The organism is Myxococcales bacterium, assembly GCA_016720545.1.
Lineage (GTDB): Bacteria > Myxococcota_A > Polyangia > Polyangiales > Polyangiaceae > JAAFHV01.
Map to the genome: position 1 here is coordinate 230687 of JADKKK010000009.1, position 57671 is coordinate 288357.

At 71.1% G+C, this 57671-nt stretch carries 46 protein-coding genes and 4 pseudogenes (2 of these 50 running past the window's edge); 30 read left to right on the forward strand and 20 right to left on the reverse strand.

All coding sequences use genetic code 11. From position 1 onward, the window contains the following. Together IPQ09_18455 and IPQ09_18460 are read left to right on the forward strand one after the other, a co-directional pair. On the forward strand, positions 1-1115 hold the 3' portion of the coding sequence (locus IPQ09_18455; GenBank protein MBL0196168.1) for an amidase. The gene continues 373 nt to the left of window position 1, outside the view; only the last 1115 of its 1488 coding nucleotides appear in the window; its start codon lies off the left edge, out of view; the stop codon is at positions 1113-1115. 117 nt (positions 1116-1232) lie between these two features. Continuing rightward, positions 1233-3326, forward strand: coding sequence for a hypothetical protein (locus IPQ09_18460; protein ID MBL0196169.1), 2094 nt, complete (start codon positions 1233-1235; stop codon positions 3324-3326). Between the two features lie 235 nt (positions 3327-3561). Here the strand turns inward: IPQ09_18460 and IPQ09_18465 are convergent, their stop codons facing one another. Continuing rightward, positions 3562-4509: an NAD-dependent epimerase/dehydratase family protein gene (locus IPQ09_18465; protein ID MBL0196170.1), complete on the reverse strand. Its 948-nt coding sequence runs from the start codon at positions 4507-4509 to the stop codon at positions 3562-3564. Positions 4510-4656: 147 nt separating this feature from the next. Between IPQ09_18465 and IPQ09_18470 the strand changes: the two genes are divergently transcribed. The 12 genes from IPQ09_18470 (at position 4657) to IPQ09_18525 (ending at position 21399) form a co-directional block, all read left to right on the forward strand. Further along, positions 4657-6483 (forward strand): hypothetical protein, encoded by a 1827-nt coding sequence (locus IPQ09_18470; GenBank protein ID MBL0196171.1) that lies wholly within the window; start codon positions 4657-4659, stop codon positions 6481-6483. Between the two features lie 18 nt (positions 6484-6501). After that, complete coding sequence (locus tag IPQ09_18475) at positions 6502-7338, forward strand: hypothetical protein (GenBank protein ID MBL0196172.1); 837 nt, start codon at positions 6502-6504, stop codon at positions 7336-7338. 108 nt (positions 7339-7446) lie between these two features. After that, positions 7447-8595 carry a hypothetical protein gene (locus tag IPQ09_18480; protein MBL0196173.1) on the forward strand — a complete coding sequence of 383 codons (1149 nt, stop codon included), beginning with the start codon at positions 7447-7449 and terminating at the stop codon, positions 8593-8595. A 78-nt stretch (positions 8596-8673) separates the two neighbouring features. Next, positions 8674-8967 (forward strand): hypothetical protein, encoded by a 294-nt coding sequence (locus IPQ09_18485; protein ID MBL0196174.1) that lies wholly within the window; start codon positions 8674-8676, stop codon positions 8965-8967. Between the two features lie 1167 nt (positions 8968-10134). Further along, positions 10135-11367 (forward strand): DNA repair exonuclease, encoded by a 1233-nt coding sequence (locus IPQ09_18490; protein ID MBL0196175.1) that lies wholly within the window; start codon positions 10135-10137, stop codon positions 11365-11367. Then, positions 11364-14903 carry an AAA family ATPase gene (locus IPQ09_18495; protein MBL0196176.1) on the forward strand — a complete coding sequence of 1180 codons (3540 nt, stop codon included), beginning with the start codon at positions 11364-11366 and terminating at the stop codon, positions 14901-14903. Before IPQ09_18490 ends, IPQ09_18495 begins: the two co-directional genes overlap by 4 nt. Positions 14904-14966: 63 nt before the next feature. Continuing rightward, complete coding sequence (locus IPQ09_18500) at positions 14967-16109, forward strand: hypothetical protein (GenBank protein MBL0196177.1); 1143 nt, start codon at positions 14967-14969, stop codon at positions 16107-16109. Positions 16110-16250: 141 nt separating this feature from the next. Then, complete coding sequence (locus tag IPQ09_18505) at positions 16251-17315, forward strand: amidohydrolase family protein (protein ID MBL0196178.1); 1065 nt, start codon at positions 16251-16253, stop codon at positions 17313-17315. Then, positions 17312-18250 carry an aspartate carbamoyltransferase gene (gene pyrB, locus IPQ09_18510; GenBank protein MBL0196179.1) on the forward strand — a complete coding sequence of 313 codons (939 nt, stop codon included), beginning with the start codon at positions 17312-17314 and terminating at the stop codon, positions 18248-18250. The genes IPQ09_18505 and pyrB overlap by 4 nt, the downstream gene beginning before the upstream one ends. 1 nt (position 18251) lies before the next feature. Then, complete coding sequence (gene pyrF, locus IPQ09_18515; protein MBL0196180.1) at positions 18252-19667, forward strand: orotidine-5'-phosphate decarboxylase; 1416 nt, start codon at positions 18252-18254, stop codon at positions 19665-19667. After that, positions 19664-20698: a quinone-dependent dihydroorotate dehydrogenase gene (locus IPQ09_18520; GenBank protein MBL0196181.1), complete on the forward strand. Its 1035-nt coding sequence runs from the start codon at positions 19664-19666 to the stop codon at positions 20696-20698. The genes pyrF and IPQ09_18520 overlap by 4 nt, the downstream gene beginning before the upstream one ends. 146 nt (positions 20699-20844) lie before the next feature. Next, positions 20845-21399, forward strand: coding sequence for a chalcone isomerase family protein (locus tag IPQ09_18525; protein ID MBL0196182.1), 555 nt, complete (start codon positions 20845-20847; stop codon positions 21397-21399). A gap of 425 nt (positions 21400-21824) precedes the next feature. Here the strand turns inward: IPQ09_18525 and IPQ09_18530 are convergent, their stop codons facing one another. The 3 genes from IPQ09_18530 to IPQ09_18540 all read right to left on the reverse strand — a co-directional run bounded on the left by IPQ09_18530 (position 21825) and on the right by IPQ09_18540 (position 25675). Then, a complete protein-coding gene (locus IPQ09_18530) occupies positions 21825-23105 on the reverse strand; it encodes a hypothetical protein (protein MBL0196183.1) in 1281 nt (426 codons plus the stop codon). Further along, on the reverse strand, positions 23105-24148 hold the full coding sequence (locus tag IPQ09_18535; GenBank protein ID MBL0196184.1) for a tetratricopeptide repeat protein: 1044 nt from the start codon (positions 24146-24148) through the stop codon (positions 23105-23107). Before IPQ09_18535 ends, IPQ09_18530 begins: the two co-directional genes overlap by 1 nt. Positions 24149-24229: 81 nt before the next feature. Next, a complete protein-coding gene (locus IPQ09_18540) occupies positions 24230-25675 on the reverse strand; it encodes a protein kinase (GenBank protein ID MBL0196185.1) in 1446 nt (481 codons plus the stop codon). 180 nt (positions 25676-25855) lie between these two features. Between IPQ09_18540 and IPQ09_18545 the strand changes: the two genes are divergently transcribed. Together IPQ09_18545 and IPQ09_18550 are read left to right on the forward strand one after the other, a co-directional pair. After that, positions 25856-26554 (forward strand): extensin family protein, encoded by a 699-nt coding sequence (locus IPQ09_18545; GenBank protein ID MBL0196186.1) that lies wholly within the window; start codon positions 25856-25858, stop codon positions 26552-26554. A 40-nt stretch (positions 26555-26594) separates the two neighbouring features. Beyond that, the gene (locus IPQ09_18550; GenBank protein ID MBL0196187.1) at positions 26595-27356 is read left to right on the forward strand and encodes a phospholipase; all 762 of its coding nucleotides are present in this window, start codon (positions 26595-26597) and stop codon (positions 27354-27356) included. Here IPQ09_18550 and IPQ09_18555 read toward each other — a convergent pair. Next, the gene (locus IPQ09_18555) at positions 27349-28275 is read right to left on the reverse strand and encodes a diguanylate cyclase (GenBank protein ID MBL0196188.1); all 927 of its coding nucleotides are present in this window, start codon (positions 28273-28275) and stop codon (positions 27349-27351) included. The genes IPQ09_18550 and IPQ09_18555 overlap by 8 nt on opposite strands. 197 nt (positions 28276-28472) lie before the next feature. On the opposite strand from IPQ09_18555, the gene IPQ09_18560 reads away from it, so the two are divergent. Next, a complete protein-coding gene (locus IPQ09_18560) occupies positions 28473-29138 on the forward strand; it encodes an inorganic pyrophosphatase (GenBank protein ID MBL0196189.1) in 666 nt (221 codons plus the stop codon). Here IPQ09_18560 and IPQ09_18565 read toward each other — a convergent pair. After that, the gene (locus IPQ09_18565) at positions 29113-29772 is read right to left on the reverse strand and encodes a hypothetical protein (protein MBL0196190.1); all 660 of its coding nucleotides are present in this window, start codon (positions 29770-29772) and stop codon (positions 29113-29115) included. The two genes, IPQ09_18560 and IPQ09_18565, sit on opposite strands and share 26 nt — an antisense overlap. A gap of 167 nt (positions 29773-29939) precedes the next feature. Here IPQ09_18565 and IPQ09_18570 point away from each other — a divergent pair, with 167 nt between their 5' ends. From IPQ09_18570 to IPQ09_18595, 6 genes are all read left to right on the forward strand, one after another. Continuing rightward, entirely contained in the window at positions 29940-30740 is an 801-nt protein-coding gene (locus tag IPQ09_18570) for a hypothetical protein (protein ID MBL0196191.1), read from the forward strand. A gap of 211 nt (positions 30741-30951) precedes the next feature. Beyond that, a complete protein-coding gene (locus IPQ09_18575) occupies positions 30952-32118 on the forward strand; it encodes a branched-chain amino acid ABC transporter permease (protein ID MBL0196192.1) in 1167 nt (388 codons plus the stop codon). Then, a complete protein-coding gene (locus tag IPQ09_18580) occupies positions 32115-32927 on the forward strand; it encodes an ABC transporter ATP-binding protein (protein MBL0196193.1) in 813 nt (270 codons plus the stop codon). Before IPQ09_18575 ends, IPQ09_18580 begins: the two co-directional genes overlap by 4 nt. A 43-nt stretch (positions 32928-32970) precedes the next feature. After that, on the forward strand, positions 32971-33675 hold the full coding sequence (locus tag IPQ09_18585; protein MBL0196194.1) for an ABC transporter ATP-binding protein: 705 nt from the start codon (positions 32971-32973) through the stop codon (positions 33673-33675). Between the two features lie 51 nt (positions 33676-33726). Next, positions 33727-34650: a TIGR01777 family protein gene (locus IPQ09_18590; GenBank protein ID MBL0196195.1), complete on the forward strand. Its 924-nt coding sequence runs from the start codon at positions 33727-33729 to the stop codon at positions 34648-34650. A 43-nt stretch (positions 34651-34693) separates the two neighbouring features. Further along, complete coding sequence (locus IPQ09_18595; GenBank protein ID MBL0196196.1) at positions 34694-35722, forward strand: potassium channel protein; 1029 nt, start codon at positions 34694-34696, stop codon at positions 35720-35722. 358 nt (positions 35723-36080) lie between these two features. On the opposite strand, the gene IPQ09_18600 is transcribed toward IPQ09_18595, so the two are convergent. After that, positions 36081-37925, reverse strand: a complete 1845-nt coding sequence (locus tag IPQ09_18600) for an SDR family oxidoreductase (GenBank protein MBL0196197.1) — start codon at positions 37923-37925, stop codon at positions 36081-36083. After that, positions 37871-39670, reverse strand: a complete 1800-nt coding sequence (locus IPQ09_18605; GenBank protein ID MBL0196198.1) for a thiamine pyrophosphate-binding protein — start codon at positions 39668-39670, stop codon at positions 37871-37873. The genes IPQ09_18600 and IPQ09_18605 overlap by 55 nt, the downstream gene beginning before the upstream one ends. A 112-nt stretch (positions 39671-39782) precedes the next feature. Between IPQ09_18605 and IPQ09_18610 the strand changes: the two genes are divergently transcribed. Beyond that, the gene (locus IPQ09_18610) at positions 39783-40541 is read left to right on the forward strand and encodes a TetR/AcrR family transcriptional regulator (protein MBL0196199.1); all 759 of its coding nucleotides are present in this window, start codon (positions 39783-39785) and stop codon (positions 40539-40541) included. Here the strand turns inward: IPQ09_18610 and IPQ09_18615 are convergent. After that, entirely contained in the window at positions 40521-42347 is a 1827-nt protein-coding gene (locus IPQ09_18615) for a HEAT repeat domain-containing protein (protein MBL0196200.1), read from the reverse strand. The two genes, IPQ09_18610 and IPQ09_18615, sit on opposite strands and share 21 nt — an antisense overlap. Before the next feature lie 83 nt (positions 42348-42430). Continuing rightward, a complete protein-coding gene (gene pssA / locus IPQ09_18620; GenBank protein MBL0196201.1) occupies positions 42431-43195 on the reverse strand; it encodes a CDP-diacylglycerol--serine O-phosphatidyltransferase in 765 nt (254 codons plus the stop codon). Positions 43196-43471: 276 nt separating this feature from the next. On the opposite strand from pssA, the gene IPQ09_18625 reads away from it, so the two are divergent. The 3 genes from IPQ09_18625 to IPQ09_18635 all read left to right on the forward strand — a co-directional run bounded on the left by IPQ09_18625 (position 43472) and on the right by IPQ09_18635 (position 47041). Further along, positions 43472-44353, forward strand: coding sequence for a lytic murein transglycosylase (locus tag IPQ09_18625; GenBank protein ID MBL0196202.1), 882 nt, complete (start codon positions 43472-43474; stop codon positions 44351-44353). 26 nt (positions 44354-44379) lie between these two features. Beyond that, positions 44380-45477, forward strand: a complete 1098-nt coding sequence (locus tag IPQ09_18630) for a hypothetical protein (GenBank protein MBL0196203.1) — start codon at positions 44380-44382, stop codon at positions 45475-45477. A gap of 70 nt (positions 45478-45547) precedes the next feature. Further along, positions 45548-47041, forward strand: coding sequence for an NAD(P)/FAD-dependent oxidoreductase (locus IPQ09_18635; protein ID MBL0196204.1), 1494 nt, complete (start codon positions 45548-45550; stop codon positions 47039-47041). Positions 47042-48166: 1125 nt separating this feature from the next. Here the strand turns inward: IPQ09_18635 and IPQ09_18640 are convergent. Together IPQ09_18640 and IPQ09_18645 are read right to left on the reverse strand one after the other, a co-directional pair. Continuing rightward, positions 48167-48679 (reverse strand): hypothetical protein, encoded by a 513-nt coding sequence (locus IPQ09_18640; protein ID MBL0196205.1) that lies wholly within the window; start codon positions 48677-48679, stop codon positions 48167-48169. Next, a complete protein-coding gene (locus tag IPQ09_18645; GenBank protein MBL0196206.1) occupies positions 48672-50792 on the reverse strand; it encodes a DEAD/DEAH box helicase family protein in 2121 nt (706 codons plus the stop codon). Before IPQ09_18645 ends, IPQ09_18640 begins: the two co-directional genes overlap by 8 nt. Positions 50793-50854: 62 nt before the next feature. Between IPQ09_18645 and IPQ09_18650 the strand changes: the two genes are divergently transcribed. Further along, positions 50855-51004 carry a hypothetical protein gene (locus IPQ09_18650; GenBank protein ID MBL0196207.1) on the forward strand — a complete coding sequence of 50 codons (150 nt, stop codon included), beginning with the start codon at positions 50855-50857 and terminating at the stop codon, positions 51002-51004. Here the strand turns inward: IPQ09_18650 and IPQ09_18655 are convergent. Then, positions 51004-51297, reverse strand: a pseudogene (locus tag IPQ09_18655) (zinc-ribbon domain-containing protein). The gene IPQ09_18650 and the pseudogene IPQ09_18655 sit on opposite strands and share 1 nt — an antisense overlap. On the opposite strand from IPQ09_18655, the gene IPQ09_18660 reads away from it, so the two are divergent. Then, entirely contained in the window at positions 51263-51451 is a 189-nt protein-coding gene (locus tag IPQ09_18660; GenBank protein MBL0196208.1) for a hypothetical protein, read from the forward strand. The pseudogene IPQ09_18655 and the gene IPQ09_18660 sit on opposite strands and share 35 nt — an antisense overlap. Here the strand turns inward: IPQ09_18660 and IPQ09_18665 are convergent. The 6 genes and pseudogenes from IPQ09_18665 to IPQ09_18690 form a co-directional block, all read right to left on the reverse strand. Then, a pseudogene (locus tag IPQ09_18665) lies at positions 51403-51582 on the reverse strand (zinc-ribbon domain-containing protein). The gene IPQ09_18660 and the pseudogene IPQ09_18665 sit on opposite strands and share 49 nt — an antisense overlap. 14 nt (positions 51583-51596) lie before the next feature. Next, positions 51597-52488: pseudogene (locus IPQ09_18670) on the reverse strand (hypothetical protein). Continuing rightward, positions 52489-52992 carry a hypothetical protein gene (locus tag IPQ09_18675; protein ID MBL0196209.1) on the reverse strand — a complete coding sequence of 168 codons (504 nt, stop codon included), beginning with the start codon at positions 52990-52992 and terminating at the stop codon, positions 52489-52491. It lies immediately after the preceding pseudogene. Further along, a pseudogene (locus IPQ09_18680) lies at positions 52989-53784 on the reverse strand (TIGR04255 family protein). The gene IPQ09_18675 and the pseudogene IPQ09_18680 overlap by 4 nt, the downstream one beginning before the upstream one ends. Before the next feature lie 142 nt (positions 53785-53926). Further along, complete coding sequence (locus tag IPQ09_18685) at positions 53927-54226, reverse strand: hypothetical protein (GenBank protein MBL0196210.1); 300 nt, start codon at positions 54224-54226, stop codon at positions 53927-53929. Positions 54227-55072: 846 nt separating this feature from the next. Next, positions 55073-55660 (reverse strand): hypothetical protein, encoded by a 588-nt coding sequence (locus tag IPQ09_18690; GenBank protein ID MBL0196211.1) that lies wholly within the window; start codon positions 55658-55660, stop codon positions 55073-55075. On the opposite strand from IPQ09_18690, the gene IPQ09_18695 reads away from it, so the two are divergent. Further along, positions 55632-57044 carry a hypothetical protein gene (locus IPQ09_18695; protein MBL0196212.1) on the forward strand — a complete coding sequence of 471 codons (1413 nt, stop codon included), beginning with the start codon at positions 55632-55634 and terminating at the stop codon, positions 57042-57044. The genes IPQ09_18690 and IPQ09_18695 overlap by 29 nt on opposite strands. A 232-nt stretch (positions 57045-57276) precedes the next feature. Here the strand turns inward: IPQ09_18695 and IPQ09_18700 are convergent, their stop codons facing one another. After that, positions 57277-57671 carry the 3' end of a hypothetical protein gene (locus tag IPQ09_18700; GenBank protein ID MBL0196213.1) on the reverse strand. 757 nt of this gene lie beyond the right edge of the window, so the window shows 395 of its 1152 coding nt (coding positions 758-1152); its start codon lies off the right edge, out of view; it ends in the stop codon at positions 57277-57279.

The following is a 57671-nucleotide window of genomic DNA, read 5'->3' on the forward strand; positions in this document are numbered from 1 at the left end:
TGCTCGCGATCACCGAGCCCGAGCTCCACGGCGCCACCCGCAACCCTTGGAACCTCGACCACGTGCCCGGCGGCTCGTCCGGTGGCTCGGCGGCCGCGGTCGCGTACGGGGCCGTGCCCGTGGCCCACGCGGGCGACGGCGGAGGTTCCATCCGCATCCCCGCCTCGGCCTGCGGGCTCTTCGGCCTGAAGCCCACCCGCGGCCGCATGCCGCTCGGTCCGGGCAAGGGGGAGGGCTGGCACGGCTTCGTCGTGCCTCACGTGCTCTCTCGCACCGTGCGTGACAGCGCCGCGTTCCTCGACGCGACCCACGGCCCCGACGTCGGCGCCCCCTACGTCGCGCCGGCCCCGCGCGGGACCTTCCTCGGCGCGGTCACTCAGTCGTTGAAAGCCCCCGCGAAGCTCCGTGTGGGCTTCACGGCCCGCTCCCTGCTCGGCGAGCACACCCACCCCGAGTGCAAGCAGGCCCTCTCCGCCGCGATGGAGCTCTGCGCCTCGCTCGGGCACGAGGTCGTCGAGGTCGACGTCCCCGTCGATCGCGACGCCGTGCGCGTCGCCTACCTCACGATCGTCGCGGCGGGCGCGGCGTTCGCCGTGGAAGACGCGGGGCGCATCGCGAAGCGCGAGGTCGGCGCCGACGACTTCGAGGCCACCACCTGGTTTCTGGCGCAGGTCGGCCGCGCGCTCTCTGCCCTGGACCTCGAGCGGGCCCGGGCCACCGTCGCCTGCGTGCAGCGGCAGATCGGCGCCCTGTTCGAGTCGCTGGACGTGCTGTCGACGCCCACGCTCGCGTACCCGCCGGCCAAGATCGGCGAGCTCGCCCCGAAGCCCGCGGAGCGCGTCGCCCTCCGCGCGCTGCGCGCCGTGCCGGCCAAGCCGGTGCTGGAGCGGGCCCTCTTCGAGCTCGCGAAGAACGCCCTGGAGCGCACGCCGAACACCATGCTCTTCAACATGACGGGCCAGCCCGCGATGAGCGTCCCGCTCCACTGGGGGGCCGGCTCGTTGCCTATCGGCGTGCAGTTCGTGGGCAAGTTCGGGGACGAAGAGACCCTCCTTGGGCTCGCCGGCCAGCTCGAGGTCGCGTCGCCGTGGAGTGCGCGTCGCCCCTTCAGCTGAGCTGCTGAGCTTCCACCGCACCACGTGAGCGGGACGCCGCGCGCCATCCTCTTGGCCCACGGGCGGCGCGCCTGCCATCATGCTACTCTCCGCGTGGCCTCCCGCGCGCCCGCTGCCATGCCTCTCCGCTCCCCCCACGACGCTCCGTTGCAGGCCTCGTCGTCGCCCGCGCCGCGACGGCGTGGCCCGCGCGCGCTCGTCGTCGCCGCCTGGCTCGCGGCGGGCTGCGGCACCGTCGGCGGGGTGCCCACCGACCCGCCCGACGCGTCGGACGCCTCGGCGGAGGCGGGCGAGATCCCCGACGCCGCCTCGATCGACCAGGCCTCGCCGGACGCCGCGGACGCGCCCGCGCAGCCGCTCGACGGTGGCCCCGACGCGCGCGACGCGAGCGGGTGCACCAAGCCGGCCGACTGCCCCTCGAGCGTATGCGTCCTCGCCACCGGGGTCTGTGCGCCCGCGGCGTGCGGCGACCTGACGAAGAACCAAGACGAGACCGACATCGACTGCGGCGGCGCGGTCTGTCCGGCGTGCGGGTCGTTTCGAAAGTGTGTGCTCGCCTCGGACTGCCAGTCGGGCGTGTGCACCGGCAGCGTCTGCCAACCTCCGAGCTGCACCGACGGCGTCACGAACGGGGCCGAGACGGGCACCGACTGCGGCGGCGGCCTCTGCGCGAAGTGCGCCGACGGGCAACCCTGCGGGGACGCGGCCGACTGCCAGAGCGACGTGTGCGTCGCTGGCGTGTGTGCGAAGGACACGTGCTCCGACGGCGCGAAGAACGGCACGGACACCGACGTCGACTGCGGCGGGGCAGCCTGCCCGCGCTGCGAGGTCGGACTCATGTGCTTGACCGACGCCGACTGCGTGAGCGACTCGTGCGCCGATCGCGGCATGGGGCTCCGGTGCCAGCCGCCGAGCTGCGCAGACGGCGAGCAAAACGGCGCCGAGACCGACGTGGACTGCGGCGGGCCTTCGTGCAGCCCGTGCGTCCGCGGCGCGCGGTGCCTCGTCGGCGCCGACTGCGTGAGCGGCGGCTGCAACTTCGCGTCGGTGTGCTCGGCCGGGCGGAGCTGCACGGCGCACTACGGGGGCAACACCTGCGGGACCGGCGGCGTCGGCGGCGTCGGCCCTGAGCTGTGGGAAGACTGCTGCGTCTCGTCGCCCGTCACCCTCCCGAGCGGCGCGACCGCGCAGGTCGACAAGTACCCCGTCACCTCGGGGCGCATGCGCGCCTTCCTCACGTCGATCGGGTACAACGTGCGCGGGTTCGTCGCGAGCGCGCGCGCAGCCGGCGCCATCCCCACGCTGCCCAGCGATCCGACGGTGCCCGTGCTCGCGCCGCAGTGGGATCGCTACCTGCCCACGAGCTTCGGCGGGGACTCGAACTTCGGCGAGCTGTCGGGTTGCGCCGAGCGCGACTGCTTGCCGCTCGGCAGCTCGAGCTGCACGTGCCAGCCGGGCACGTCGTTCCGCGGGATCTATACGGCCGCCTCGCGCCACATCGGCGGCTTCATCTTCCAGGGCAACGCCCAGTCGCAGACCGGCTGCTTCGTAGGGGGCCCGGGCACGCACTCGTTCCGCTTCCCGAACGGCGCCCAAGACGGGCCCCCGCCCGAGGCGGCCCAAGACATCTACGACACGAAGGCCATGAACTGCGTCGACTACCTGGTCGGGCAGGCCTTCTGCGTGTGGGACGGTGGGCGCCTCGCGACCGCCGAGGAGTGGCGCGCGGCATGGGGACCCGGTCCGCTGCCCTGGTCGGCGACCGATCCTCGCGTGCCCGTCGCGCCCCAAGACCGTGGCCTGCCGCTCGGGCGAGGAGATCAGACCTATTGGGGGTGCCGCTTCCCGTGGGCGACCGACGCGTCGCATCCGTCGTGCGCGCTCACCTGGGACCCCACGCAGCGCTCCATCGAGCTCGCCGCCTACCAGTTCACGTACGAGTACCCCAAGCTGGTGGCGTCCGACTACATCGTGTTCCTGCCCATCCCCGGCCGGACCCGCGGTCGCGGCCCGTCGGGGCACTCCGACCTCGTCGGTGGCATGCTCGAGATGACCTCCGACGTCACCTTCAACGCGAGCCCCTACGAGGCCCGCCATGGGTGGACGGGAGGCGGCTCGTGGGACGCTGGCCCGTACGATCCGGCGTCGTCGTTCGCGACCATGCTCCTGAACAAAACCTCGCGCCTCGGCCTCCGTTGCGCGAGGCCGTAGCGAGACGCGCGCCGCGAGCTCAGCCCAAGGTTCGGAGCCGTTGGGCGGAAGCGCCGCGCGGTGGAGGCGGCGGTTTGCGCTCAGGGGACAGTGGTTTCGGGTGTGACCGCGCGAGAACGCCGACCCTCGAACATGAGTATCCTCCCACCGCCGCCGAAGACGGGACACCCCCTCGCTCCCTTGTGGCGAAAGGCCGAGCCGCGCGACTTCTGGAAGGGATCACGCTTCCAGGAGACTAGCTCGTGAACGTCTTGAAGGCGGCGAACGTCTTGGCGAGGCCGTCGCGGACCTTGATCTTCGGCTCGTAGCCGATGAGCTCGCGGGCCGCCTCGATCGACGCGAGCGAGTCGCGGACGTCGCCCACCCGCGGCGCGCGGTAGTCGGCCTCGATCGTGTAGCCGGCCTCGGCGCCGATGTGCTCGAGGAGCTGGTTCAGCGAGATACGCTCGCCGCAGGCGATGTTCACGACCTGCCCCTCGAGCTTGTTCGAGGTGTTCGCCGCGAGGAGGTTCGCCCCCACGGTGTTCTCGATGTAGCAGAAGTCGCGGGTCTGCTCCCCGTCGCCGTGGACGATCGGGCGGGTCTTGCGGATCGCCGCGGTGATGAAGTTCGGGATGACGGCGGCGTATTGGCTGGTCGGATCTTGCCGCGCGCCGAACACGTTGAAGTAGCGCAAGCTCAGCGTCTCGAGGCCGTAGAGCGCGGCGCTCACGCGCAGGATGTGCTCGCACGTCAGCTTGGACACGGCGTACGGCGAGCGCGGCGAGGGCGCCATCGTCTCGATCTTCGGCAGGGTCGGCGTGTCGCCGTACGCGGATGAGCTGGCGGCGAACATGATGCGGCGGACGCCCTTGTGGCGGGCGAGATCGCAGAGCACCGTCGTGCCCTGTACGCCCACCATCATCGAGAGCTGCGGCGTGTCGACGGAGCGCGCGACCGAGGGGATGGCGGCCTGGTGGAAGACGATCTTGATGCCGTCGAGCGCCCTCGCCATCGCCTCGGGATCGACGATGGAACCCTCGATGAGCTCCCAGTCACCCTTCAGCGACTCGAGGTTCTGCCGGCGCCCGGTGGCGAAATCGTCAATGATCCTTACCTTTTCCCCCGCCGCGAGCAGCGCCTCCGCGATGGAAGACCCGATGAACCCCGCCCCGCCCGTCACTAGATGCGTCGCCTTCGCCATGGCGCATCTAACCACGGGGAGGGCGTGCTTTGCCCCATAATTTCGCGATTCTCCCGGGCGCACGCCTCGAGCGCATCGGCGCATTGTCGCATTTCGTGGTCACCTGTATGCTAGTCGGGCTCGAGTGACTCCCTGCCCGCAGAGCCCATGAACCCATCCCCGTATCAGAACTACGGCGCGCCCGGTGGCATGCCCGGGATGCCCGGCATGCCGCCGATGCCTGGCATGCCCGGGGCTCCGCCAGGCGGTCCGCCGGCGAACGAGCCGTCGACCCGCGATCGCATCAACCGGGCGAAGACGATCGCGCGCCGCGCTGCGCAGCACTGGATCGTCTCCACGTTGATCTTGCTCGTCGGCGGCGGCCTCTCCATCGTGCTCGCGCTGAACAGCAAGAGCATGTACCGCTCCGAGGCGATCATCGTGTTTCGCGCGGGCTTCAAGGTCGGCAAGCAAGAGGAGGGGCCCGCCGAGCGCGCCGCGCGCCTCAAGCCGAAGCTCGAAGACTCGCTGAAGAGCCGCAAACGCCTCGAGCGCATGATCAAGGAGTTCAACCTCTACCCTGACACCATCAAGTCGCAGGGCATCATCACCGCCATCGACGAGATGCGCGACAAGTACGTCGGCTTCCGTGGCAAGGACAGCGACAGGTTCGCGATCTCGTTCGAGAACGACTCTCCCGAGATGGCGAAGAAGGTTACGCAGCGGCTCGCCGAGACCCTCGTCGACGAGTACGGCAAGGAGAGCCTCGGGGTCGTCACGCAGCAGGTGCAGTTCCTCTCCGACCAGGAGACCAAGCTGCTCACAGAGCTCGAGACCGCGAACCGAGAGCTCACGCAGTTTCTCGCGTCGCACCCGGAGTTCGCCGCGGAGATGAAGAAGGCGGGCGGCATGGCGCCGCAGCCCGGCATGGGCCTCCCTGGGGGAGCGCCAGCGGGAGGAGCGCGTCCAGGCGGCGGGGTGCCGGTGGTCATGTCGGGCGATCCGGCGTTGAACGCCCTGCTGCGGCAGCGCCAGCGCATCGAAGCGCAGCTCGCCGCCATCCAGTCCGGCGGCGCCGCCCCGGCGCCGGTCCCTCCCGAGCTCGAGGCGCGGCGCACCCGCGCCGTGTCGGAGCGCGACGCGGCCCAGAACACCATGAATGAAGCGAACGCGGAGCTCGGCAGGGTCCGATCGAGCGGCGTCAGCGAGGTGCACCCCGACATGCGCGCCGTGACGGCCAAGGTCACCGCGGCGAAGAACCAGCTGAACGCCGCCGAGGCGCGCGTTCGCGAGATCGACCAGGAGATCCGCACGGCGCAGCAGCAGTCCACCGTGGCCCCCACGGCGGAGAACATCGACAAGCTGAAGAAGGACCTCGCCCAGACCGACGCGCAGATCGCCGTCGCCAAGAACGCGGGGCTGAAGGCCGTCGGGGCCGACGCCGGCTCGATCACCGAGCCCGTGGGCGTCGTCGCGCTCGAGACCACGTTCCAGCGCCTCATTCGCCGCACCCAAGAGACCCGCACCCAGCTGAACGAGCTGAAGGAGCAGGTCAACAAGGCGCGGCTCGAGCTCGCCAGCGAGCAGAGCAAGTCCTCCGACTCCGTCGACATCGCGGAGGCGGCGTTCCTCCCCACCAAGCCCTCCAAGGGCGGCAAGAGCAAGGTCGCCATGACCGGCGGGGCCGTCGCGCTCATCATCGCCGTCCTTTACGCGGTCGGCCGCGTCGCCTTCAGCGATCGAATCATCGACGCAGGGGACATCGAGTCTCTCCAGGTCATCCCAGTGCTCGGCGTGCTGCCAAGAATCCCTGGCGCGGGCGTGGTCAACGGCGGGGCGGCCGCGGCGGCACCAAGCGGTCCGGGCGGTCCCGGTGGCCCAGGCGGTCCTGGCGGTCCTGGCGGTCCTGGTATGCCCGGTCCGGGCGCCCAGGGACTCGGGGGCGGGTCTGGGGGTGGGGCTCCGAACCCGGCGGTACAAGGGGGCAGGACGTGACAGAACGTGGGGTGAACCGTGACGTATGAGTCGCCTTCGAAGACGCTCGTCGTCCAGCGCTCGCCCATGGGACAGAGCGCCGGGGCGGGGGCGATGGTCCCGGTCAGCGCCGGCGCCGGCGGGCCCGGGGCGGGCTCCGCGCCCGACTCTCCGGTGCGCGTCGTGCCCGCGTGGGCCGCGCCCCCCGACACGAAGGTGCTCGTCATGCTCGGCGACTCCGCCAGCGAGGCCACCACCTCGCTGCGCGTGCTCCGCCACAAGCTCGAGCAGAAGCGCGCCGAGGGGATGTGGACCTTCGCGGTCACGAGCCCTCGCGACGGCGAGGGGAAGAGCACCTTCTCGACGCAGCTCGCGCTGGTGCTCTCGGAGTCGCAGCGCGCACGCGTGCTCCTCGTCGAGGCGAGCTTCTACAAGCCGACGCTCGCGACCATCCTGGGGTTCCGTGTTCCGCAGGGGTACGGGTTCTCCGCGCAGATCGTCCGCAAGATGCGCGGAAGCATGGAGCCGTGGTGCGTGACCGCGCTCGGCCCCGCTCTCCACGTGCTCGCGGAGGCGCCCGGTGAGAAGAGCTTCCCGGAGACGCTCCACTCGACCCACTTCCAGAACGCCATCGGCTTCCTCGCCCGGGGCTACGACTTCCTCATCATCGACTCGCCCAGCATCCTCGGCTCCGGCGACATGAACGTCATCGAGAACGCTGTCGACGGCATCATCGTCGTGCTGCGGAGCAACCACTCGCGCACCGGCGACCTCCGCGACGCCGTGAAGCAAATCGGCGAGCGCAAGGCGGTGGGCGCGGTCGTGTGGGACTACGAGAGCCCCGACGCCGCGAAGAAGAAGACGAAGAAGCGTTGACGCGGGGCTCGTGCGGTCGGCGCCCGTCCACGGCGCTCGCGCGCGCCGCCCGCTCGGGGAGATCTCATGTCGCCATCGCTCACGTCCTTGCGCGCATCGTTGCCTGGCCTGTGGAAGCTCGATCTCGGTCGGCTCCCCGGCCCGCTCGGGAAGCTGGGCCAGAAGGAGCTCCACCTCTGGCTCGGCGGCTGGCTGGAGGACCGCGCGCGTCGGCTGCGTCGCCCCGCCTACCAGGGCACGCGGCACCTGCTCTTCTGTCTCTGCGATCACTACGAGCCGCTCCACGGTGACGCCCCGATGGAGCGCGGCGTCGAGCGCGTGCGGGCGTGGCGCGACGTCTACCCCGAGCTCACGGAGCGCTTCCGCGACTCGACCGGCCGTCGCCCCATCCACAGCTACTTCTACCCCGGGGACCAGTACGATCCGCGCCTCGTGGAGCCCATCGCAGAGCTCTGCGGCCTCGGCCTCGGCGAGATGGAGGTGCACCTCCACCACGACGGCGACACGCGGGCCTCGCTGTCGAAGCTCCTCACCGACACCCTGCGTGATCTCGATCAGCACGGCACCATGGCGAAGCGCGACGGGCGCTTCGCGTGGTCGTTCATCCACGGCAACTGGTGCCTCGCGAACGCCCGCCGCAACGGCACGGCGTGCGGAGTCGACGACGAGCTCACGCTCCTCTACGAGCTCGGCTGCTACGCTGACCTCACGTTCCCCGCCGCGCCGGACGAGGCGCAGCCGAATATCGTAAATTCCATTTACTATCCTTCGGGCGATCCGGGCCGCAAGCGCGCGTACGAGCAGGCCGATCGGGTGGCGGTCGGGAGCGCGCGCCAGGACAAGGTGATGCTCATCGAGGGCCCGCTCGCGCTGGCGCGGCGACCCGGCGCGGCGAGCGTCCGCATCGAGAGCTCGGCCATCGACTGGTCCGATCCCCCCACGGCGCACCGCCTGGCGACCTGGGTCGAGCAAGACATCCACGTCGAGGGGCGGCCGGAGTGGGTCTTCGTGAAGGTGCACACGCACGGCGCGCCCGAGCGTAACGCCAAGGTGCTGCTCGGCGAGCACGCCACGCGGTTCCACGAGGCGCTCGACCACGGCTACAACGACGGCGCCCGCTGGAAGCTCCACTACGTGTCCGCGCGCGAGATGTTCAACGTGGCGCGCGCCGCGATGGACGGGCGCACAGGCAGCCCCGCGGACTTCTTCGACTACGAGATCCCGCGGCCGGAGCGCTCGCGCCTCGCGCCGCGGTGACGTAGTCGAAGGCGTGGCCGCGGTGCCCCCGGCCGACGAAAAGTTGGCCCGTTGGCGTCGATTGGCGATCGTGGCCCCATGAGCCATGGAAACGACAGCGGGGCGGAGTGTGGGGTGTGCGGCGTTCGTGACGCGCGGGTCCTCACCGTGACGAGGCTCGCCGCGGGCGCGGAGGTCGTGGTGTGTGGCTCGCACGCGCTCGCCCACTCGAGGGCCACGGCGCCGGCGGCCTCCCTCGAGGCGCTGCGCGCGCTCGTGGGCGATCGGCGCACCGATCGCGAGCGCCGCGCCGAGCGCGACGAGCTCGCGCTGCATCTCAGCCTCGCCTTCTCCGGCGACCGCCGCGAGACCCGCGAAGAGCGCCGCTCCTAGGAGTGCTAGGGCGCCGAACCGCTCCGTAAGGCCGCGGGCTGAAAGCAAGAGGGCCTGCGCGGGTGGCGCAGGCCCTGTCGTTCCGGTGACCTTCGCGGTCAGCCCGTCCCGACGTTCACTTTCCCGTTCGTGCCTTTGCCAGCCTTGACGCTGCTCTTCACTCGCATGGGGCCTCCTCGTAGGGTTACGGAGTACATAGCTTAGCAGGCGCCAAGCGTGAAGCGTGAGGCGAGCCGGCGACCCAACTCGCGTCCGTGGGGCCGGGTGGTAAGCTCCCTCCCCATGCGATCCGGAAGACTCCGCCTCCACCCCCGCCCTTGCCGGCTCCGGGGTCGCCATCGCCGCGGCACCACACCGAACGACACCGGCGCCCGCCCCCGAAGCCGAGGCCGGGGTGGACGCGCACGCCGACGGGCCCGACGGCGTGGACGCGGTCGCGCGCGACGGTGGTCCAGACGGCGTCGCCGAGGGCGGTCCCATGGACGGCGCGCCAGACTCCACCGGCGACGCGAGGCCGGCCGCCACGCTCTCGGCCCCGTGCTCTCCAACGGTCGCGAGCGGAGCTGCCTACGAGTGCAGGCTGGTCGCCGCGGGGGTCGGGGCTCCCGTGACGTTCACCCTCGATGGCGCCCCTGAAGGGATGCGCGTCCAGCCGGGCAGCGGGGTGCTCCATTGGACGCCGGGCTCTCGGACAGGCCGGGCCCCACGCGGTGAGCGCGACGGCCACGGGCCCGCTGGGCTCGGCGCGAGCGAGCCTCGCCGTCACCGTCTCCGCAGGCGCGAGCGATGCGCCGGGGCTCTATGTCTCGCCTTCGGGAAGCGACGCGCCGGCGCGCTAGCACGGTGAAGCGCGACCAGCTGGGAGGTGACGCTGGTCGTCGACGAGCCCCCCGCGGCCGTTACCCACGGCGCCTTGCCCTTGAGCCCTTGAGCCCCGGCGCACCCCCGCGGCGTTCCGTCGCGCGCGTGCGGGACGTCCCAGGCGCAGGGCTCACGGCCCCGAATGGGCACCTCTGCGACGGGCGGGCAGGGGCGCACTTGTTCCCGCGCCCGAAGGGGGCGAGAGTATGGCGCGATGCGCCTGCGCACACGCCCGCCCGAAGCGCGCCTCGCGCGGCCACGCGCCTTCGCGCGCGGCTTGGCTCCGCGGAGAAGCGAGGCCTGCCCGTGAAGCTCGTCCACGCCGCCGATTTGCACGTCGACAGCCCGCTCCGTGGGCTCGATCGGTACGACGGCGCGCCCGTCAGCGCCCTGCGCCACGCGACCCGAAGGGCGCTCGAGAACCTCGTCACGCTCACGCTCGATGAGGGCGCGAGCGTCCTCCTGCTGGCCGGCGATCTGTTCGACGGCGAGTGGCGCGATTTCGGCACGGGCCTCCATTTCGCTTCCCAGCTCGCGCGCCTCCGCGAGGCGGGCGCGCGGGTCGTGCTCGTCCGCGGGAACCACGACGCGTCGAGCGTGGTCACCGCGCACCTGCGCCTGGGCGAGCACGTCACCGAGCTGTCCACGGCCGCGCCCGAGACCTGCGTCTTCGAGGACCTCGGCCTCGCCATTCACGGCCAGGGCTACCGCTCACGTGCGGTGCGGGACGATCTCGCGGCGGCGTGCCCCGCGCCGCTCCGCGATCTGCTCAACGTGGGGCTCCTGCACACGTCCATCGACGGTCGGCCCGGGCACGAGCCCTACGCTCCGGCCCGGCGAGAGACCCTCCTCGAGAAGGGATACGCCTACTGGGCGCTCGGGCACGTGCACGCGCGCGAGGTCGTCTCCACCGACCCTTGGGTCGTCTTCTCCGGCAACCTTCAGGGGCGCCACGCACGCGAAGTCGGCCCCAAGGGGGCGACGCTGATCACGGTCGAGGACGGGAAGATCCGCGCGGTCGAGGCGCGCGCGCTCGACGCGGTGCGGTGGGCCCACGTCGCGGTCTCCGCGACCGACGCGCGCGTCGTCGACGACGTCCTCGAGCGGGCCAGCGAGGCCGTCGCGGAGGCCGCGCGAGGTGCGGATGGGCGCCTCCTCGCCGCACGGATCACCGTGTCGGGGCTGCCCGCCCTCGGTTCGACGCTCGCGGCGGAGACGGCGGGACTCGAGACGCAGCTGCGCCTCGCCCTGGTGTCGGAGCGCGGCGACTCCGTGTTCCTCGAGAAGGTCCGCGTTCGCCTCGAGCCCGCGCGCGCGCCCGGCGCCGCAGCCGCCGAGGCGCTCCTCGAGGCGACCTCCGACGAAGAGGAGCTCGAGCGGCGCGAGCTCGATCGCGATCTGCGCGAGCTCGAGAAGAGGCTCCCGCCCGGGCTCAGGGCCGACCTCGAGGCCGACCACGCGAGCTGCCTCGACGAGGCCCTCGCGAGGGCGCGCGGGGCCGTGCGCGACGCGCTGCGCCGCCCCGAGGGCGATTCGTGAGGCTCGCGCGTGTCGACCTGATCTCGTGGGGCCACTTCGCCCGCGCGTCGCTGGACCTCTCCGCGCCGGGGCTGCACCTCGTCTACGGTCCGAACGAGGCGGGCAAGAGCACGGCGAGGCGCGCCATCACCGCGCTGCTGTTTGGCGTCCCGCGGGGCACGCCCGACGCGTTCCTCCTACCCAAGGCCACGGACGCTCGCGTGGGCGGGCGCGTGGTCGGCGAATCCGGCGAGGTCCTCGAGCTCGTGCGGCGGGGCGGCCAGAAGAACACCCTCCTCACCCCGCGCGAGGAGGTCCTCTCCGAGGAGGCGCTCTCGCGGCTCGTGGGGGTGGGGGAGGCGACGTTCTCCGCCGTATTCTCCATGGATCACGACACTTTACGTCAGGGGGCGGAGGCGGTGCTGCGCGTCGGAGGCGACGTGGGCGAGAGCCTCGCTGCCGCCGCCCTCGGGGACGCGCGGTTGTCGAAGGCCGCGACGCGCCTCCGCGCGCGCGAGGGAGAGCTCTACAACCCGTCCCCAAACGCGAGGAAGAGCCAGCTCCACGAGGCGCTGAGGGCCTACAAGGAGGCCCGGCAGAAGGTCGACGACTCCGAGAGCGATCCGGCGGCCTACGACGAGCAGCGACGCCACGCGCAAGCGTGCCGCGACGCCCACGAGGCCGCTCTCCGGCGGCTGGCGGACACGCGGGGACGGCGCCTGCGCCTCGAGGAGGTCCAGCGCGCGCGGCCCGTCGTGCGCGAGCGCGCGGTCGTCGAGGCTCGCCTCGCCGTGCTCGCCCACGTGCCGGCCCTCCGCGGAGGCCTCGAGCAGGAGCACTCGGCGATCGCGCAGAGCCGGCGGCAGGCCGAGGGTGGACTCGAGGTGATCGCGGCGCGGCGCGAGACCCTCGGCGCGCGCGCGGCGGAGCGCCTCCCCGTGGCAGAGGCGCCGCTCGCGTGGCTCGCGCCACTGCGGAGCGGCCTCGCGCGGGTCGAGCCTCGCTCGGCGCACCTCGAGCGCCTCGCGGCGCTCGTCGCCGAGCACGGCGTGGCGCTCGCCAACGCGGATCCCTCGCTCGCCCCGTGGCTCGAGGCCCCCGAGGCTGCGCGGCAGCTCCTTCGCCGCCGCGTCGCGACCCTCCGTCACCTCGAGGCCGCGCGCGACGCGCGCCGGCTGCACGGTCAGGTCGCATTGCGCGCCGCCGCGCTTCGAGAGCCGCGCGCCGAGGAGGACCCCGCGCGCATCTTGCTGCTCGAGCGCGCCGTCGCGACGCTCGATACGGCGATGCTCCTCGAGACGCGGGCCACCGCCACGCTCCGTGAGCTCGACGCCGCGGCACGCTCACGCGATGGTCACGAGCTCGAGGCCGGGGCGCTCCTCGGTGAGCTGTTCTCGCCCGGCACCTCCATCGAGGCCGTACGCGCGCTCGATCTCCCTGGGGCGTCCCAGCTCTCGGCCAGTGACGAGGAGCGGCGCTCGCACTCCCGGCTCCTCGAGCGCATGACCTCCGACGCGCTCCAGCTCGGCGCCGAGCGGGACGAGGCCGAAGCCCAGCTCGCCCTCCAGCGCGCGTCGATGGACCTGCCCTCCGAGGACGATCTCGCGTCCGCACGGGCGCGCCGTGACGCCGCGATCTCGGAGCTCGCGGGCGGCGCGGAGCCGCTCCTTCGCCTCGTCGAGGCGCGAGGCGCAGTGCGCGCCGCCGACGACCTCGCCGACAAGATGCGTCGTGAGGCGCACCGCGTCCTCGGCTTCGCGAAGTTGGCCCAGAGGGTCGTGGGCCTCCAGGAGCGCGCGCGCACGCTCGACGAGGAGGTGAGCCGGCTGCGCGGGCGCCTTCATGGCGAGGGGCGCGCCGAGCTCGAGGCCTTCGTCGAGGCCGGCGTCCGAGTGCGAGGCGTGGACGACCTCACCCCTGCGCGCCAGAAGCTCGATCGCCTGCTCGCCAGCGCGCGCAGCGCCGAGACGGCGATCCGGGCTCACGCGGCCGTCTCCGCAGCGGCGCGCGACCTCGCTGTGACCTACGGGACGGCGCTCGCCGACTCGGGCGTCGTGAACGTGAACGGCGCCGCGCCCCTCGCGCTCGCGCGCGAGCTCGTGACCGGCCGGCGCGAGGAGCTCCGCACGGCGCTCGCCGTCGCCCGCGAGCGCGTGCAGGTGGCTCGGCTGCGCGAGGCCGAGCGCGGCCAGACCGACGCGGAGCTCTCGCGGCTCGAGGCGAGCATGGCCGCCGACTCGGAGGCCGTCCGCGGCGAGCTCGAGGCGCTCGGGCTCGCGCCCACCGCCGACTCGGAGGCCGCGCGCGACCGCTTCGACGCCCTCTCCGAGCTGCTCCGCGCGTCCGACGCACGCGCGGCGCTCGGGCGCGAGCGCGCGAGCCTGGTGGCGGAGGACGAGGCCTTCCGGGTCGACGTCGTCTCGGCCGAGCAGGCCCTCGCGCAGCCCCCGTCGGAGCGGCCCCTGCGCGAGCGGGCGGCGCGGCTCGTCGCGCGGCTCGAGGCGGACTCGCGCAGCGCCGACGAGGCGCGGCGCGACGCGGAAGACGATCGCGCGCTCGGCGCCCAGCAGCGCGAGCTCGAGGGGGTCGTCGCGGCCCGGCGGCGCGAGCAGGCCGAGCTCTTCGCGCTGGCCTCCGCGCCCGACGAGGGCACCTTCCTGGAGGTCGTGCGGGTCGCGGAAGAGAAGAGCGCGCTCGAGCTCCGCCGTGCGCACCTCGACCTCGAGCTCGGTCGACTCTCGCAGACCTGCTCGGGGGGCGAGCTCGTCGAGCTCGTCTGCGCGCGGGCGCCCGAGGAGGTCGACGAAGAGCTGGCGGCGCTCGAGACCGAGATCGACGAGCTCGAGCAGCAGGCGCGGCGGGAGCTCGAGGCGGCGATCGCCTGCGAGCGGGGCGTCGCCCAGTACCACACGCAGGACATGGGCGCGGCGCGCGCCGCCGAGGAGGCCGAGTTCCACGCGGCCCGCGTGCGCGAGACCGTCGAGGCGTGGCTCGCCGAACGCGCCGCGCGGAGGCTCCTAGAGCGCCGCATCGAGCGCTACCGCGAGGAGAGCCAGGGGCCCGTGCTGGCGCGCGCCTCGGCGCACTTCCGCGCGCTCACGGCCGGCGCCTACACCGGCGTCACCGCGGAGCTCGGCCGCGACGACAGGGTCACGCTCCACGCGCGCCGCGCGCCTCGCCGCGACGGGGGCGAAGGGAGAGGCGGGAACGACGGGGGCGTCGGCGGCGTGGCGGGCGGGGCCGGCGGTCCCGTGGGCGGGAGCCTCGACCTGTCCGAGCTCAGCGACGGCACGCGCGACCAGCTCTTCCTCGCCCTCCGCGTCGCCAGCCTCGAGCGGCTCGGCGCGCTCGGCACGCGCGCGCCCGTGGTGATCGACGACGCCCTCGTGCACTTCGACGACACGCGGTCTCGCGCCGCGCTCGCCGTGCTCGCGGGGCTCGCCGACACCCACACCGTCGTGTACCTCACGCACCACGCGCACCTCGTCGAGCTCGCTCGGGCGGAGCTCGCCGCGGCGGTCACCGTCCACACCCTGGAAAAAAGTCAACCTGGTTGATTGAGTGGGGCGGCCGCGCGACGGCGACCCCGGGGTGGGCCCGTCCGTGCTAATCGCGGAGCCATGACCGTCACCATTCGTGAGCACAGGCCAGGAGAAGACGTGAGCGCGTTCATCCGCGCGGGCCACGTGGTGTTCGAGGGCGATCCTGCGTGGGTGCCCCCGCTCGACTTCGAGATCAAGGAGCGGCTCTCGCCAAAGAAGAACCCCTTCTTCAACCGCGCCGAGGCGATGCTCTTCACCGCGTGGAAGGGCGACCGCCTGGTAGGCCGTTGCTCCGCGTCGATCGACCGCGAGCACCTCCGCGTGTGGAAGGACGACACCGGCTTCTTCGGCTTCTTCGACACGATCGACGACCTCGAGGTCGCGCGCGCGCTCCTCGACGCGGCCGAGGCGTGGCTCCGCGCTCGCGGCATGAAGCGCATGTGGGGCCCCTTCTCGCTCTACGCGAACGAGGAGGTCGGCTTGCTCATCGAGGGACACGAGGCCCCCCCGATGCTCAGCATGGCGCACTCCCGCACCTACCAGGCCGCGCTGTGCGACGCGCTCGGGCTCGCGAAGGAGAAGGACCTCCTCGCCTACCGGTGGGACTCGAGCCTCCCGTTCTCGAAGCGGGCCCTGAAGGCGTGGGAGGACGTGAAGGCCATGCCGGAAGTGCGCCTTCGCAGCGTGGACCCTTCGCGCATGGCCGAGGAGCTCCAGGTCGTCATGGACATCTACAACGACGCCTGGAAGGGCAAGTGGGCCATGGTCCCCACCCTGCCGGACGAGATCGCGAAGATCACCCAGGACATGAAGCTGGTGCTCGATCCCGACATCGCGTTCATCGCCGAGGTCGACGGCAAGCCGGCGGGCATGTGCATCATGATCCCGAACCTGAACGAGGCCATCCACGACCTCGGCGGGTCGCTGTTCCCAACGGGCGTGTTCAAGCTCCTCTGGCGCACCAAAATGCGGCACCCGGCCACCGCCCGGCTCATGCTCCTCGGGATCAACGGGCACGTCCGCGCGAACATCAAGCGTTACGGGGGGCTGTCGACGGCCATGTACGTGGAGGTCGCGAAGCGCGGCACCGCCAAGGGCTACGCGTGGGGCGAGCTCTCGTGGACCCGCGAGGACGACGCGCCGGTGAACCTCGGCATCAAGATGATGGGCGGCGTCGTCTACAAGCGGTACCGCGTCTACACGAAGTCGCTCGTGGCCTGAGGCCGCGCCCCGCGCCCCGCGCCCCGCGCCCGGGGTCGGACCTCGCCGGGCGCTCACCCAGCGGTCGGCGCGTTGAGCGACCGAGGGCACCGGCTCGTCACGCGCCCGACACACGGATGGGGTACGCGTCGCTCCCCGAGCATGACGATCCTTCGCCTGCCCGGGCTCGCCGATCCCCACGTCCACGTGCGCGGGCTTGGCCAACGTCACAAGGAAGACTTCGGGTCGTGCACGCGCGCCGCCCTCGCAGGTGGTTTCACGACCGTCCTCGCGATGCCGAACACGCGCCCGCCCATCGTCGACGCCGCGGGCCTCGCCGCCTACCAGGACCAAGCACGCGCGGAGGCTGCGTGCGACTACGGCTTCCACCTAGGCGCGACCGAGTCCAACGTAGAGGTCGCGGCCGCCCTCGCGCGGGGGTCCACGGGGCTCAAGCTCTACCTCGACCCCACGTTCGGGGACCTCAAGCTCGCGAGCCTCTCTGCCCTCGTCGAGCACGCCGCGCGCTTTCCGAAGGACCGGCCGCTGCTCGCGCACGCGGAGGAGCACAGCCTCGCGTCGGCGCTGCTGGTCGCGCACCTGGCCGACCGCGCCCTGCACGTCTGCCACGTGAGCCGCGCGGTGGAGATCGAGCTCATCGCCCGCGCGAAGTCGCGGGGCGTTCGAGTGAGCTGCGAGGTGTGCCCGCACCACCTCTTCCTCCAGGAGGGCACCCACGGGCTCGCGGCGGGCTTCTGCGAGGTGCGCCCGGTGCTCGCCACGCCGCGGGACGTCGCGGCGCTCTGGGCGAACCTCGACGTCATCGACTGCTTCGCGACCGATCACGCGCCCCACACGCGCGCCGAGAAGGGCGGTGACCGCCCGCCGCCGGGGTTCCCGGGGCTCGAGACCGCGCTCCCGCTGTTCCTCACGGCGGTCCACGAGGGCAAGCTCTCGCTCGAAGACGTGAGGCTCCGCATGGCCGACAACGTGCGCCGCATTTTCGACCTGCCCGAGCAAGACGCGTACGTCGAGGTCGACGTGGACGCTCAGTGGACGTTCGACGCCGCGCGTAGCGAGACGCGCGCGGGCTGGAGCCCGTTCGACGGCGCGCCGCTGCGCGGCCGCGTCGAGCGCGTAGTGCTCCGCGGCGAAGAGGTGGTGTCGGGCGGCCTCGTGCTCGCCCGGCCGGGGCTCGGACGCGACGTACGAGGAGGTGAACCGTGAGCGATCTCCAGAGGTTTGCGGGCAAGGACATCCTGGGCGTTGGCGATTTCGATCGATCCGATCTCGCCGGTCTGTTCGCCGAGACGCGGCGCATGCAGCGCATCGTGCGCGAGCGCGGCGCGACCGATCTGCTCCGAGGGCGGGTGCTCGCGAACCTCTTCTACGAGCCCTCGACGCGCACGTCGTCCTGCTTCCTCGCGGCGATGACCCGCCTCGGCGGCAGCGTGATCCCCATCAGCGAGGTGCGCTACTCGTCCGTCTCGAAGGGCGAGAGCCTCCGGGACACGGTGCGCACGCTGGAGGCCTACGCCGATGTGATCGTGCTCCGACACCCCGAGGTGGGCGCGGCGAAGATCGCCGCCGACGCGGCGAAGAAGCCGGTGATCAACGCGGGAGATGGCCCGGGCGAGCACCCCACGCAGGCGCTCCTGGACCTCTTCACCATCGAAGCGGAGCTCGGGCCGGTCGAGGGCAAGACCGTCACGTTCCTGGGCGATCTCAAGTATGGCCGCACGGTCCACTCGCTCGCGCGGCTGCTCGCGCTCACCGGGGCGCGGGTGCGCTACGTCTCGCCGCCCGCGGTGGCCATGCCGCGCCCGCTCGTCGCGGAGCTCGCCGCGCGCGGGCTCGAGCAAAGCGAGCACGCCGAGCTCGACGAGGTGCTCGCCGACACCGACGTGCTCTACGTGACGCGCGTCCAGAAGGAGCGCTTCTCGAGCGAAGCGGACTACGAGACCGCGCGGCGCGGCTACCGGGTCGACGCCGCCCTGCTCGGTCGCATGAAGGCCCGCGCCGTGGTGATGCACCCGCTCCCACGCGTCGGCGAGCTCGACGAGTCGGTCGACGACGATCCGCGCACCGCCATCTTTCGGCAGGTTGAATACGGGATGTACGTGCGCATGGCGCTGCTCGCGGCCGTGCTCGGGAGGGCGTGACGTGGACACGTTCTTCGAGAAGCTCGAGCGACGGGCTCGCGAGGTGGGCTCGCATCTGTGCGTCGGCCTCGACCCGCGCGTCTCGTCGGCCTCCGAGCTCGTCGCGGAGTGCCTCCGCCTCGCCGAGGCCGCGGCGCCCCACGCGTGCGCCTTCAAGCCGAACGTCGCGTTCTTCGAGGCCCACGGCTCTGCGGGCCTCCTCGCGCTCGAGGATCTCGTGAGGGCGCTGCCGCCGGACGTGCCCTGCCTGCTCGACGCCAAGCGTGGCGACATCGGCGACACGAACGCCGCGTACGCCACCGCGGCCCGGGCGCTTGGGGTCGGCGCGCTCACGGTGAGCCCCTACCTCGGGGTCGGCGCGCTCGCCCCCTTCACCGACGCGGGCCTCGGTGTCTTCGTGCTCGCGCGCACGTCGAATCCCGAAGCGGAGCCGGTGCAAGCCGCGCGGTCATGGACCGGCGAGCCCCTCTACGAGCGCGTGGCGGCCGACGTCGCGGCCCTCGGCGAGGCGCGCGCGGGCCTCGTCGTCGGCGCCACGCGGCCCGACGCGGTGAGGCGCGTGCGCGCCCGCGCTCCTCGCGCATGGTTGTTGCTCCCCGGCGTGGGGGCGCAAGGTGGCGACCTCGAGGCCGCCGTGGGCGCCGCGCGCCGCGACGACGGCTCGGGGTTCCTCGTGAACGTCTCGCGGGGGCTCTCGTCGCTCGGCTCTCCCGACGCGGTCCGCGCCGAGGCCGCCCGGCTCGCCGCCGCCATCGAGCGCGCCGCCGAGCGCCCCCGCGAAAGCGTGCAGAGCGCATTCGATCTGTCGGCTTCGGCGCGCACCGCGGAGCTCGCCGAGACGCTCTTCGCGTGCGGCGCGGTGCGGTTCGGCAGCTTCACGCTGAAGAGCGGCTTGGAGTCGCCGGTGTACGTCGACCTCCGCCGCCTGGTGTCGCACCCGCGCGCGCTTGCCTTCGTGGCGGAGGTGCTGGCCGACCTCTGCCGCGGTCTCACCTTCGATCGCGTGGCGGCGCTGCCGTACGCCGCCTTGCCGCTCGGCACCGCGGTGTCGCTGCGCACGGGGTGGCCCATGATCTACCCGCGCGGTCAGGCGAAGACCTACGGCGCCAAGGCCTCGATCGAGGGGCTCTTCGAGGCCGGAGAACGCGTGGTCGTGCTCGACGACATCGCCACCCGCGGCGACGCGAAGCTCGAGGCGCTCGGCCCGCTCACCGAGGCGAGCCTGCGGGTCTCCGACGTGGTGGTGCTCGTCGACCGCGAGCAGGGCGCCCGCGCGCTCCTCGCCGACCGCGGCATCGCGCTGCACGCCGCGCTCACGCTGCGCGAGCTGGTTCTCTGCCTCGCGGCGTCCGGCCGCGTGACGACGGGCGCGCGTGACCGGGTGCTCTCGTTCCTCGCCGCCGACGGGGCGACGTGAGCTTGTCGGTCGCGCTGCTCGCCCAGCTGCCGCCGGAGGTCGCGCACGCCGTCGCCCTCGAGACCGCCGCGAGGCTCCCCGCGGCGGCGCTGCGCCTCATCGCGCGCCGGCAAGTCGTGCGAGATCCGCGCCTCGAGGTGCGCGCGTTCGGGCTCACGTTCCCAACGCCTATCGGGCTCGCCGCAGGCTACGACAAGGACGCGCTCGCGGTGCCCGCGCTCTTCGCGTTTGGCTTCGGGCACGTCGAGGTCGGTACGGTCACCCGCGCCCCCCAGCGAGGCAACGACGGACCTCGCCTCGCCCGCGTGCCCTCCGCGCGCGCCCTCGTGAATCGGCTCGGTTTCCCGAGCGCTGGCGTCGACGTGGTGGTTCGCCGCCTCCGTCGCCTCCGCGCCGCTGGCCCGCTGTCCGGCGTGCTGGGGGTGAACATCGGCAAGAACCGCGACGTGCCCCTCGACGCCGCCCCCGACGAGTACGCGGCGCTCACGCTCGCGGTCGCGGACGTCGCCGACTACGTGGCCGTGAACGTGTCGAGCCCGAACACCGAGGGGCTCCGCAGCCTGCAGACCGGCGGCGCCCTCCGTGCTCTGCTCGGCGCCGTGGTGCGCGCGCGCGACACGTCGAGCCGGCGCCCGCCCGTCCTCGTGAAGCTCTCACCGGACCTCACGGACGCCGAGCTCGCGGCGCTCGTCGACGAGGCGCTGGCCGCGGGGGTCGACGGGCTCATCGCGACCAACACCACGCTCTCGCGGGACGGTCTGCCCGCCTCCGCGCAGGGCCTCGTGGGCGGTCTCTCGGGCGCGCCGCTGGCGAGGCGCTCGCTCGAGGTGCTGGGGGCCCTCGCGCGTCGGGTCGACGGTCGCGTCCCGATCGTCGCGGTGGGCGGCGTGTCGACCCCCGAGGACGCGGTCGAGCGGCTCCGCTCGGGCGCAACGCTCGTTCAGCTGTACACCGCCCTCGTGTACCGAGGGCCCGTGCTCGTACGGAATCTTTCGCTTGGAGTCTTGGACGCTTACGCCGCCGGGTGCTGAACGCTGGCGGCGCTCGTCAAGGGGCGCGGCCAAGAAAAAAATGGGTGCCCTTTCGGTCTCCTTGTATGGGGTAAGGGCGAGCTCCGTCGAACCACGAGCCTACCCGCGGTGCCGCCCCGGCTGCCGTGACCACTCCGAGGAAATCCATGCACAGCAAAGCCAAGTTCTCCTTCTTCCTGGTCGTCCTCTCGGCGCTCCTCACCCTCACGTCGGCCGCCTTCGGCCTCGAGCGCGGCGCCAACGGCTGGTACCAGACCGGCTCCGGCGTCCGCACGAAGAGCATCGCCTTCATCAACGTGAAGGTCTACGCGATCAGTCACGAGATGAAGGAGCTGCCCACGGCGAACACGAAGCAGGCCGTCATCGACGCCGACGTCGACAAGCGCTTCACCTGGCAGACCCTCCGCGATCTCCCTTGCGAGAAGATCCAGGCCGCGATGCGCGACGCGTTCGCCATGAACGGCTACGGGGACCAGGCCAAGATCGGGCGGTACCTGGGCGCCTGCAACAAGGCCGAGCTCCCGGAGAAGACCGGCCTCTCCATCAGCTACAACTCGACCACGAAGAAGACCACGATCTGGATCGCCGGCGCCGGCTCGGCCACGATCGACGGCGTCGACTTCATGAAGGCCGTGTGGAGCTGCTGGTTCGGGAAGATCGACCAGCCCGCGCTCGGCTCCGCGCTCATCTCGCGCCTCTGAGGCCAACACGGCCGCAAGACGGTCTCCACGAGCCGCGTCCCCTCCTCGGGCACGCGGCTCGCTCCCTTTTTTGTTCTCGTACGCGAGCCGCCTGCAGCGGCGCGCGTACGCGCGCCGCGAGCGTGAGCTAGTCCCCTGGAAGCGTGATGCCTTCCAGAAGTCGCGCGGCTCGGCCTTTCGCCACAAGGGAGCGAGGGGGTGTCCCGTTTTCGGCGGCGGTGGGAGGATACTCATGTTCGAGGGTCGGCGTTCTCGCGCGGTCACACCCGAAACCACTGTCCCCTGAGCGCAAAGCGCCGCCTCCACCGCGCGGAACGACGTCCGAGTTGAGGACGGGCCCGCCGCCGCCGAAAACGGGGCACCCCCTCGCTCCTCGGAATGACACCGAAGACCGGACTTCTGATACGAACCACGACTCCAGGGGACTAGGGGAAGTTGCTGACCGCGACGGGCAGGCTCGAGCTGGCCTTGCTGAGGCCGATGCCGAGCTCGCCGTGGCCGTTGTCACCCCAGCACGCGATGCCGTCGTCGGTCTTGACGGCGCACGTGTGCTCGCCGCCCGCGCCGATCGCGACGGCGGACAAGCCCGCGACCACCGTCGGGCGGACGATCTCGGCGCCGCCTCCGTCGCGGCCACCGGCGCTCGAGCCGAGCTGGCCGATGCGGTTGCTCCCCCAACAGAACACGGTCCCTTCCCCCGTCAGCGCGCAGAAGTGCTCGGCGCCCGCCGCGATCGCGGTGGCCCCCGCGACCCCCTGCACGGGCGTCGGAGTCGGGTTCTTGGCCCCGCCCGCCACGCCCTTGCCGAGCTGTCCGAGGTCGTCTTTGCCCCAGCACACCACGCCGCCGTTGGCGACGACGGCGCAGGTCGAGTCGTTCGACGCGGCCATGGCGGTGACGCCGCTCACGCCCGAGCACTTGCGCGGAAGCACCTCGCGCGAGGCGCCGGTGGTCGCCAGCTGGCCGTTGAAGTTCTCGCCCCAGCAGAAGGCGTCTCCCGTGGAGGTGAAGGCGCAGCTGTGCGACTGCCCGAGCGTGAGTCCCTTCACGTTCTGGAGGTCCTGCAGCGGGATGGGTACGTTGGTCGAGGTGGTCGAGGCGTTGCCGAGCTGGCCGGTCGCGTTGCTCCCCCAGCACGCGAGCTCTCCGTTGCGGCGCACGGCGCACGTGTGAGACGAGCCGGCCCCGAGCCGCAGCGCGTCGACCAGTACGCGCGTGGGGGTAGGCGTGGTCGCCGTCGTGGTCGAGCCGTTTCCGAGCTGCCCGCTCACGTTGAAGCCCCAGCAGCTCACCGTGCCGTCGACCTGCGCGACGCAGGTGTGCTGCGCGCCTGCGGCGATGGTGAACGCGCTCACGTTCTCCACGAACACCGGAGTGGGCACGACCGGGATCCCGGCGTCGCTGGTCTCGCGGCCCTTGCCGCCCGTGCCTATCTGGCCCGCGCCGTCGTCGCCCCAGCACTTGACCGTGCCGCTCCGTCGCTTGGCGCACGTGTGGTACTTGCCGAGCGCGAGCTCAGTGAAGCGCGACGGCTCGGGGCCGGTGCCACCCTCCACCTCGGGGGGCAACACGATCTCGCCATCGCGCTCAGTAGTTCCTGAGTCCTTACGGAGCTTTACGTCGTGTACGCCGACGATGAGGTTGCACGCGAAGAGCGCCCCGCAGGCGCCGGTGACGAGGACCACGGCGGAGAAGCGTGGGCGCATCAGAAGGTCCCCCCGAGCGACAGCCCGACGGCGCCTGGGCCCACGCTGGGCGTGAGCCGCGCGTTCGGCTTCCCGATTCTGTTGGCGCCGGTCTTGGCGCTCGGCGCGGTGAGCACGAGCACGAGGCCGGTCGCGAACGCGACGCCGCCCGCCGCCAGCCCGATGGTCGACAAGAACCCCGAGGTCTTGGCGTCGGTGGCGAGGTCGACGCCTTCGCGATCACAGCCCTTGTCGTTGCATCGCGCCTGGGAGTCGCTCCAGCTCGAGAAGGTGCGGAGGCCGAAGTAGCCGCCCACGCCCGCCAGCACGAGGCCGATGCCGCCCACCACGAAGCCGGTCGTTCGCCGGGCGTTGGAGGGGGCGGGCTCCTCGGGAGGCGGGACCTTGGGCTTGGGCGCGACGACCGGGGGCTCTTCACCCTCGCGGGTCAGCGCGGGCACGACGACGGGGTAGGTCTTGCCGGGCTCTTTGGCTTCGAGCGTCACGCTGAAGGGCTTCCTGTCCGGCGCCGCGACGAAGAGCGTGTGGGCGCCAGGATCGACGCGGATCGGCGCCTGCGCGTCTTGGCGACTGATGGGCGTGCCGTCGAGCGTGATGGTCACGTCGCCGGGCTCCTTCAGCTCGAGCGCGAGTTTGGTGAGCTGGGGCTCGAGCAGATCGAGGCGGTCGCGCGCGGTCTTCTCGCGGTCGGCCCGTCCGAGCTTCTTCGCGAGCTCGGCCGCGGCCTGGAACTTCTCGTACGCCGTCGCGGTCTGGCCGGCGCGCTGGTGGCAGTCGGCGAGGTTGAGGAGCGTCCCTACGGTCGGGTCGAGCTTGTAGCTGGCGAGGAGCTTCGGGCAGCCGAGCAGGAACTCGCCGGCCTCGACGTGGGCGCGCCCCTCCTCGAACAGGGCGTCGGCGGCCTTCTTGTCGGCGGCCGACGGGCCCGCGTGCGCGGAGGCGGCGAGGCACCAAGCGAGGGTCAGCGCGCCGAGGGACGCGAGGCGGCGAGCGGGGGCGCGGCTGATGCGGGAGCTGGAGCGGAGGCGCGGGACCATAAGCACGGAGAGCGACGGACGGTGAGGAGGAAGAGACAGAAGAGAAAGAGCGGAGGCGTCGCGGAGCGGCGAGAGCGGGGCGTCGGGTCAGTCGCGGGTGGTCGGGATGTCCGGGCTCGCCGGCTTGGGCTTCGGCGCGGCGGTCGGGGCTGTCGGTGCCGGGCCGGTCGGCGTGGTGGGCGTGGCGGCGGGCTTCGGTCCCTGTGTCGGGCGAGGCGCGGCCGCCGGGGTCGGGCCCGTCGCGACGACGGGGCTCGCGACCGTGGGGGCAGCGGGGACCACGGACTTCGAGGCGACCTTGCCCACTCCCGCGCCCACGACGGCGGGCGCCGTGGGGGGCTCGACGGTCGGCAGCGCCGGTGGCTCGGCGGGCACGGGCACCACCTCGGCGTGGCCGGGGGGCACCTGGTTACGACTGACATAGAACGCGCCACCCGCGACCCCGATGACGGCGAGCGCGACCCCGAGGCCGAGCCACAAGCGCGAGCTCCCCTCTGGCGGTGGGGGCTGGGGCGCCGCTCCCGCCCAGGGCCCGCCTAGCTCGAGCGAGGTCGAGCGCCCGGACGCGGGCGGCACCGTGGGGGTTGGATGCCGCGTCGCGCCTGCTCCCGCCGCGCTCGGCGGGCTTGGCTGGAGCGACGCGAGCCGGGCCGCGGTCGTCTGCGCGTGGGCGGTGTTCATGCAGTAGGGCACGAGCCCCGCGGCGAGCTCGGCGACGTTGGGCATGCGCGCGTCCAGCGACTTCTGGAGGCAGCGATCGACGATGGCGACGAGCCCCGGATCGAGGGTCGGGTTCAGCTCGCGCAGCGGTGGCGGAGACTCGCCCATCACCTTCGCGAAGAGCTTGCCCACGGTCTCGGCGTCGAACGCCGGCCGCCCGGCGAGCAGCGTGTAGAGGATGACGCCCAACGCCCAGATGTCGGTGCGGCCGTCGACGGTGCGGGGGTCTTGGAGTTGCTCGGGCGACATGAAGCGCGGCGAGCCGAGCACGGCCGCGGACATGGTGACGCCTGTCTCGCCGCCGCCGAAGGGGTTCGCCTTCGACAGGCCGAAGTCGAGCACCTTCACGATGGGTACGCCGGCGGCGCCGCGCGTGAGGAACAGGTTCCCGAGCTTCACGTCGCGATGGATGATGCCGAGCGAGTGCGCCTCGCCGAGGGCGTCGCACGCCTGCAGCACGTACTCGCACGCCTCCGCCGGGGGCAGCGCGCCGCGCTGCTTGTAGAGGTCGGACAGGTCGCACCCCTCGAGGTACTCCATGACCATGAACGGCTCGCCGGTCTCGAGGGCGCCGACGTCGTACACGTGCGCGACGTGCGGGTTGCGTATCTGGACGGCGGCCTGCGCCTCGCGGAGGAAGCGCACGCTGGCCTCGCGCGTGCCGAGCGCGCCGTCGCGGATGAACTTGATGGCGACCGGGATCTCGAGCGTGAGGTGGGTCGCCGCGACGACGAAGCCCATCCCGCCCTCACCGAGCACTCGCTCGACGCGGTACTTCCCGGCGATGACGTCTCCGGCGTTGATGACGGCCATGGTGAGCTACCTCGAGAGAACCCAAGCGCAAGACTAGCAAAGCCGCCGGGGTCGCGCTGCATTTTACCCGTGTCGCGGGGTCGCGCGGCGTGGTCGGGCGGCGCGCAAAGGCGCGGGGGTCCGGGCCGAGCCGCAAGCACGCAAACTTGGCGCTTTCGCTCCAGGGGGTCACCATGAAGCATGGCGCCCGCTCGCGGCTTGGTCACTGCACGCTCGATCGGCGAGACGCTGACGGTCGCGGTCGCGCTGAGCCTCGCCTCGCCAGGGGCCGCGCGCGCCGAGCCGGCCGCCTCGAGCTACGCCCTCGACGCGGTGTCGCGCGACATCCCCGCGGGGCGAATGAAGTGCCCGCGTTTCGACACGCGGCGCTACTTGGGCACCGGCGTGCGGTACGCCTCGCCCATCTTCGTTCACAGCGCGTTCGTCGAGAAGCTCGTCGCTTTCGACGCGCTGGTGGAGCGCACGGCCATCGAGGTGTACGGCCGCGCGCCGGAGGAGCTGCACCATCTCGGCGGGACCACCTGCGAGTCTCTGAACGGGCAGCGGCGCTTCAGCGAGCACGCGTTCGGCAACGCGATCGACGTCGACTCCTTCACCTTCGGCGCGCTCGGCGCCGGGGAGCGCCTCCCCGCGGGCCTCCCTGCGGCGCTTGCAGGCGCGTTCAAGGTCTCGATTTCATGGCATTTTTTCTCGAAGAGCCCCGCGGGGCGAGTGCACTCGCGCTTTCTGCACCGGCTCGCCCTCCGGCTCGTGGCGGACCGGGGGCTCTTCCGTGTGGTGCTCGGCCCTGGCTACGGCGACCACTGGAGCCACTTCCACCTCGACGCCGCGCCGTACCGCTTCGCGTTCGTCCTCGCCTCGGGCGAGCTCGCGCGCTGACCGACTTCTCGGGAGGCGCCACTTCGGCGATGCTGCGCCGATGACCGACCGAACCCTGACGACCGCGAGGCTAGGCGATCTCGAATGCGTGATCGCCAACGCGCCCCCTCCACGAGCGCCTTCCCCGCGCCGCATCGTCGTCCTGCTCCACGGGTTCGGCGCGCCGGGCGACGACCTCGTGGGCCTCGCCGACGCGTTCGCCGCGCCCGACACGACGATGGTCTTCCCCGCGGCGCCGCTCACGTTCGCGGAGCTCTACGGCGCCCCACCGTTCATGGACGCCCGCGCCTGGTGGCGCCTCGATCTCGAGGCGATCGAGCGGGCGCGGCGGACAGGCGGGCTCCGCGATCTCACGCGCGAGCGGCCCGAGGGGCTCGACGCCGCGCGGGGCCGAGTGACGCGCCTGCTCGGCGAGCTCCGCGCCAAGCACCCGGACGCCAGCTTCGTCCTCGGTGGCTTCTCGCAGGGCGCGATGCTCGCGACCGACACGGCGCTCCGGGAGGACGTCCCGCTCGATGGGCTCGTCGTGCTCTCGGGCTCACTTCTGTGCGAGCCCGAGTGGCGCCCGCTCTTCCCCACGCTGGCGCGCCTGAAGGTGTTTCAGAGCCACGGCGCCGACGACGACATCTTGCCCTACGCGTACGCGGCACGACTCCACGAGGGGCTGCGCGAGGCCGGGGTGGACGCGCGCTTCGTGAGGTTCGAGGGCGGCCACGGGATCGCCCCCGAGGTGCTCGGGGCGCTCGCCGCGTTCCTCGACGGTCTCCCGCGCGCCGCCTCGCCCGTTGACGAGATTAGATAGGGATGTCCTTCAGCGTGACGCGGTTGCGACCGCCGCGCTTGGAGTCGTAGAGGGCCGTGTCCGCCCCCGCGACGAGCTGCTGCGCGTCGTCGCAGCGGGTCTCGGGCAGCCCGGCGACGCCGACGCTGATGGTGACCGGGATCGAGATGCCCTCGAAGCTGAAGTTGGTCTCCTCCACGCGGGCGCGGACGCGCTCGGCGAGGAGCGCGGCCTTCGCGAGCGACGTGCCTCGGGCGAGCACGGCGAACTCCTCGCCGCCGTACCGGGCGAAGACGTCCTCGGTGCGGAGCATGCTCTGCACCACCGCAGAGAGCTCCATGAGCACCGCGTCGCCTGCCAGGTGGCCGCGGCTGTCGTTGATCTTCTTGAAGAAATCGATGTCGAAGAGCAGCAGCGAGAGCTCGGCGTGGTGGCGCTTGGCGAACGCGTATTCGGTCTCGAGGCGCTCGAGGAAATACCGCTTGTTGTACGCGCGGGTGAGCCCGTCGCGCAGCGCGGCCTCGATCATCTTCTGCTGGAAGCTCTCGTCGAGGGTGTCGTTGAACGAGAACCGCACCACCGTGCTCGCGCCGATGCTGATCTTGTCGCCGTTCTTCAGCACGCGCTGCGTAATGAGCTCCCCGTTCACCATCGTGCCGTTGGCGCTGTTCAGGTCCTCGATGACGACGTCGGAGCCGGCCTTCAGGATGCGGGCGTGCCGTCGCGAGATGCCGTCGTCGGTAAGCCGCAGGTCGGCCGTGTTCGAGCGACCCAGCACGGTCTCGGCCGCCTCGAGCTTGTGCATCGCGCCGACGTTCGAGCCCGTGAGGACGACCAGGTAGGCCTGCAGCGCCTGCCGCTTGCGCGCGGCGATCTCGCGCTGCAGCTCGCTGAAATTCGTGATGCTCGTCGCTTCACTGTCGAAGTCCACCGCGTGCATACGACCGGAGGAGCGCCGGCGGGGCGGTTGACTGGCCATGACTTTAAGCAGAATCGCAGAGGCGCCTGCGGGATTCAAGACCCAGTGGGGGCTCGCGCCGCGGTCGGTCGTCCTATGTGCGCTGGGGTCGTACCGAGCTCGAGCGGGCCTGCTTCGGTCCGTCCACCCCCGGGCCGCCAGCCTGCTAGCGTGCGCGCATGAGCCGCAGCCCGTTCGAGCAAGCCCTCTCGCACCTCTTCGCCGCGCACCCGTGGCACGGCCCGGACATCGGCCCCAAGGCGCCCGAGTTGGTGACCTCGTACGTGGAGATCGTCCCCACCGACACGGTCAAGTACGAGCTCGACAAGGCGACGGGGATCCTCAAGGTCGACCGTCCGCAGAAGTTCTCGAACACCTGCCCCACGCTCTACGGGTTCATCCCTCAGACGCTCTGTGGCCCGGTCGTCGGCGGTCTCTGCGACCAGAAGACGGGCCGCAGCGGGACGCGAGGCGACGACGATCCGCTCGACATCTGCATCCTCACCGAGCGCAACATCCCGCACGGCAACATCCTCGTGCAAGCCGTGCCCATCGGCGGGCTGCTGATGGTCGACCGCGACGAGGCCGACGACAAGATCATCGCCGTGCTCCAGGGCGACGACGTGTACGGCCACATGCGCGATCTCGCGGAGTGTCCGAAGGCGCTCATCGACCGGCTCCACCACTACTTCCTGACCTACAAGCAGCCTCCGGGCTCGCAGGAGCACGTGGTCGAGATCGCGCGGGTGTACGGGCGGGACGAGGCCCACGCCGTGATCGCCGCGAGCCAGAGCGACTACGAGACGGAGTACGCGAGCATCACCGGGCGGCTCCGCGCGAAGTAGCGCCGCGGGCGTCTCTGGCGCGTGCATCGAGCGCGTCGAGCGCCTCCGCGGAGAGGCGCTCGGGATCGAACGGGAGACCCTCGGCGGCGAAGCGGCCGCGGGAGAGATCGACGGCGGCGACGCGCGTCCGCTCCCACGCGGCTGCCCCGAGCCCTACGAGCTCGGCGTTCAGCCGGAGCCACACGAGCGCGGTCGCGTCGCACTGCAGCTCGGTCGCCGCCCGCTCCTCGAAGGGGCCGTGTGCGTGGAAGTGCGCCCAGTCGTGCAGACCCCAGAAGAGCGCGGCCAGGCTGGTCGTGGCGAGGAGGAGCGCCGCGCGGGGGCGAGTGCGCGTCTCGTAAAGGAGGTCGGTCGCGTCGTCGATCGCCCACGGGGCGAGCATGCGGGCGCCGTCGGGCAGGGGAACGCGCGGCAGGTGCAGCGCAGCCAGCTCCGCGGGCAGGAAGTCGACCTCGGGGGGCTGCAGAACGAAGCCGAGGCCGGGCGGGTTCTCGGTCCCCGGTGGCGCGCAGTCGCCGAGGCCGCCCGCCGAGACCCACGTGAGCGTGTCGCTCGTGCACCAGCCGAAGGCGTCGAACACCGAATCATGCACAATGCACGGAATGGGCGGCACGCGGAGGGGGACGCTCGGCACGGGCGGAGGCTACCACCCGTGTGCAGACCTCGGCTGCGGCGCGGGCTCGGCATCGACCTGCGTTCGCCCCTTCGGGGCTCGGCATCGACCTGCGTTCGTCCCTTTGGGGCTCCACTTCCAGGTTCAGTGTGGCGTATCGCGCGCGGCCGCGCTAAGAGCCGGGGCGAATGTCGTCCCCGCTGCCCCCCAAGAAGGACGTGGCGCTGGCGCTCCTGGAGCGCACTAGCGTGTTCGTGTACCTCGACCCGCGGCGCGAGGGTGTCGTCATCCCCATGGGGTTCAAGAACCAGCACAAGCTCGTGCTGCAGGTCGGCCTCAACATGCCGGTCCCGATCCGCGATCTGAAGTTCGACGACCAGGGCATGAGCTGCACGCTCAGCTTCAACCGCACGCCGTTCTTCTGCATCGTGCCGTGGACGTCCGTCTTCGCGCTCACCGGGGAAGACGCTCAGGGGCTCGTGTGGCCGGAGGACGTCCCGCGGGAGCTCGTCGAGGCGCAGCAGCAGCAGCAGCGTCGCGCGGCCCTCCACGCCGTGCCCGCGGCGCCCCCGTCGGCGCCCACGGTCGACGAGGAGCAGACGCTGGCCGCGAAGAAGCCCGCGGCCGAGAAGCCCGCGCCTAAGAAGCCTGCGGCGAAGAAGGCGCCCGCCGAGAAGCCCGCGGCGAAGAAGGCGCCCGCCGAGAAGCCCGCGGCGAAGAAGGCGCCTGCCGAGAAGCCCGCGGCGAAGAAGGCGCCCGCCGAGAAGCCCGCGGCGAAGAAGCCCGCAGCGAAGAAGCCGGCCGCCGGGAAGCCCGCGGCGAAGAAGCCCGCGGCGGCGGAGAAGCCCGTCGTCGCGCGTGAGCCCGACCGCGCCGTGCCCGTCCCTGCGGCGGCGGCGGCGCCCGTCCCCGCGGCCGCGCCCCCTCCGCCCCGCGTAGGGGGCAAGACCAAGCGAGAGCTCCCGCCCTATCTCCGCGTCGTGAAGTGAAGGCCGAGGCCGCGGCGACCACCGGCACGCGGGGACCGGGCCGACCCGCGCGCGCGCAGGCGTCGAAGTCGCGTTCGCACCGGCCGCTTCGTGGTAGACCCGACGCACGATGGTATCGGGGAAGTCTCCGGCGGGCGATCCCCTCGGGGGGAGCAGCGGCAACGTCGGTGAACGCGCGGGTGGCGGAGCCCGCGGCCGCGGCGTCGCGTTCATGGCCGGCGCGCTCGTGCTCTTCACCGTGCTCGACTTTACGCTCGAGCGCATCGTGCCCGACAGCTCCATTCGGCAGCTCTTGTTGCTCGCCGCGTGCAACGTCCTCGTCGCGCTCTCGCTGAACGTCATCAACGGCATGGCCGGCCAGTTCTCGATCGGGCACGCCGGATTCCTCGGCCTCGGCGGCTACACCAGCGCCGTCGTGAGCTCCCACCTCCACGAGGCGCTCGGGGGCGGCGATCCCACCTTCGCGCGATCGTTCATCGTGGTTCCCGTGGCGCTCGTGGCGTCGGCGCTCATCGCGGGCGCCTTCGGGTATCTCGTGGGCCTGCCCAGTCTCCGCCTGAAGGGCGACTACCTCGCCATCGTAACGCTCGGCTTCGCCGAGATCGTGCGCCTGCTCATCGCGACCGCGCAGCTCGGGGAGAAGCAGACCGTCGGTGAGGCCTTCGCCCAGGTGGGAGGGCCGAAGGGGGTCGTGGGGCCCTTCGTCCACGCGCTCAGCGTGGCCATCACGAGCCTCGGCGGACAGAACGGCTACGCCGGCCCCAAGAACCAAGGCGTGCCGCTCTACGCGGGCCCCTTCTGGATCTTCGGCCTCGCCCTGGTCCTCGGGATCTTGGCGTATCGACTCAAGTTTTCCGGCTGGGGCCGCGCCCTCCGTGCGCTCCGCGAAGACGAGATCGCGGCCGCCGCCGTGGGGGTCGACCCCACCCGTTACAAGGTCCGCAGCTTCGTCATCGCGGCGGTCGGGGCGGGCATCGCCGGTGGCCTCATGGCGATGAACCGCGACGGCACGCCGACGGTGCAGCCCGACAACTACAACTTCGCGGCGTCGTTCGACGCCATCACGATGGTCATACTCGGCGGCTCCGGCAGCGTCACGGGCGCGGCCATCGGCGGGGTGTTCATCACCTTCACGATCAAGGCGATCGAGGCCGTCCAGTCGACGAACGTCATCCAGTCGTTGAAGCGCTCGGCCTCCTGGCTCGACCTGAACGCGCTGCGCATGATCATCTACGCGGGCGTGCTCATCGCGCTGATGATCTGGCGCCCCGAGGGGCTCCTGGGCGAGCGCGAGATCTTCGAGAAGAAGCGGGCGCCCAAGCCGCGCTCGGCGCCACCGGACGCGCCGCCGGGCGGGGCCAGGAGCGACACGCCGTGACCGAGCTCACGCTCAAGAACGTGTCCAAGAACTTCGGCGGATTGCGCGCCGTGAGCGACGTGTCGTTCACGGTGCCGGAGCGCTGCATCTTCGGCCTCATCGGGCCGAACGGGGCCGGCAAGACCACCGTCTTCAACCTCGTGACGGGGGTCTACAAGCACGACGCGGGAAGCATCCATTTCGGCAAGACCGACGTGCGCCCGCTCGCGCCGGCGAAGATCGCCGAGGCGGGGATCGCGCGCACCTTCCAGAACATTCGGCTCTTCTCGCAGCTCACGGTCCTCGAGAACCTGCTCGTCGCCTGCGAGCTCCAGAAGCGCGCGCACCTCACGGCCGCGCTGCTACGTACAAAGGTTCACTACGAAGACGAGCGCACGATGCAAGCGCGCGCCATGGACCTCCTCGACGTGTTCGGCCTCGCGGGTGTGGCCGACGAGCCCTCCACGTCGCTTCCGTACGGCAACCAGCGCAGGCTCGAGATCGCCCGCGCGATGATGCTCGAGCCGAAGCTCTTGCTGCTCGACGAGCCGGCGGCCGGCATGAACTACGGCGAGGCCGAGGGCCTGAAGACGCAGATTCGCTGGCTGCGAGACAAGTTCGCGCTCACGGTCGTGCTGGTCGAGCACAACATGCAGGTGGTCATGGGGGTTTGCGAAGAGATCCACGTGCTCGACCAAGGGCGGACCATCGCCCACGGCACGCCTGAGGCCGTCCAAAACGACCCGAAGGTGCTGGCCGCTTACCTCGGCGGCGACGACGACGAGTCCGACGAGCCGCAGGCCGCGGCGGGAGCGGGCAGTGAAGGTTGAGCACCCGACGCGCCGGGACGAGCCGCTCCCGGAGGGCACGCCGCTGCTGGAGCTCGTCGACGTGCGCGTCGAATACGGAGGCATCAAGGCGCTGAAGGGCGTCTCGATGAAGGTGAACTACGGCGAGATCGTGGCCATCATCGGCGCGAATGGCGCGGGAAAGACCACCACGCTGAAGAGCGTCGTGCGGCTGCTCCCGCTCGCCTCTGGGCAGATCCGCTTCCGCGGACAGGACATCGCGGGACTCGCCACCGAGGACCTCGTGGAGCTGGGCGTGTCGCTGGTGCCTGAGGGGCGCGCCATCTTCCCGAGCCTCACGGTCCGCGAGAACCTCGAGCTCGGCGCCTACGTTCACCGCGATCCCGTGACCATCAAGGAGTCGCTCGCCGACGTCATCGCGCTCTTCCCTCGCATCGGCGAGCGGCTCGGGCAGGAGGGCGGCACGCTCTCGGGAGGTGAGCAGCAGATGCTCGCGATCGGCCGCGCCCTCATGGCGAGGCCCTCCCTCGTGCTGCTCGACGAGCCCTCGCTCGGCATCGCCCCGAAGCTCGCCGCTCAGATCTTCAAGGCCATCCGCGAGATCGCGCGCGCGGGCGTCACCGTGCTCGTCGTGGAGCAGAACACGCGGATGGCGCTCGGCTCGAGCGCGCGCGCGTACGTCCTCCGCACGGGCGAGGTGGCGCTCTCCGGTGACTCCAAGACGCTCGCGAGCGATCCCGAGATCCAGAAGGCCTACCTTGGGGGCTGACGCGGCGCTCGGGGCGCTCGCGGTGCTCACTTCGCCACCGAGAGGTCGATGATGAGGGTGGTCGTCACGGGCGGGACGGGGTTCATCGGAGAGAGGCTCGTCCGCGCGCTCGCGGAGCGCGGCGACGAGGTCGTCGTGTTGAGCCGCCGGGCGGGCAGCTCGCCATTGGCCACGATCGTGCCCTGGTCGCCCGCGGAGCCCGGCGACGCGCCGTGGGTCCGCGAGCTCGGCCGCGCCGACGCGGTGGTGCATCTGGCCGGCGCGGGCATCCTCGACAAGCGCTGGAACGAGGCGCACCTCGAGGACGCGCGGAGGAGCCGCGTCGTGCCCACGCGGCGGGTCGCGGAGGTCCTCGCCGAGGCGGCGAAATCGCCGGGTCGGGCCGCGCCGCCGGTGCTCGTGAGCGCCTCGGCCGTGGGCTACTACGGCTTCCTCGATGACGGCCGGGTGTGCGACGAGTCCACACCGAGCGGGTCCGACGTGCTCGCGCGGATGTGCGACGAGTGGGAGGCCGCCGCCGAGCCCGCGGTCGCGGCGGGCCTCCGTGTGGTGAAGGCGCGCATCGGCGTGGTGCTCGGCCCGGAGGGCGGCGCGCTCGCGCAGATGTTGCCCGCGTTTCGCGCCTTCGTTGGCGGACCTGTCGGCTCTGGGCGGCAGTTCCTCGCGTGGATCCACGCGGACGACGCGGTGCGCGCGCTGCTCTTCGCGCTGGACACCCCAGCGCTCTCGGGGCCCGTGAACATCACGGCGCCCGCGCCCGTGAACATGGCCGAGTTCGCAAGGACGCTCGGGCGGGTGCTGGGGCGGCCAGCCGTCTTCCGGGTGCCCGGCTTCGCGCTCCGCGCCCTCATGGGGGCCGGCGCCGAGGTGGTGCTCACCGGGCAGAACGCCGTCCCCGCGCGGCTCACCGCCGCGGGCTTCACGTTCCGCTTCCCCGAGCTCGAGCCGAGCCTCCGCGACGCGCTGGCCCGCTGACGCAAACTTGGCCGGGCCGACTACCTTTCCGCACACTCCCGCGGTGCTCGCTCCGTTTCGACGCCTGCTCGGCGCCATGGCGCTGCTTCTCACCGCGGTGCTCGCTGGGGGCCTCGGCTATTGGCTCATCGGTCACGGCCGATGGGGGTACTCGGAGTGCGTCTACATGACCACCATCACCCTCACGACCGTGGGCTTCGGCGAGCTGCCGAACATGGCAGAGGTGGCGGGCGCGCGTCTGCTGACCGGGTTCATCGCGGCGTTCGGCGTGGGCGTCGTCGCCTACGCGCAAGGCAACGTCACCGCCCTCGTGATCGAGGGCGCGTTCGGAGAGGCGCTGAGGAGGCGGAGAATGCAGAAGGCGATTGAGGCCCTGCGCGGCCACGTGGTGATCGCAGGCGCGGGCTCGACGGGCCGGCACGTCGTCGAGGAGCTCCACAGCACCGCGACGGCCTTCGTCGTGATCGACCTGAACGAGGCCCACATGAAGCGCATCTCCGAGGATCTCTGCGAGGGGCAGATGCTCTACGTGCTCGGAGACGCCACCGACGATCACGCGCTGATCGCCGCGGGCGTGCGCGTCGCGTCGGGCGTGGTCGCCGCGCTCACCGACGACCGCGACAACGTGTTCGTCACCCTTAGCGCACGCAGCCTGAACCCGAACGCGCGAATCGTGAGCAAGGTCATCGAGGATCCCTCCGAGGCGAAGATGCTGAAGGCGGGCGCGACCGCCGTCGTGAGCCCCACGCAGATCGGCGGGCGCCGCATCGCCTCGGAGCTGCTTCGGCCCAACGTGAACGAGTTCTTCGACCAGATGTTCCGCGACACGAGGAAGCTCCGCCTCGAGGAGGTCGCGATCCCCTCAGGCTCGACGTACGACGGGCAGGCCCTCCGGGACACGCCGATCCGAAAGGAGACGAGCCTGCTCGTCATCGCCGTGAAGACCAACGATGGGGCCTTCGTGTACAACCCCGATCCGCACCTCGTGCTCACCGGTGGCTCGACCCTCATCGTGATGGGCGAGGTGGCCTCCGTCGTGAAGCTCCGGAAGCTGGTGGCCGAGGCGAGCTGAGTCTCACTCTCCGCGGTCCTCTCGCGAGCACACAAGGGTCTAGCTAGCAGCCAGCACGAGTCCCCTGGAGTCGTGGTTCGTATCAGAAGTCCGGTCTTCGGTGTCATGCCGAGGAGCGAGGGGGTGCCCCGTTTTCGGCGGCGGCGGGCCCGTCCGCAACTCGGACGTCGTTCCGCGCGGTGAAGGCGGCGCTTTGCGCTCAGGGGACAGTGGTTTCGGGTGTGACCGCGCGAGAACGCCGACCCTCGAACATGAGTATCCTCCCACCGCCGCCGAAAACGGGACACCCCCTCGCTCCCTTGTGGCGAAAGGCCGAGCCGCGCGACTTCTGGAAGGGATCACGCTTCCAGGAGACTAGCTAGGGCGCGAGCCTCGCGCCATGGCCGATCCCGAACTCGGCGCCCTGCTTCGACAACATCGCGCGCGTGTAGGTCTGTGGCGCGAGGCGCGAGAGCCACCAAGCGCTCCTGCTGAGGGGCGTCGGCAGCACGCGCCGCGCCTTCGAGTGCACGCCGTCGACGATCGCGGCGGCGATCTCCTCGGGGGTCGCGAGCCCACCTGCGGTCGCCTTCGCCAGCGTCGCAGGCTGCCCGTCGCCCGCGACCGCGTGGCGATCGATCGCCGTGTCGGTGAACGAGGGGCACACCAGCGTCACGTGAACTCCGCGATGCTCGACCTCGCTCCGCAGCGAGTCGAAGAAGCCGTGCAGCGCGTGCTTGCTCGCCGCGTAGCCGGTGCGCCCCACGAGCGGCGTGAAACCCGCGACGCTGGAGACGGCGACCACCGCGCCGCGGCGCTCTAGCAGGCTCGGCAGCGCGGCCTGCGTGCAGTGCACGGCGCCGAAGAAGTTCACGTCCATCACGCGGCGGATCACCGAAGACGCGGTCTCGGCGAAGAGGCTGCGGTGGGACACCCCGGCGTTGTTCACGAGGACGTCGACGCCGCCGAACGCGCGCGTGACCTCGGCCATCGCCTCACGGCACGAGCCCTCGTCGCACACGTCGCAGGCGACCGCGAGGGCGCGACGCCCGTCGGCGACGAGCACGCGCGCAGCGGCTTGGGCGGCCTCTCCGTCGCGATCGAGGAGCGCGACGTCGGCTCCCTCGCTCGCGAAGCGCCTCGCGGTCGCGAGGCCGATCCCGGCGGCGCCGCCGGTCACCACGACCACTGCGCCGTCGAAGCGCCCGCGCTTGCCGGACGTCTCGCGCCCCGCGATCGAGCGCGCCCAGGTCTCGAACACGTCGCGGCTCGCGACCAGCGAGAAGCCTCGCTCTCGCCGGAGCTTCTCCGAGGACAGCACGGGTCGATGGGCGAGGAACGCCGTCTGCTCGGGGCCGTATTGCGTCGCTCCGACCTTCCGAAGCAGCCCGATCCCCGCACGGAGCGCGCCCTCGGGAATGCCCACGAAGGGCTTGCCGAGGCGCGCGGCGATCTCGCGTAGCGTCATCACGCCTTCGCCCGCGAGGTTGTAGGTCCCGGTCCAGCCTTCGCGCACGCCCTGGGCGATGGCACGCACCACATCGGTGTCGGCGACGAATACGAACGGCGTCTCGGAGTCGCGCAGGCCCACGATCGCCGGCTTGGTGAAGATGTCGGTGATCTGGTTCTTGGCGCCCTCGCCGAGGATCGTTCCCGGGCGGAAGACGAGCTGCTCGAGCGACGGATGCTCCGCGCGCGCACGGGTGAGGCGCTCCTCGACGAGGCGCTTGTGGTGCGAGTAGGCGAACTCCTCGTTTCCGCGGAGCGGGGCGTCTTCGCCGAGCAGCGGCGAGGAGTCGGCGTGATAGCCGTACGCCGCGCCGCTCGAGGTCACGACCAGCCTGGCCACCCCCGCGCGCACGCAGGCGTCGAGCACGTTCTCGGTGCCTCGCACGTCGACGTCGTACTGGACCGCGCGAGGGAGGTCCTTGCCGGGCGAGACGATGGTGGCGAGGTGCACCACCGTGTCGATGCGATGACGTGAGAGGAGCGCGTCGAGGTCCGCCGAGCGAACGTCGAGCGTCTCGTACACGACGCCGGGCTCGCGATCGGCGTCGGGCACCTCGCGGACGTCGGTGGCCACGAGGGGGGAGACCGCCGCGTCGCGGGCGAGCTCGCGGAGGAGCTTTCGCCCCACGTAGCCCGCCGCGCCGGTGACGAGGACCGCGGTCACGACTTCGGCTCCTGGTGCATGTCCTTGAAGGTCCGGAGCTCGGGCGCCCACATGTGCTTCACCGGGTCGACGTCCACGTGGATGACGGCCGGCTTGCCCGAAGCGAGCGAGCGCTGGATGGCTCCGCGGAGCCCGCGAGGATCCGAGACGCGCTCGCCGTGTGCGCCCATCGCCCGGGCGAGGAGATCGAACTGGATCTCTCCCAGATCGGCGTTGATGGTCTCGTCGGGACCGAGGGTCTTGAAGACCAGGGTCTTCACGGGCTTCAGCGCGAAGCTCTGGTTGATCTTCACCATGCCCCACTGCTTGTCGCAGAGGACCAGGTAGACGACGGGCAGACGGTTTCGCACGGCCGTCTCGATCTCCTGGGGGTGAAAGCCCATCGCGCCGTCGCCGATCACGCAATACACCTGGCGGCCGGGGAAGGCGATCTGCGCCCCGAGGGTCTGCGAGACGCCCGCGCCGAGCATGCCCATCTTCGGCGTGCCCACCATCGAGTTCACCCTGCGCACTTCGTGGAAGAACTGCGCCCAGATGGTCGTGTTTCCGCCATCGGCGACCATGATCGCGTCCTCGGCGAAGGTCTCCTGGCAGACGCGCGCCACGTGCGCCGAGTGCATCGGTGTGCCGTCGTCCGAGCGGTTCTTGTCGAGCTCGGCGCGACGGGCCGCGCACGCGGAGCGGAGCTTCGCGAGGTGACCGCGCCGCGGGTCGAGATTCGGCGCGCCCCGACGACGACCGAGCTCGGCGAGCACCGCCTTCAGGAAGGTCTTCGCGTCGGACCGCACGGCGAAGCGCAGCGCGCGAGCGTTGCCGAGCGTCTCCGCGTCGATGTCGACCTGCGCGAGCTCTTGCTCGCCGGGCTTGCCCCAGTAGGGAGCCTTTCCCCACCAGTCGGTCTCGCCGAGGCGCGAGCCGAGCACGAGCACCCGATCGGCGGACGTGCGCGCCTCGTTCACCGCCCCGACGTAGATCATCGAGATCGCGTGCGGATCGCGCTCGTCGATCGCGCCTCGCGCCGCCCAGCTCGTGGTCACCGGCGCCTCGAGGAGCGCGGCGAGCTCGGCGAGCTCCCTCGTGGCGCCCGCGCAGAGGACGCCGGAGCCCGCGTGGATGAGCGGGAGCTTCGCCTCGTCGAGCCAGCGCGCGACCTCGCGCACTTGGTCGGCGGACGCCTCCATCGGGGTGGTCGAGCGGTAGGAAGACGGAGAGCGCAGCGTGTCGCCGCCGAGCTCGAGGGTCCCGTTGAAGATGCTCTCCGGCACGTCGAGGTGAACCACCCCGGCGCGCCCCTCGAAGCACTCACGGAGCGCGCGGCGGACGAGTTCGGCGAGGCGGTCCATCGAGGGGACGACGCCGCTCCACTTGGTCATGGGGCGCGTGACGTCGACCTGCGCGAACGACTGGTAGGCGCCGCCGCGATCCGGGTAGACGATGCCCTCGCGCCGGCAGCTCGTGATGAGGAGCACGCGGTGGCCCTCGGCGTTCTCTACCGCGACCCCCGGGAGGATGTTCGCCACGCCGGGGCCGTTGCTCGCGATGCACACGCCGAGCCGCCCCGTGAGCTGCGCGTAGGCGCCGGCCATGTGGGCGGCGCTCGACTCGTGCCGGGGCGTGACGAGCTCGATGCCGTTCGGGCGGAGCGCCGCGCAGAGGCCAAGGTAGGTGCCGTCCATGATGCCGAAGACGTGCGTGACGCCCTCCGCCGCCAGCATTCGCGCGACGAGCTCGCCGCCCTTCACCGTCGTCGTGCCCTGCCCGAAAACCGCCGCCGCCGCCGTTGCTGCAAGTCCCATGGTGCTCCTCCTCGTGCCGCTGTTTCCGCCCGGCACGACTGCACCTTGAATCCGATTGACCGATCGGTCAATCAAAACTTGACCGATCGGACAAATTGACCAAAATGAAGTCATGGCCAGCCGCGCTCCCACCTCCGTCGCTCCCTCGAAGCGGCCGTCCGCGAAGCGCGCGCCCTCCGCGGCGAAGCGGCGCGCGCGCGCGGTCGCTCCGATCGCGGAGCCCTCGACCGAGGCGAGGATCCTGGAGGCCGGCGAGGCGCTGTTCTGCGCGGTCGGCTACGCTGGAGTGAGCGCGCGCGACGTCGCGGAGCGCGCGGGCGTGAACAAGGCCCTCGTGTTCTACCACTACGGCAGCATGCGCGGCCTCTTCGAGGCCGTGCTCGAGCGCTACTACGACGCGCATCACCGGGGGCTCGCCGACGCGCTCGCAGGTGGCGGTGACGTCCGCGAGCGGATGCACCGCCTGGTCGACGCGTACCTCGACTTCATGGCGACCCACGCGCGCTACGCGACCCTCGTGCAAGCGCAGCTCGCGAACCCCGACACCTACGCGCTCGTCGAGAAGAGCTTCGAGCCGCTCTACCGGTTCGTGGAGGCGACGCTCCTCGAGGTGGCTCCTGAGCAGGGCCGGGCCGCGGCGCGGCAGCTCTTCGTGACGTTCTCGGGCGCGGTCATCAATTGGTGCACGTACGCGCCGCTCCTCTCGCGTGTGCTTGGCGGCGATCTGCTCCGGCCCCCGCTGCTCGAGGAGCGTCGCGCCCACGTGCGCTGGCTCGTCGACCTCGTGCTCGCGGACCTGCAGCGCTCCCCCCCTTCGGGATCGCTTCCAGCGGTCGGAGCAGTCCGCGCCTCAGGCCGCGATCCCGCGTGAGCGCAGCACGTCGCGGAGGGCGGCCTGCACGTCGGGCGCGGAGGCGGGGAGGGCTGAGCGCGCGAGCTCGATGAACCGCGCGCCGCGCGAGCGCTTCAAGGCCTCGACCGCCGCGACGCGATCGGCGGGCGCGCCGTGCTCGAGGATCGAGAGGAGGAACTCGGCGGCCTCGAGGGTGTCGACCTTTGCGAGGGCCCGTACGGCGCTCGCCCGCACGAAGGGCTGCGGGGCCTCGCGGATGATGCGCGAGAGCGGGTCGAACGCGTGCTGGAAATAGAGCGCCTCGACGGCGCGCGCCGCCTGCTCCACGACCCCGGGATCGCTGTCGCGTAGCCCCTGGCGCACGGTGATGAAGCTCCGCTTGAAGAACAGCGTGCCCATCGCGACGAGCACCGCCACCTTCACCGCGCGCTCCGGGCGCGCGAAGAGCTTCTCGAGGGGTGAGAGCACCGCGTAGAGCTGCAGCTGCGCGAGCTGGTCGGCCAGGCGCGCGCGCGCCGCCTGCGAGGCTGGGCCCGCGTCGTTCGACATCTCGACGGCGAACGCGGTGAGGCGCGCGAGCATGGCGCGGCGGCGGATGAGGTCGGGCCAGCTCCGGTTCAGGAGCACGTCGGCGCAGGCCTCGGAGGCCTGGCCTTGCTGCTCCCACTCGAGCAGGTCGACGTGCCACACATCGGGGAAGTGGTTCTCCTGCCGGAGATGCGAGGGCAGGGGCGCCGCGTCGAGGGCCTCGTCGCGCACGTTGTCGTAGCGCCGCGACGCGCGGGCGTAGTGGGCCTTGCGGCGTGGCTCGAGGTCCATGGCCGCGAGCTCTTGATAGAGCTGACCTACTCGGCTGAAGTGCCCCACCTCGCCGAAGGCGAGCACCGCCGCGAGGACCGCGTTCTCGGCGATCTCGGGGGGCGCTCCGCGGGCCAGGTGCTGTCGGGCCACGCTCCGCCACAGATCGGCCTGCACCAAGATGTAGTGTGCCGCCGTCGCCGACATGCCGAGCGCTCGCGCGTACTCCGAGGCCTCGCGCGCGAGCGTCGCCGCCGCCGACAGCTCGCCCTTCTCTTTGGCGGCGCCGAGGGCGTCCTCGAAGTACTGGAGCGCGAAGTACTTGAGGTGGTCCTCTCGCAAAATGCGGATGCAGTTCACGAAGCCCTCGAGCACGTCCTCGAACATCCCGCTCTCGCGGCCTATCTGCACGAGCACCTGGAAGCAGTCGAACGCGCGCTCGCGCAGGCCCACGGACTCGAAGTGGTCAGCCGCCTCCTCGAGCAGGCGCACCGCCGCGACCGTGGCCTCCCGCGCCTGCCGCGCGTCGCTGCACTTCTTCGCGCACCGCGCGAGGTTGAACTGCACGAGCGCGGCGTTGTACGCGTCGGCGCCGCTGCCGGTCACCTGCCCGAGCCGGGACCACAGGGCGCGCGCCCCCTGCCAATCTTCCGCCTTCTCGCGGTAGATGGCCGCCGCGGCCACGAGGCCCGCGTTCTCCATCTCGCGCGCCGCGTTCGCCATGTCGTTCGAGGCGGCGAGGGTGCGCGCGCGGTCTTGTGGCGGCACGTGGGGGAGCTTCTGATAGCAGCGGCGCATGGCCTCGGCGTCGTTCAGCGCCAAGTACCACTCGACCGTGAGGGCCGAGCGCACGTCGCCCCGCCGCTCGAGCACGTCGACGAGCGGGCGGAGGACCGACACGTAGTCGTGCTCGGCCACGTGCGTCTGCTGCGCGGCCGTCACGAGCGCGTTCGCGGCGTCGTCGAGGTTTCCCCGGCTCAGCGAGACGCGGGCGCGCTCACGGAGGTGGTGGAGATCGTCGAGCATCGGGGGCGGAGCTTATCGCAGGAGCGCCAGGTCGGTCGCTAGATCACGCGCCGCGCGCGGTGGCGCGTGGTCGAGGGGAGCCCTCAGGGCGCGGGCGGGGTCTGCCGCGCCTCGCGGCGCTCGGCGTCGCGGGCGGCGCGCCTGCGCGCGGGGATCGTGACGAGGGTCTCGACCACGCCGATCACGATGTAGAAGGACAAGAGCCACACGAGCACGAACGCGGGCCCGGTCTTCACCGAGACGACGACGCTCGAGCCGACGGCGAAGAACACGAGGCCCACCGACCGCCAGTTCAGCTTCATGTCCTTGAAGGAGCGGAAGCGAATGGTGGAGACCTGCAGGAACGCGAGGAAGAGCGTGAGGCCGATCATCGCCCACACGTACTCGGGCCCCGCGAGCTTCCCGGCCACCGCGTGATTGGCCACGATGATCGAGATGAGAATGCCCGCCGCGCCCGGCACCGGGAGTCCGACGATGTACTTCGGCGGGGTGGTCGGCTCACCGTTCTCGCCCATGCTGAGGACGTTGAAGCGGGCCAGCCGCACCGCGCCGGCCGCGGCGAACACGAACGACACGACGAGGCCCAGCGTGCCTTTCTGGTGCAGCGACCAGCTGTACACCATCATGGCCGGGGCCACGCCGAACGAGATCACGTCGGCGAGCGAGTCGATCTGCAGGCCGAAGGCGCTCTGCGTCTTCGTGAGTCGCGCCACGCGGCCGTCGAGCATGTCGAAGAAGAGCGCGTACACGAGCAGCAACGACGCCTTGTAGAAGTCGTCGTCGCTGTGGGCGGAGGCGCTGATGCGGATCGAGTCGAACCCGCAGAAGATGCTCGACAGGGTGATCATGTTCGGCAGCAGAAAGAGGGTCTTTCTGAGGTCGAGCTTCTTGCGCTGGGCTGGTGGCAACGGGGGCTCCTCGATGGGGGCCAAAGCCCCCGGATGTCGCGCGTAACACTGACCCAAACCCCGGCCTGGGTAAAGGCGCCGTCGGCCGATTTCTTCTGCCAGCGACGCAACCTCCCTGGGCCGCCGCTTGTTCCCGCGCCGGCGAGTTTGCCGAGGGGGCCATGATCGGGCACGCTCGCCCGCGTGAGGATCGCACGACTCGGGCTGAGCGCGGCGATGCTCCTCGTGGTCGCGTGCTCCCCGCCGGACGCGCCGACCCGCGCGCCGTCGCTGCGACCGCCGCGGCGCGCGCCGACCGCGGCCGACATCACCTCGTTCGAGGACGGCCCCTCCGTCCACGCGCGGGCCGCCGTCAGCGCCGATGGCTGCGGGGACACCGAGAGCGGCTTCGACGCGTGGCTCGAGGGCTTCAGGCGCCGCGCGCCCGAGGTGGGGCTCTCTCCGGCGACGGTCGGCGCGGCGCTCGCGGGCGTCACGTACGACCCCGAGGTGGTGCGCCTCGACCGGTCGCAGCGCGCCTTCAAGCTGTCGCTGGAGGAGCTCGTCGCGAAGCGCGTGACGCCGGCGCGCGTGAAGCGCGGAAGGTCGCTGCTCCGTGCCCACGCGCCGCTGCTCGCGCGCGTCGAGGCGCGCTTCGGCGTGCCGCCCCAGGTCGTGGTCGCGATCTGGGGCCTCGAGACCGATTTCGGCGCCAACACGGGGTCGATGTCGAGCCTCCGCGCGCTGGCGACCCTCGCGTACGACTGCCGCCGCGCGCCGCGGTTTCGCGCGGAGCTCGTCGCCGCCCTCCGCCTGGTGCAGCGCGGAGATCTGACCGCACCGGAGATGGTCGGGGCGTGGGCGGGCGAGCTCGGTCAGACCCAGTTCTTGCCCTCCTCGTACGAGGCGTTCGGCGTCGACTTCGACGGCGACGGGCGCGTGGATCTCCTCCGCAGCACGCCGGACGTGCTCGCCTCCACGGCGGCCTACCTGCAGGGCCACGGCTGGCGACCGCGCGAGCCGTACGGCGAGGGCACGGCCAATTTCAAGGCGCTCGAGGGGTGGAACGCCTCCGAAATGTACCGTCGCACGATCGTGGTGTTCGCGTCACGGCTCTGAGCCGGCGGTGATAGTCGAGGAGAAGCATGAGCCCACCATCCACCCCTGTTGAAGCCCCGCCCTCGTTCGCGCGCGAGGTCCTCGAAGACGCGTCGCGCCTCGGCGCCGTCGTCGCCACGTCGCGCACCGAGCGCGGAGGCGAGGTGGTCGCGTGGGCGTGTGTGGTCGCGCACGAGGGCGCGCTCGTCGGGTGCGCCGTGGCGCGACGCGATCCCAAGGTGGTGGTGGCGCTGCGGGTGGCGGAGAGCGCCGAAGACGCGATGCGGCTCGCGCGGTCGCTCGTGCTCCGCAGCGGCAAGAAGCTCGCGGAGGGGGCGCTCGTGCCCACGGAGCTCGCGGACGTCGAGGACGTCGCCCTCCAGCGGCTCGCCCCTCAGTTCGCCGTGGCCGAGGCCGCGCGCTTCGGCCTGCCCCTCCCGTACGCGTGGATTGCTGTAGGATGCACGTGGTCGGACATGGCCCTCGACCCGGCGTCGCGCGCCGCTGCCGTGCTCTCTCTCGCGCGCGCGGCAGCGCCGACACGCGGCCTCACGGGGGGCGTGATGAGCCCGCCCGACCGCGCGTTCGAGGGCCTCTCGCGCGCCTTTCGGAAGGCCAAGGAGCCGCTCCTCACGACCGCCGCGTGGACCGCGCAAGCGCTCGTCACCGAGGAGCCCGAGCGGGTGCTCGCGCTCGCCTCCTCCCTCGTGCTGCTCCCTGGGCTCGCGCCCGAGCGGCTCGAGCTCGTGGGCGCCGTGATCGACACCTTGAACCCGGCCCTCGTCGCGCTCGCGAGCCTGCGGCCGCGCAAGGCTCCCCCGGTGGTCCTCGCGCGGCTCCGGTTGCCGGGCGGCGCGCTTGGGCCGGGCCCCATCGTCGTGGTCTACTTCTACGCGGCGGCGCGCCACTGCGGCCTCTTCGAGCGCTACGCGGAGGCTCCCCTCGGTGAGGCCGTGACGCGCGCGGGCTTCGCGCACCTCGACGCGGTCTTCGAGCGCCACGAGGTCGTGGTGCGCAGCGCGCTCGAGGCCACGGGCGAGGTCACGCTCCAGCGCGGCTTCCACGGCGCCGTGAGCCTCGAGGAGGCCGAGGCGTCGTTCGAGGCCGACGGCTTCGCGCCCGTCGAGCTGGTGCTCGACGCGTGATGCGTGTGCGCCCCACGCGTGCCGTTGAAGCCGGCCGCCCTACGCTGGGTTATGCTGGTAGCAATGGGAGATGAGCGGAGCGAGCGAGGCCGGGCGGCGTGAGCCCTACGACGTGTGCGTGATCGGCGCGGGGCCTGGCGGGTTCGCCGCGGCGATGAGGGCCCACGATCTCGGCAAGCGCGTGCTCCTCGTGGAGAAGGGGCGGGTGGGCGGGGCTGGCCTGCACGCGGGGGCGCTCTCGTCGAAGACGATGTGGCACCTCTCCAACGACTACGCCGGCGCGTGCCGCACCGATCGCGGCTACCGCGCGCGCGACGTCGAGGTCTCCTATCGCGCGGTGATGGGCTCGGTGCGCGCCGCGGTGCGCGAGCGAGAGGAGCTGCTCACTCGCCAGCTCGCGGGGCTCGCGACGCCGGACGCCCGCGGCGGCGTGGTCGATCTGCGGCGCGGCGCGGCGCGCTTCCTCTCGCCGCACGCGATCTCGGTGACCGACGCCGACGGCCACGCGACGCGCTACGAGGCCACGAACTTCGTCGTGGCGACGGGGTCGCACCCGCGCGTGCCCGAGGGCATCACGGTCGACGGCCACCGCGTCGTCACCAGCGACCAAATCGAGGACCTGCCCGGCTTCCCCGAGAGCCTCGTGGTCGTGGGCGCGGGCGTCGTGGGGTGCGAGTACGCCACCGTCTTCGGGAACTTTGGGCGCACGAGGATCAACATCATCGATCGCCAGCCTCGCATCTTGCCCTTCGAGGACGCCGACGTCGCCGAGGTCGTCGCCGCGTCGTTCGCGAACATGGGCATCACGGTCCACCGCGAGTCGCGCCTCGTGTCGCTCGCGCTCGTCGACGATCACGTCGAGTACGTGATCGCGGGGCCGTCGGGCGAGGAGCAACGGCTCAAGGTGGAGCGCGCGCTCATCTCGGTGGGCCGCGCGCCGAACACCGCGAACCTCGGCCTCGAGGCCATCGGGGTCACCCTCGAGAAGCACGGCGGCATCGCGGTCGAGGGCTCACGCTCGGTCACGGTGCCCCACATCTACGCTGCGGGCGACACCACGATGGACGTCGCGCTCGTGAACGTGGCCGAGCTCGAGGGCCGCCACGCGGTCGAGCGCATGTTCGGCCTCGATCCCAAGCCCCTCCGCTACGAGGCGCTCTCTGCGATCTATTTCCTCCGCCCCGAGGTGGCGGCGGTCGGGCTGAACGAGACCCAGGCCAAACGTCGAGGCGTGCCGTACCGCGTGAGCGTGCTCCACAACCGGCTCATCTGCCGCAACATCGCCATGCGCAGCACCGACGGCTTCATCAAGCTCCTCGCCTCGCGCGACGAGCCGGGCCGAGTGCTCGGCCTCCGCGTCGTGGGGCCGCAGGCGTCGAGCACGATCCAGGGCATCGCGTTCCTCATCGACCACGGCGCCACGATCGAGGACATCGATCATTGCGTGCACCCGCACCCGGCCATCACCGAGGGCGTGCAAGAGTGCGCGCGCCTCTTGCTGGGCCGTTCGGTAAACAAGGTTGACGTGTTCGGCCTCGACTACATGCGCTGCGGCGAGGGCTGACGCGGGGCTCTTGTGGGAGCTGGCTCGCGTGCTCGTGTTCGTGCGCGGCCGCGAGTCCCCTTCGGGGATCACGAAGCGCGTCGCGGCTGCGTGTGCGGCTGGGGCTTGGGGCTCGCGGCTGCGTGTGCGGTCGCGGGCCGCGCGTCGTGGAAGCGAGGGGTCCGCCGCGGGACGGACACGCACGCGCACGCTCGGCCCTTCCCGCAGGCCCCGGCGGAACCTCTGGCGGCGGTCGTTTCCGTCGCGTGCGGCGGCCTCCGTGAGCTGAAGATACGTGCCGAGAAGTGCGCGCCGGAGCTGGTCCCCGAGGGTGGCGTATCCCCGGGGGAGCTTTTTGACGAGGGTGTCCCCGGCGCAGAGTGCGGAGCGGGCCACGTGGAACGCGTCGAGTTTGTGATGGGCAAATCGCATGAGTAGAGCCTCCTTGCCCGGAGTCCCGGGCCTCGACCCCCGAGCGCAGACGCCGTGACGACGCCGACGTGGGTGGAGAGCGCGGAGTTGGGGCGTTGGCGCGGCGTGTGCGCGTTGGTCGCGGCCCGGGACGTAGGGCAAGGAGGCGGGCGTGGAGGTGGCCGCGATGGGCTCCGCGGAGTGCGGCGCCGCGTGCTCGTGTGCGTGTGCGGCTGCGAGTCCCCCTTCGGGGATCACGAAGCGCGTCGCGGCTGGGGTTCCGGGCTTGGGGCTCGCGGCTGCGTGTGCGGCTGCGGCTTGCGGCTGCGTGTGCGGCTGCGAGTCCCCCTTCGGGGATCACGAAGCGCGTCGCGGCCGGGACTTGGGGCTCGCGTGTGGGGCTGGCGTGTGGGGCTCGCGTGTGCGTGTGCGGCCTTGGGCGGGCCGCGCGTCGCGCGTCGCGTGAGCACGGCACGGGCGGCCGCATGCCTCCGACCCCGGCCGCAGCCGCGCTCGCAGCCGCGCACGCACACGCACACGCGAGCCTCAGACCTGCTCGCGCCCCACCGGGTTCCCCCGGCATCGTACCGTCCTTGGACACCCCAAGATCCGTCCGGGTCACCCCACCGATCCAAAATTCAGCGCATTTCCGCGTCCGAAGTCCGGTACGCGACGTGCACCACCCGCGCTCATGAAAGTCTCCCCGTGTGGCCGGTTCGTCGTGCTCGAGGCTCTTCACATCGATCGCGAGGTGCTCGGGCCGCTCGCTTCCTGGGCCGAGGTCCGCGGCATCGGACTGCAGGACGCCATCCAGCTCGCGATCGTCGGGTTCGTGGAGGAGGCGCACCCGCTCGGCGGCCCTACCTCCCCAACCCCCGGAACGGCAGCACCACGTCCGGGTCCGCCTTCTTCGCGTTCCTCACCGCATAAATTCGCGTGAACGCGCCCTCCGACTCCCGGGACATGACGTCGAATCCGAGGCGGGCGAGCGCAGCGCAAAACGTCGCGACGTCCTCGAAGTAGCTCGTGGGCTCCCAAAGTGGAGCTGACCATCGAGTCGAAGACACCGGTGCGCCTCGCGGATGTAGTCGGTGAAGTTTTGCCCATGAGCGAGAGGCGGAAGATCGCTACGTCGAGCGCTCCGTCTTCTAGCGGCACCTTGGCGATGTCGCACGCGACGACGCTTTCGTCGACCGCCACGTGGTCGAAGCTGTGCACTCGGTGGGCCTCCGAGGCCGCCTTACCCACAAGCGCCTCGCCGCAGCCGAAGTCGCCGACGACGAGCCCCGAGCCCGGGCTCGGAGAGCCAGCGGATCTCTTCCTTGAAGGGCACCACCGGCCACGACTCGCGGAGCTGCCGGTACATCGTGTGGTAGTGCGCCCACTCCTCCGGGCTCGCCGAGAGGCGCGCGTGCGTCGCGTCGCTCGCCGACGTGTACCAGCGGTTGTTCATCCTCGCGAAGTCGCCGTACTTCGCGACACGACGGGCCACCTCGGTCGGCTCGCCCGAGAGCGGGATCTTGATGGCCGGCCGGGCCACCTCGTTGATCCGGCCGAGGTCGAGGCGGGCGAGCCAGTCCATGATGTCCTGCTGCGCCTGGCTCGGCGTCCGCAGGTTGCCCTCGGGCACCACGCCGTCGACGGCCGCGTCGGCGATGGACTTCTTGTACTCGAGCCGGTTCAGCTTCGATTCGCAGTAGGACCAGCGTTCGCCGTTTACCACCGCGAACGTGACCGGGATGACCACGCGCACTTTGTCGAAGCGGCTCCCCTGGCGGAAGAGGCGCCCCACGAGCTGCTCGTACTCGGCGTTCGTCCAAGGCAGCACGTTGATGATGAGCTTGTTGCACACGTACTGGAGGCCGTTGACCCCCGTGCCGATGCGGCTCGAGCCGACGAGCACGTCCACCGTGCCGTCGGCCTTCAAGAACTCCTTCAGATCGGCGTCGTCGGTCTCGCCCGTGAGCATGCCGGCGCGATAGCCCGCCGTGTCGATGGCCTCGCGCAGCTCGTTCGCGATGCCGTCGACGTAGTGCGTGTAGACGAGCACCTTCTCGCCAGCGGCGATGTGCGCCAGGATCTTCGGCATGCGGAGCCGCGTGAGCACCTGCTCGAGCTGGAGCGTCGAGGCCTTGCTGCGACCAAGCTGGCGGATCTCGTCCAGCTCCGCTTCGCAGTCGATGTCCTCTTGGAGCTCGTCGAGCTGAATCTTGTAGTCGGGCTTCCAGCGCGTCCCGAGGGTGACGAGCCGCTGGTAGAGGCGCATGCAGTTCTGCACCGTGGCGCGCGTCTCGAGATCGTCGTGGCGGTGGCCCGTGATCATCTCGACGAGGCTCTTGCCCTCTTGCAGCGTGTTGATCACCGGCGTGCCGCTCATGCCGAGCACGCAGAGATCCGCGTTCTTCTTCCCGGCCTCCAAGATGAGGCCCTGCACCAGGCGCTTTCGCTTCGACATCTCGGCGCCGGCGTCGCGCTGCTTCGCGTAGTGGATCTCGTCGACGACCACGAAGTCGATGACGTTCTTCTCGAGGAAGCCGACGAGCTCTTGCTCCGACGTGGGCTGCTGGAACTGCTCGTAGTTCAAGACGAGGTACCGCGGCGTCTTCCCGTGAGGATCGGACCACTCGGGGTGCCACGTCTTCGTGGCCACGGACGAGGCGGGGAAGGCCTCGAGAATCTCTCGCTCCCAGTTTTCGACCACGGCGTTCGGGCAGCAAATGAGGGTAAGCGAGGCGCCCACCACGCGGGTGGCCACGATCGCGCTCAGGGTCTTTCCCGCGCCCATGCCCGACCAGTTGCCGAACCGCCGCTCGTTGCGCACCGAGACCGCGACGCGGCGCTGCATCAGGTTCGGCGGAGTGATGAGCGCGCCCACCGAGGGGCGAAACGCGTACCCCGCCGGAAGCTCCAGCGCGTCGGCCTCGTCGAGCTCGGTGACGAAGCGGTCGCGCACGAGCGCCGAGTACACGTCGCCCTTGAAGGCCGTGGCCTGCTCGCGCGCCTCGGCCGGATCGACGTACGCGTGGCGCCAGAGCTTGGCCTTGGCGCTGTCGAGCAAGAACTTCACGGTCTCCGCGTCGGCGTTCGCCATGAGCACGCTGTCGAGCGCGGCGAGCGCGTCGCGCGTCTTCACGAGGGGCATCTCGTCGTCGGCCTCGGCCGTCGCTGCGGCGTTCGCGGCACCCGTCGCGTCGACCTCGCGGCTGACGTCCACGTCGACCGTCTCCGGGCCGTCGAGCGGCTCGGGCGCGTCGGGGAGCGCGAACGGATCGACCGGCTCGGACGGGCGGTCCTCGGGGACCTTCATGCGCCCGTCGACCATCTCGAGGGAGAAGTCCTTGTTCGAAGCGAAGTCGTCCACCAGCGAGGGCTTCCCCTCCCGCGACCTTCTCGAGCTCCGCGCCGGGGAACTTGCCTGTCGAGATGGCCATCACGAACGGCCTCGACTCCTTGTCGGCGAAGGCGCCCGCCTGCATGGCGAGGGCGAAGAGCTCGCTCGGGTTCAGCGCGCGCACGTGCGAGAGCAGCGACTTGACGAACGCGCGCAGGCTCTCGATCGACCAGCCGCCGTAGCACGTGGGGCACCTGCGGTTGCCGCGCGCACGCGACCGCACCGTGGCCTGGTACTCGTGGCCCTTGGGGCACTGCCACCACGCGTTCATCACGTGGTCCGCGTCCACCTGGGTGGGCGCGACGTCGCCGTTGCGGATCGGGTGCCAGTCGGCGGCCACCGCGGGGTTCGTGACGGCGAGCGAGCGCTCGGCCACGGCGCACACCGGGCAGCTGTCGTCGCGCACCATGAGCAGCGGCGAGCGCTGGTAGTCGTGTCCGTTGTCGCAGCGCCACCAGGTGCTCCCGGTGTGCATCGCGTCCACGTCGCTCGGCGAGAGCCCGCCGTTCTTGTCGACGTTCCAGAGCGGCACGAGACCCGGGCGAGCCTTGGCGAACGACCGCTGGGTTGGCCCGCGCTGGCAGTCGGGGCACGAGGGATCGCTCAGCATGGCGCGCGGCGAGCGCTGAAAGGCGTGGCCCTTCGCGCAGCGCCACCACGCCGCGCGAAAGCTCCGGAGGAGGACCTGTCCGGGTGCGCCGTTCTTGGTCTCGTCCCAGAGCTTGTGGAGCTGCGCGTTCGTGTCGATCGACTCGGCCATGGCTTCGTTCCCCCTCAGGTCGTCGGCGTGACCGGCGGCTCGATGCGCTCGGAGCTCCCTTGCGGCGGCTGCGCCGTCGAAAGGTGATCGAGATCGAGCGGGTCGCTCTCGACGTAGTCCTCGGCCGTCATGTCGCGCAGCGTGACGACCTGCCCCTCGACATTCATGAAGCGACCGATCGCGGGGACCAGCCTCAACCACCCGTTGAGGAGCGCTGGCCAGCTCTTTCCTTCGAAGGTCGCGTCCTCCGGGTTGCGGATGAACCAGAAGAAGAGGTCGACCTCAGAAGCATCCCAGGAGGGGGCCGCACGCACTCGGAGCTCGCGCAGCGCCCGCAGTCCTCGTCCCTCGTCGGAGTTCTTGTCGTGCTTGTCACCGAGGCGACCTTGCAGCTTCCTGGCGAATGCCGTGAAGTCATCGGGGAAGGCGAACCCGCTTGCGTGCGAGAGCCTGGGCGAAGGCGCGACCGTCCGCGTCGTCCGTGGTTCCCGGCGTTCGCTTCCACTTCGCGACGATCGATTTTTCCACGGTCATCACACGATCGAGATCCGCGACGAGGCGGGCCTTCTCGAGGCTCGGCAACGTCGCGTGGGAGGGGCGCCGTCCGCGCTTCACGTTGTGCAGCTCGTCCTCGGTGACCTGCACGAGCGGGGCTACCTCGATGTCGGCCGGCTCGTGCAGGCGCGGCCTGTCCTGGGTCTGCGTGACGAATCAGCCGTACACCTCAGACGTCAGCGCCTGAGCGCCTGATCCCTCGGCTTCCGCGGCCGTCTCTGAGAGGGGCATGGTGGCGTCGCCCACGTGCACGAACCATGATTCGTCGAGCGCCAGATCGCCCTGACGCCAGTCCTGGAGAGCGGCATCCGTTTGCTTCGCCTCGTCGGAGTCGGCGGAGAGCGTCGCCACTTACTTCCTCCGAGAAGTCACGATCGCCTTTGCCCCCAGAAGGCGACCACTGGTCGGATGGATCCGATCGTGAAGGGCGGAGACGAGCTCCGCCGGAGGGACCGGGGCTCGCGCAGCGCGCGCCTCGGCCGAGAGCTTCGCGACGGGCGCGGCCCTGCGTGCTTCGCCAGGGCCGAGCATCCTGACCACGCTCTCGTAGTCGCCAGTGGCCAGCAGGTCGAGGGGCACCGTCCCGTCCTCAGCCGCGCCCTCATGCGGACCGAGCAGGAGCGTCCGGTTTTTGCTCGCCGAGCCGCGATCCCTCCGAACGACCGCGAGCACGCGCTGGAGGTGCTCCTCGTTGCTCCTTGCCATGGGTTTGCCGCTTGCCCAGAAGTGGAGCGTCCGCCGGGTACCGAGCCCAGCGAGCATGCACCCCACGAGCAAGGGGTCGCGAACCTGGCGAATAAGCATCGCGCCGGCGGCCGACGTCGACCCGAAGGGGGGAAGCGCAAGGTCGCTCATCGCTCACCTCCGTACCTTGCGAGGAAGTCGTCAGTCGGCCCAGCGGAAGATGGTGTAGATTCGCTCGGCGTACCGTCGCGCCTCGGCGACGACATGTTCGACGTCGAACGCCATCGGAGCCGAGCTGAACATGTCGAGGTCGAGGAGCCAGCTCTTCTCGTTCGCGGGCTCGATCGCGGAGGGATCGACCGTCGCGTTCGGAGGAAGCACGCCCCAGCGCGCCAGCACGCGAGCGCCGGGGAGCTCGAAGCTCGACTCCGCCATGGCGTGGACCGTGTGGGTCGCCGCGATCGTTCCCGCGATGCCCCGTACCTCGGACCGCACGAGCTTCGACAGGTCGGCCATGGCGTCGCCCGTGATGCGATCGATGTACCGCACCCCGAGCCGATCGATCTGGCCGGGTTCGATGTGCTCACCGAGCGCCTGCACGAGCGACCTGAGCCGGCCGAAGAAGTCCTCACGGCTGACGTATTTGGTGGTCTCCAGCGCCAGGAAGTCCGGGGTGAGCGAGACCCGCCACTGGCCGGCCGCATCGCTGAACCGCCACGCGGTCTGCGGCTTGACGGCGAGCGCGACGCCGGCGGGGCCGACCACGACCCCCTGGGTCTGCTCTTGCCGAAGCACCGCGTACGTGGGCCGGATCGCCTCTTGGAACGGCGCGACGAACTCTCGCTGCTCGACGGAGAGGATCTCCGGGAAGCGGAGCTGCGCGATGACGCGAACCAACGGGGCGTCCTTAAGGGGAACCTCGGCAGGCGGCGGGGCGACGAGCGGGTCCACGGTGTCGCTCATGGCGATAACCTAGGCGCTCCCCGCCGGGATGTGAAGTAGAGTGTGAAGTGACCGGCCCGGACCCGACGCCGTCGTCTGATCAGCTCGTGTGAGACTCACCTCGGGTGCCGTTCAGCTCGGCCCCTTCGGCGGCTCGATGCAGTCAGTGAGGCGCGGGTCCTTCCGGATCGATCCCGCGTGGGACGCCAGGCCCTTGCACCTCGCGCCCCTCGGCTTCGTCCTCGGCCACGAGCTTGTTCAGCTCGAGGAGAAACTCGGTGGGCTCTTGGCCGTCGGGCATGCCGTAGGCGCGGCGCACCGCCTCGTCGAGGGCGGCCTGCGCGGCCTTAAGCGGGTGATATCCGGGGATCTCGGCGGCCTGGTAGAGCGCGCGGAGGGACCAGCCGTTGTCGCTCATGAGCGTGTCGCGGACCTTGCGTAGGTTGCGCGCGGATTCGGCCACAGCGACGACCTCGGGTTCCGCTCTTGGGGCCGGGCGGGAAGGTGGATAAACGCCGCTCGTAAGCGGATGTCGGATCGAACCTTTCCTCCCTTCGCCTTGGTCCACGCCCAGTGGGAATCGGACTGGATGACGCCGAAGCTGTAGTCATCGTCGAAGGCAAAGACTTGAAGCGTGTTGGTGGGGACGAAGGTTGTCGAGAGAAGCGTGAAGATCGGCCGAGCCTGCGGGCTCGCGCACGCGATCGTGCGTCGATGCCGAGCAACCTCCGAAAAGAACCTGCGGCTCGGTTCGCGTGGTTGCCACCAGGTACGAAGCCAGCGCTCATAGTGGTGCGTCTCCGTTCCGGCTGTCGCCCGACTCTTTACAAACGGAATACCGTCTCCGAAGGTGCGTGTACGCGCCAGAGGCTGTTCGAGCCCCGCCCTCGTCTTGGCAGTCGACCAGGTAGAGGCAATAGTCGGGGGGCCGACGTTCCGCGCAGCAGGTCACGGGCCCGCCAAAACGAGCCGCAGGGATGCGATCAGAGAGTCAACTGAAAAGCCCGAGAGATTCTTCTTCGACCTTGCGCGAAAGGCCGCCAGAGCCGAAAATTACGCCCATCGCAGTGCCGTTTTTGTTTTGCTTCGAGTCTTGTCGCTGCGCTCAGGTCGGCGCCGATTTCTAGGTTGGTTTCAATCCGTGGCAGGTTGAAGACGTCGTCCGCTACCAAAGAGATGATGGGGCCCTTGCGATAGTTGCATTGACCCAGTTCACCATCAGACGTCGAGAGCTGCGTCTCCAGGCCAAAGCCGGGACGCGGCGTTCGTGATGGTGCCGCCGTTCACGACCACGTAGTCGAGCGAGGCTTCACGCGCCTTGCCCACGCGAATCCCACGTCCCGACGAGGCCCGCGCGGCTCCCCGGCTTGAGCCTGTCGTGAGCACGCCGGAACCAGTAACAGCAGAGGTCGACCACTCCCTCGATGCCTGACGTGCCTTGGAGCTTGCGGATGTAGTCGGCGCCCAGCTCGCCGCGGATCTTTCGGTCTCCCAAGAACGGCGGATTCCCGACAATCGCATCCACCTCGGGCCACTCGGTGAACAACGCATCCGCGCACACGATGTTCTTGTCCAGGTTGTCGAGCGGCAGCGACGGGTCCACGTCGATCTCGATCTGCCCCACGTAGTCGGCCGCGACCTCGCGGCGCTCGTCGAACGCGATCTTCTTCGCGATGTTGAGCGTGACCTTGGCCAGCTCCACGGCGAAGGGGTTGATGTCGATTCCGTAGAAGCGCGACGCCTGGATACCCGCGCCCCACGAGACTTTCCCCTTGCCCTGCCCTTGCGTCGACGGGAACTCCTTCAGCAGCCGCACGAGCAGCTCGGTGTCGAGCTTGTAGAGCTCGCGGAACGCGATGTAGAGAAAGTTGCCGCTGCCGCAGGCCGGATCGAGCACGCGGAAAGGCGAGGAGCTCCGCGCGCACGGCGAGGAGCTCGTCTTTGGTCTTGGCCTCGCGGATGCGCGCGCGCCACGGCTCCACGATCGTCGGCCCGACCACGCGCATGATGTCGTCGTGGGCGGTGTAGTGCGCGCCGCTCTTGTGGCGCTCGGCGTCGTTCATGATGCCCTGAAAGACGCTGCCGAAGATGTGCGGATCGACGTACTTCCAGTTCGCCTCGGACGCCTTGGTGAGCGCCGCGAGCTGCGCCTCGCCGAGGGGCACGGTGACCGGCTTGCTGAAGAGCCCCCCGTTGAAGAACGGGACCGCACGCTCGCGCTCGCTCCCACCAGGAGCGTCGCGTGTGCTCATGAGCCGGAACAGATCGGCGAGGCGCTTCTCCACGTCGCCGTGGCGGGCGCCCTCGTAGAGGAGCGTGGTGAAGTACTCCTGGGGGAGGAGCCCGATGTCCTCCGCGAACATCGTGAGGATGCACTGGAGGCTGAACTGGACCACGTCCCGCTCGCGCTCCGGGTGCTGCTGCTTGAGGCTGCGGTACAGCTTCGCGACGAGCTCGGCGACCTCACCGGACACCTTCGAGACGTTGATGATGGTCGGCGTGGTGCCGGGCACCCAGGTCGGCGAGAGAAACGGGAAGGCCTCGCTGTACTTGGGCAGATCGTCGACCGGGATCGCGAGCCGCGGCGCGGCGCGGTCACGGGCGAGGTCGTAGAGCTGCAGATCGCGCTGGTTCGTGAGCACCACGTACTGGGGCACCGGGTTGACCTGGAGACACACGCGGAGCAGGTCTTTCCACGCGTAGTCGAGCATGACGTCGTGGTTCACCACCTCGACGAGCAAGCGCCGCGAGCTCCACAGGAGCGCCACGCCGCGCGTCGCGCGTTGCCCGCCGTCGACCACGGCGAGCTCGGCCGGCAGGGTCGCCTCGAGCGGCTTCCCGCCGGGCCAGCCGAAGCACTCGAGGAGCTTCGTGGTGAAGGTGCCCGCCGGATCGCGCCCGCGAAACCCGCCCGCGCCCTCGAGCACGAAGCGGCGGAGGTGCGACTTGAGGGCGTTGTCGCTCTGTGGGGCGGTGGCCGCACCCTTGGCGCGAGGCGCGCCGTCCTCAGGCGCGGCGCCCTCGGCGGGCTCAGCCACGATACCGAGGAGGCGATCGATGAGCGCGGCCTTGTCGCCACCGCTCGAGCCGTGGAGGGCGTGGCTGATGGCCTTGAGCTCGCCCGAGGGCAGCGCTTCGAGGACGGAGCGGAAGGGCAACGAGCGCTTGCGGACGATGGCCTCGACGTGGGCGTCGGTGGACCTTCGGTCGGACCTCAAGGCCCAATACCAGGCCAAAGCGGGTCGTCAGCTCGGCGAGGCGGTCGCGGGAGAGCTGCTTGAGGACCGTGCGTCGATCGTTGAGAGGGAGGCGACCCTTCGGGGGCATGGGCGAGGGAGCATAGACCTGAACGGATGACGGCCGCAGGAGATTTGGCGTGCCTTGACGGCAGACCCAAAGCGGGCTCGGTAGCGCTACCTCACAAGGACCCTGAGCCGCTGAGCGTTCCCGATCGTCGAGCGCTTCGCCATGATGCGGCACGCCACGGAACCTGACGCTAACGAAACTAGCTATCTAGCTAACCAATGGCGACGACGCGTTGAGGCTACTTCGCTCTGCGAATTCACGGTATGCGACAAGAAGTGCGCGAATCTCCTCGAGCGCCTCCCTAATTGCCGGAACGGCTGACTCACCCATTTCGGCAACCACTGCACTACGAAAGGCGGTGTAGTGCTCGACCAAAAGCGCTTCCGACCTTTGAAGCGCACCGAACACGCGCCGGACGTCCTCAACCCGGCGCTTGCAGCGCTCCACGCCGATCATGAGCGCCCTCGCAGGTGCGTTCCCAAGAGCAGGAACAGGTTGTTCGATAAACACGTTAATGAACCGGAGCAGGCCCGGAGTCATAGGCTCGACGTGGGCACTCGTCAATAGAGCCTCTTGCCGCGTCTCAGCGTCCCACTTATAAC

Bases quoted from the DNA above. Each gene is read 5' to 3' on its own strand.
- IPQ09_18460 (MBL0196169.1), top strand. From the start codon at position 1,233: ATGCCTCTCCGCTCCCCCCACGACGCTCCGTTGCAGGCCTCGTCGTCG.
- IPQ09_18465 (MBL0196170.1), bottom strand. From the start codon at position 4,509: ATGGCGAAGGCGACGCATCTAGTGACGGGCGGGGCGGGGTTCATCGGG.
- IPQ09_18470 (MBL0196171.1), top strand. From the start codon at position 4,657: ATGAACCCATCCCCGTATCAGAACTACGGCGCGCCCGGTGGCATGCCC.
- IPQ09_18485 (MBL0196174.1), top strand. From the start codon at position 8,674: ATGAGCCATGGAAACGACAGCGGGGCGGAGTGTGGGGTGTGCGGCGTT.
- IPQ09_18500 (MBL0196177.1), top strand. From the start codon at position 14,967: ATGACCGTCACCATTCGTGAGCACAGGCCAGGAGAAGACGTGAGCGCG.
- IPQ09_18505 (MBL0196178.1), top strand. From the start codon at position 16,251: ATGACGATCCTTCGCCTGCCCGGGCTCGCCGATCCCCACGTCCACGTG.
- IPQ09_18525 (MBL0196182.1), top strand. From the start codon at position 20,845: ATGCACAGCAAAGCCAAGTTCTCCTTCTTCCTGGTCGTCCTCTCGGCG.
- IPQ09_18530 (MBL0196183.1), bottom strand. From the start codon at position 23,105: ATGCGCCCACGCTTCTCCGCCGTGGTCCTCGTCACCGGCGCCTGCGGG.
- IPQ09_18540 (MBL0196185.1), bottom strand. From the start codon at position 25,675: ATGGCCGTCATCAACGCCGGAGACGTCATCGCCGGGAAGTACCGCGTC.
- IPQ09_18545 (MBL0196186.1), top strand. From the start codon at position 25,856: ATGGCGCCCGCTCGCGGCTTGGTCACTGCACGCTCGATCGGCGAGACG.
- IPQ09_18550 (MBL0196187.1), top strand. From the start codon at position 26,595: ATGACCGACCGAACCCTGACGACCGCGAGGCTAGGCGATCTCGAATGC.
- IPQ09_18555 (MBL0196188.1), bottom strand. From the start codon at position 28,275: ATGCACGCGGTGGACTTCGACAGTGAAGCGACGAGCATCACGAATTTC.
- IPQ09_18560 (MBL0196189.1), top strand. From the start codon at position 28,473: ATGAGCCGCAGCCCGTTCGAGCAAGCCCTCTCGCACCTCTTCGCCGCG.
- IPQ09_18570 (MBL0196191.1), top strand. From the start codon at position 29,940: ATGTCGTCCCCGCTGCCCCCCAAGAAGGACGTGGCGCTGGCGCTCCTG.
- IPQ09_18575 (MBL0196192.1), top strand. From the start codon at position 30,952: ATGGCCGGCGCGCTCGTGCTCTTCACCGTGCTCGACTTTACGCTCGAG.
- IPQ09_18590 (MBL0196195.1), top strand. From the start codon at position 33,727: ATGAGGGTGGTCGTCACGGGCGGGACGGGGTTCATCGGAGAGAGGCTC.
- IPQ09_18605 (MBL0196198.1), bottom strand. From the start codon at position 39,670: ATGGGACTTGCAGCAACGGCGGCGGCGGCGGTTTTCGGGCAGGGCACG.
- IPQ09_18610 (MBL0196199.1), top strand. From the start codon at position 39,783: ATGGCCAGCCGCGCTCCCACCTCCGTCGCTCCCTCGAAGCGGCCGTCC.
- IPQ09_18615 (MBL0196200.1), bottom strand. From the start codon at position 42,347: ATGCTCGACGATCTCCACCACCTCCGTGAGCGCGCCCGCGTCTCGCTG.
- pssA (MBL0196201.1), bottom strand. From the start codon at position 43,195: ATGATCACCCTGTCGAGCATCTTCTGCGGGTTCGACTCGATCCGCATC.
- IPQ09_18625 (MBL0196202.1), top strand. From the start codon at position 43,472: ATGCTCCTCGTGGTCGCGTGCTCCCCGCCGGACGCGCCGACCCGCGCG.
- IPQ09_18630 (MBL0196203.1), top strand. From the start codon at position 44,380: ATGAGCCCACCATCCACCCCTGTTGAAGCCCCGCCCTCGTTCGCGCGC.
- IPQ09_18635 (MBL0196204.1), top strand. From the start codon at position 45,548: ATGAGCGGAGCGAGCGAGGCCGGGCGGCGTGAGCCCTACGACGTGTGC.
- IPQ09_18650 (MBL0196207.1), top strand. From the start codon at position 50,855: ATGGCCATCACGAACGGCCTCGACTCCTTGTCGGCGAAGGCGCCCGCC.
- IPQ09_18675 (MBL0196209.1), bottom strand. From the start codon at position 52,992: ATGAGCGACCTTGCGCTTCCCCCCTTCGGGTCGACGTCGGCCGCCGGC.